At 68.4% G+C, this 57,671-nt stretch carries 50 protein-coding genes and 2 pseudogenes (1 of these 52 running past the window's edge); 23 read left to right on the top strand and 29 right to left on the bottom strand.

Annotated features, from left to right (window positions below; genetic code table 11):
- The 5 genes from RIF23_RS06295 to RIF23_RS06275 form a co-directional block, all read left to right on the top strand.
- Window positions 1–3,811, top strand: partial view of a HAMP domain-containing protein gene (locus tag RIF23_RS06295; RefSeq protein ID WP_310911436.1) — the 3' portion only. The gene continues 488 nt to the left of window position 1, outside the view; only the last 3,811 of its 4,299 coding nucleotides appear in the window; its start codon lies off the left edge, out of view; its stop codon occupies window positions 3,809–3,811.
- Window positions 3,812–3,822: 11 nt separating this feature from the next.
- Window positions 3,823–4,482, top strand: a complete 660-nt coding sequence (locus tag RIF23_RS06290; RefSeq protein WP_310911435.1) for a response regulator — start codon at window positions 3,823–3,825, stop codon at window positions 4,480–4,482.
- Window positions 4,483–4,854: 372 nt separating this feature from the next.
- Window positions 4,855–6,153, top strand: a complete 1,299-nt coding sequence (locus tag RIF23_RS06285; RefSeq protein WP_310911434.1) for a hypothetical protein — start codon at window positions 4,855–4,857, stop codon at window positions 6,151–6,153.
- A 394-nt stretch (window positions 6,154–6,547) separates the two neighbouring features.
- The gene (locus RIF23_RS06280; RefSeq protein ID WP_310911433.1) at window positions 6,548–7,525 is read left to right on the top strand and encodes a hypothetical protein; all 978 of its coding nucleotides are present in this window, start codon (window positions 6,548–6,550) and stop codon (window positions 7,523–7,525) included.
- A 540-nt stretch (window positions 7,526–8,065) separates the two neighbouring features.
- Window positions 8,066–8,827, top strand: coding sequence for a PP2C family protein-serine/threonine phosphatase (locus tag RIF23_RS06275; RefSeq protein ID WP_310911432.1), 762 nt, complete (start codon window positions 8,066–8,068; stop codon window positions 8,825–8,827).
- A gap of 136 nt (window positions 8,828–8,963) precedes the next feature.
- On the opposite strand, the gene RIF23_RS06270 is transcribed toward RIF23_RS06275, so the two are convergent.
- Genes RIF23_RS06270 through RIF23_RS06260 form a run of 3 tightly spaced genes read right to left on the bottom strand, consistent with a single transcriptional unit; the run spans window position 8,964 to window position 10,562 of the window.
- Entirely contained in the window at window positions 8,964–9,602 is a 639-nt protein-coding gene (locus RIF23_RS06270; protein WP_310911431.1) for a copper resistance CopC family protein, read from the bottom strand.
- Window positions 9,491–10,252, bottom strand: a complete 762-nt coding sequence (locus tag RIF23_RS06265) for a copper resistance protein (protein ID WP_310911430.1) — start codon at window positions 10,250–10,252, stop codon at window positions 9,491–9,493. The genes RIF23_RS06270 and RIF23_RS06265 overlap by 112 nt, the downstream gene beginning before the upstream one ends.
- Before the next feature lie 46 nt (window positions 10,253–10,298).
- Window positions 10,299–10,562, bottom strand: coding sequence for a WhiB family transcriptional regulator (locus RIF23_RS06260; protein WP_310911429.1), 264 nt, complete (start codon window positions 10,560–10,562; stop codon window positions 10,299–10,301).
- Window positions 10,563–11,034: 472 nt separating this feature from the next.
- Here RIF23_RS06260 and ectA point away from each other — a divergent pair, with 472 nt between their 5' ends.
- From ectA to RIF23_RS06245, 3 genes are all read left to right on the top strand, one after another.
- Entirely contained in the window at window positions 11,035–11,637 is a 603-nt protein-coding gene (gene ectA / locus RIF23_RS06255; RefSeq protein ID WP_407659407.1) for a diaminobutyrate acetyltransferase, read from the top strand.
- A 47-nt stretch (window positions 11,638–11,684) separates the two neighbouring features.
- Entirely contained in the window at window positions 11,685–12,944 is a 1,260-nt protein-coding gene (gene ectB / locus RIF23_RS06250; RefSeq protein ID WP_310911541.1) for a diaminobutyrate--2-oxoglutarate transaminase, read from the top strand.
- A gap of 216 nt (window positions 12,945–13,160) precedes the next feature.
- Window positions 13,161–13,571 (top strand): ectoine synthase, encoded by a 411-nt coding sequence (locus RIF23_RS06245; protein ID WP_310911428.1) that lies wholly within the window; start codon window positions 13,161–13,163, stop codon window positions 13,569–13,571.
- 223 nt (window positions 13,572–13,794) lie between these two features.
- Here RIF23_RS06245 and RIF23_RS06240 read toward each other — a convergent pair whose 3' ends face one another.
- Window positions 13,795–14,262: a flavodoxin family protein gene (locus RIF23_RS06240; RefSeq protein ID WP_310911427.1), complete on the bottom strand. Its 468-nt coding sequence runs from the start codon at window positions 14,260–14,262 to the stop codon at window positions 13,795–13,797.
- 82 nt (window positions 14,263–14,344) lie between these two features.
- Between RIF23_RS06240 and RIF23_RS06235 the strand changes: the two are divergent.
- A pseudogene (locus RIF23_RS06235) lies at window positions 14,345–14,605 on the top strand (flavodoxin); the annotation flags it as partial.
- Between the two features lie 25 nt (window positions 14,606–14,630).
- Here the strand turns inward: RIF23_RS06235 and RIF23_RS06230 are convergent.
- Window positions 14,631–15,071 (bottom strand): SRPBCC family protein, encoded by a 441-nt coding sequence (locus RIF23_RS06230; RefSeq protein WP_310911426.1) that lies wholly within the window; start codon window positions 15,069–15,071, stop codon window positions 14,631–14,633.
- 279 nt (window positions 15,072–15,350) lie between these two features.
- Here RIF23_RS06230 and RIF23_RS06225 point away from each other — a divergent pair, with 279 nt between their 5' ends.
- Complete coding sequence (locus RIF23_RS06225) at window positions 15,351–16,088, top strand: M50 family metallopeptidase (RefSeq protein WP_407659406.1); 738 nt, start codon at window positions 15,351–15,353, stop codon at window positions 16,086–16,088.
- Between the two features lie 172 nt (window positions 16,089–16,260).
- On the opposite strand, the gene RIF23_RS06220 is transcribed toward RIF23_RS06225, so the two are convergent.
- A complete protein-coding gene (locus RIF23_RS06220; protein WP_456085735.1) occupies window positions 16,261–17,904 on the bottom strand; it encodes a glycine/sarcosine N-methyltransferase in 1,644 nt (547 codons plus the stop codon).
- A gap of 467 nt (window positions 17,905–18,371) precedes the next feature.
- Here RIF23_RS06220 and RIF23_RS06210 point away from each other — a divergent pair, with 467 nt between their 5' ends.
- Window positions 18,372–18,935 (top strand): DUF6069 family protein, encoded by a 564-nt coding sequence (locus RIF23_RS06210; RefSeq protein WP_310911424.1) that lies wholly within the window; start codon window positions 18,372–18,374, stop codon window positions 18,933–18,935.
- A 49-nt stretch (window positions 18,936–18,984) separates the two neighbouring features.
- On the opposite strand, the gene paaN is transcribed toward RIF23_RS06210, so the two are convergent.
- Window positions 18,985–20,670 carry a phenylacetic acid degradation protein PaaN gene (gene paaN, locus RIF23_RS06205; protein ID WP_310911423.1) on the bottom strand — a complete coding sequence of 562 codons (1,686 nt, stop codon included), beginning with the start codon at window positions 20,668–20,670 and terminating at the stop codon, window positions 18,985–18,987.
- Window positions 20,671–20,976: 306 nt separating this feature from the next.
- Here paaN and RIF23_RS06200 point away from each other — a divergent pair, with 306 nt between their 5' ends.
- From RIF23_RS06200 to RIF23_RS06190, 3 genes are all read left to right on the top strand, one after another.
- Window positions 20,977–21,543, top strand: coding sequence for a TetR/AcrR family transcriptional regulator (locus tag RIF23_RS06200; RefSeq protein WP_310911422.1), 567 nt, complete (start codon window positions 20,977–20,979; stop codon window positions 21,541–21,543).
- A gap of 228 nt (window positions 21,544–21,771) precedes the next feature.
- Window positions 21,772–22,122 (top strand): STAS domain-containing protein, encoded by a 351-nt coding sequence (locus tag RIF23_RS06195; protein ID WP_310911421.1) that lies wholly within the window; start codon window positions 21,772–21,774, stop codon window positions 22,120–22,122.
- Window positions 22,123–22,468: 346 nt separating this feature from the next.
- Entirely contained in the window at window positions 22,469–23,242 is a 774-nt protein-coding gene (locus RIF23_RS06190; RefSeq protein WP_310911420.1) for an SDR family oxidoreductase, read from the top strand.
- Window positions 23,243–23,322: 80 nt separating this feature from the next.
- On the opposite strand, the gene RIF23_RS06185 is transcribed toward RIF23_RS06190, so the two are convergent.
- Window positions 23,323–23,958 (bottom strand): Uma2 family endonuclease, encoded by a 636-nt coding sequence (locus RIF23_RS06185; protein WP_407659405.1) that lies wholly within the window; start codon window positions 23,956–23,958, stop codon window positions 23,323–23,325.
- A 79-nt stretch (window positions 23,959–24,037) separates the two neighbouring features.
- A complete protein-coding gene (locus RIF23_RS06180) occupies window positions 24,038–24,595 on the bottom strand; it encodes a GbsR/MarR family transcriptional regulator (RefSeq protein WP_310911419.1) in 558 nt (185 codons plus the stop codon).
- A 95-nt stretch (window positions 24,596–24,690) separates the two neighbouring features.
- Between RIF23_RS06180 and RIF23_RS06175 the strand changes: the two genes are divergently transcribed.
- Together RIF23_RS06175 and RIF23_RS06170 are read left to right on the top strand one after the other, a co-directional pair.
- Window positions 24,691–25,611 carry an ABC transporter ATP-binding protein gene (locus RIF23_RS06175; RefSeq protein WP_310911418.1) on the top strand — a complete coding sequence of 307 codons (921 nt, stop codon included), beginning with the start codon at window positions 24,691–24,693 and terminating at the stop codon, window positions 25,609–25,611.
- Window positions 25,611–27,281: an ABC transporter permease gene (locus tag RIF23_RS06170; RefSeq protein ID WP_310911417.1), complete on the top strand. Its 1,671-nt coding sequence runs from the start codon at window positions 25,611–25,613 to the stop codon at window positions 27,279–27,281. Before RIF23_RS06175 ends, RIF23_RS06170 begins: the two co-directional genes overlap by 1 nt.
- A 50-nt stretch (window positions 27,282–27,331) precedes the next feature.
- On the opposite strand, the gene RIF23_RS06165 is transcribed toward RIF23_RS06170, so the two are convergent.
- From RIF23_RS06165 to RIF23_RS06110, 12 genes and pseudogenes are all read right to left on the bottom strand, one after another.
- Window positions 27,332–28,732: a HAMP domain-containing sensor histidine kinase gene (locus RIF23_RS06165; protein WP_310911416.1), complete on the bottom strand. Its 1,401-nt coding sequence runs from the start codon at window positions 28,730–28,732 to the stop codon at window positions 27,332–27,334.
- Between the two features lie 2 nt (window positions 28,733–28,734).
- Complete coding sequence (locus RIF23_RS06160) at window positions 28,735–29,484, bottom strand: response regulator transcription factor (protein ID WP_310911415.1); 750 nt, start codon at window positions 29,482–29,484, stop codon at window positions 28,735–28,737.
- Between the two features lie 106 nt (window positions 29,485–29,590).
- Window positions 29,591–30,949 carry a S1C family serine protease gene (locus tag RIF23_RS06155; RefSeq protein WP_310911414.1) on the bottom strand — a complete coding sequence of 453 codons (1,359 nt, stop codon included), beginning with the start codon at window positions 30,947–30,949 and terminating at the stop codon, window positions 29,591–29,593.
- A 112-nt stretch (window positions 30,950–31,061) separates the two neighbouring features.
- Complete coding sequence (mnhG, locus tag RIF23_RS06150) at window positions 31,062–31,412, bottom strand: monovalent cation/H(+) antiporter subunit G (RefSeq protein WP_310911413.1); 351 nt, start codon at window positions 31,410–31,412, stop codon at window positions 31,062–31,064.
- Complete coding sequence (locus tag RIF23_RS06145) at window positions 31,405–31,767, bottom strand: monovalent cation/H+ antiporter complex subunit F (RefSeq protein ID WP_407659403.1); 363 nt, start codon at window positions 31,765–31,767, stop codon at window positions 31,405–31,407. The genes mnhG and RIF23_RS06145 overlap by 8 nt, the downstream gene beginning before the upstream one ends.
- On the bottom strand, window positions 31,764–32,324 hold the full coding sequence (locus RIF23_RS06140; protein WP_310911412.1) for a Na+/H+ antiporter subunit E: 561 nt from the start codon (window positions 32,322–32,324) through the stop codon (window positions 31,764–31,766). The genes RIF23_RS06145 and RIF23_RS06140 overlap by 4 nt, the downstream gene beginning before the upstream one ends.
- Window positions 32,321–33,976 carry a Na+/H+ antiporter subunit D gene (locus RIF23_RS06135; protein ID WP_310911411.1) on the bottom strand — a complete coding sequence of 552 codons (1,656 nt, stop codon included), beginning with the start codon at window positions 33,974–33,976 and terminating at the stop codon, window positions 32,321–32,323. Before RIF23_RS06135 ends, RIF23_RS06140 begins: the two co-directional genes overlap by 4 nt.
- Window positions 33,977–34,015: 39 nt before the next feature.
- Window positions 34,016–34,444: pseudogene (locus RIF23_RS06130) on the bottom strand (Na(+)/H(+) antiporter subunit C); the annotation flags it as partial.
- Window positions 34,441–37,386 (bottom strand): Na+/H+ antiporter subunit A, encoded by a 2,946-nt coding sequence (locus RIF23_RS06125; protein ID WP_310911410.1) that lies wholly within the window; start codon window positions 37,384–37,386, stop codon window positions 34,441–34,443. The pseudogene RIF23_RS06130 and the gene RIF23_RS06125, both read right to left, overlap by 4 nt.
- Window positions 37,387–37,722: 336 nt before the next feature.
- On the bottom strand, window positions 37,723–38,583 hold the full coding sequence (locus RIF23_RS06120) for a sulfurtransferase (RefSeq protein ID WP_310911408.1): 861 nt from the start codon (window positions 38,581–38,583) through the stop codon (window positions 37,723–37,725).
- Window positions 38,580–38,996 (bottom strand): hypothetical protein, encoded by a 417-nt coding sequence (locus RIF23_RS06115; RefSeq protein WP_310911407.1) that lies wholly within the window; start codon window positions 38,994–38,996, stop codon window positions 38,580–38,582. The genes RIF23_RS06120 and RIF23_RS06115 overlap by 4 nt, the downstream gene beginning before the upstream one ends.
- Entirely contained in the window at window positions 38,989–39,354 is a 366-nt protein-coding gene (locus RIF23_RS06110; RefSeq protein ID WP_310911406.1) for a hypothetical protein, read from the bottom strand. Before RIF23_RS06110 ends, RIF23_RS06115 begins: the two co-directional genes overlap by 8 nt.
- A gap of 285 nt (window positions 39,355–39,639) precedes the next feature.
- Between RIF23_RS06110 and galE the strand changes: the two genes are divergently transcribed.
- The 3 genes from galE (at window position 39,640) to dacB (ending at window position 44,244) form a co-directional block, all read left to right on the top strand.
- Window positions 39,640–40,677, top strand: a complete 1,038-nt coding sequence (gene galE / locus RIF23_RS06105) for a UDP-glucose 4-epimerase GalE (protein ID WP_310911405.1) — start codon at window positions 39,640–39,642, stop codon at window positions 40,675–40,677.
- Between the two features lie 103 nt (window positions 40,678–40,780).
- The gene (gene guaA, locus RIF23_RS06100) at window positions 40,781–42,367 is read left to right on the top strand and encodes a glutamine-hydrolyzing GMP synthase (protein WP_310911404.1); all 1,587 of its coding nucleotides are present in this window, start codon (window positions 40,781–40,783) and stop codon (window positions 42,365–42,367) included.
- Between the two features lie 239 nt (window positions 42,368–42,606).
- On the top strand, window positions 42,607–44,244 hold the full coding sequence (gene dacB / locus RIF23_RS06095; RefSeq protein WP_310911403.1) for a D-alanyl-D-alanine carboxypeptidase/D-alanyl-D-alanine endopeptidase: 1,638 nt from the start codon (window positions 42,607–42,609) through the stop codon (window positions 44,242–44,244).
- 56 nt (window positions 44,245–44,300) lie between these two features.
- On the opposite strand, the gene RIF23_RS06090 is transcribed toward dacB, so the two are convergent.
- The 5 genes from RIF23_RS06090 to RIF23_RS06070 form a co-directional block, all read right to left on the bottom strand.
- A complete protein-coding gene (locus RIF23_RS06090) occupies window positions 44,301–45,068 on the bottom strand; it encodes a response regulator transcription factor (RefSeq protein WP_310911402.1) in 768 nt (255 codons plus the stop codon).
- 793 nt (window positions 45,069–45,861) lie between these two features.
- On the bottom strand, window positions 45,862–46,620 hold the full coding sequence (locus tag RIF23_RS06085) for an SRPBCC family protein (protein ID WP_310911401.1): 759 nt from the start codon (window positions 46,618–46,620) through the stop codon (window positions 45,862–45,864).
- A 213-nt stretch (window positions 46,621–46,833) separates the two neighbouring features.
- Window positions 46,834–47,709, bottom strand: a complete 876-nt coding sequence (locus RIF23_RS06080; RefSeq protein ID WP_310911400.1) for an FAD binding domain-containing protein — start codon at window positions 47,707–47,709, stop codon at window positions 46,834–46,836.
- Window positions 47,706–50,096: a xanthine dehydrogenase family protein molybdopterin-binding subunit gene (locus RIF23_RS06075; RefSeq protein WP_310911399.1), complete on the bottom strand. Its 2,391-nt coding sequence runs from the start codon at window positions 50,094–50,096 to the stop codon at window positions 47,706–47,708. Before RIF23_RS06075 ends, RIF23_RS06080 begins: the two co-directional genes overlap by 4 nt.
- On the bottom strand, window positions 50,093–50,671 hold the full coding sequence (locus tag RIF23_RS06070; RefSeq protein WP_310911398.1) for a (2Fe-2S)-binding protein: 579 nt from the start codon (window positions 50,669–50,671) through the stop codon (window positions 50,093–50,095). The genes RIF23_RS06075 and RIF23_RS06070 overlap by 4 nt, the downstream gene beginning before the upstream one ends.
- A gap of 379 nt (window positions 50,672–51,050) precedes the next feature.
- Between RIF23_RS06070 and RIF23_RS06065 the strand changes: the two genes are divergently transcribed.
- Window positions 51,051–51,548, top strand: a complete 498-nt coding sequence (locus RIF23_RS06065; RefSeq protein ID WP_310911397.1) for a MarR family winged helix-turn-helix transcriptional regulator — start codon at window positions 51,051–51,053, stop codon at window positions 51,546–51,548.
- Window positions 51,549–51,730: 182 nt separating this feature from the next.
- Window positions 51,731–53,089, top strand: coding sequence for an MFS transporter (locus tag RIF23_RS06060; protein WP_310911396.1), 1,359 nt, complete (start codon window positions 51,731–51,733; stop codon window positions 53,087–53,089).
- A gap of 12 nt (window positions 53,090–53,101) precedes the next feature.
- Here the strand turns inward: RIF23_RS06060 and RIF23_RS06055 are convergent, their stop codons facing one another.
- Both RIF23_RS06055 and RIF23_RS06050 read right to left on the bottom strand, forming a co-directional pair.
- The gene (locus tag RIF23_RS06055; RefSeq protein WP_310911395.1) at window positions 53,102–53,374 is read right to left on the bottom strand and encodes a hypothetical protein; all 273 of its coding nucleotides are present in this window, start codon (window positions 53,372–53,374) and stop codon (window positions 53,102–53,104) included.
- Window positions 53,361–54,659 carry a PspC domain-containing protein gene (locus tag RIF23_RS06050; protein WP_310911394.1) on the bottom strand — a complete coding sequence of 433 codons (1,299 nt, stop codon included), beginning with the start codon at window positions 54,657–54,659 and terminating at the stop codon, window positions 53,361–53,363. The genes RIF23_RS06055 and RIF23_RS06050 overlap by 14 nt, the downstream gene beginning before the upstream one ends.
- A 169-nt stretch (window positions 54,660–54,828) precedes the next feature.
- On the opposite strand from RIF23_RS06050, the gene RIF23_RS06045 reads away from it, so the two are divergent.
- The gene (locus RIF23_RS06045) at window positions 54,829–56,085 is read left to right on the top strand and encodes an ATP-binding protein (RefSeq protein WP_310911393.1); all 1,257 of its coding nucleotides are present in this window, start codon (window positions 54,829–54,831) and stop codon (window positions 56,083–56,085) included.
- A 60-nt stretch (window positions 56,086–56,145) separates the two neighbouring features.
- Window positions 56,146–56,901, top strand: coding sequence for a response regulator transcription factor (locus RIF23_RS06040; RefSeq protein ID WP_310911392.1), 756 nt, complete (start codon window positions 56,146–56,148; stop codon window positions 56,899–56,901).
- Window positions 56,902–57,036: 135 nt separating this feature from the next.
- Here RIF23_RS06040 and RIF23_RS06035 read toward each other — a convergent pair whose 3' ends face one another.
- Window positions 57,037–57,444 (bottom strand): DUF4190 domain-containing protein, encoded by a 408-nt coding sequence (locus tag RIF23_RS06035; RefSeq protein WP_310911391.1) that lies wholly within the window; start codon window positions 57,442–57,444, stop codon window positions 57,037–57,039.
- Window positions 57,445–57,671: the final 227 nt, after the last annotated feature.

Below are 57,671 nucleotides of genomic sequence, written 5' to 3'. Positions count from 1 at the left end.
GGTGGGCACCGAGGGCAAGCTCGGCGGGAGCGCGCGTGTGGAGGGGGTTTCCGGCGCCTGGCTCGATGTGACCGACGCCGTGAACCAGATGGCCAGCCGGCTGACCGCTCAGGTCCGCGATATCTCCGAGGTCACCACCGCTGTGGCCGAGGGTGATCTGACGCGCAAGGTGACGGTGGACGTGCAGGGGGAGATGCTTCAGCTGAAGGACACCGTGAACACGATGGTGGATCAGCTGGATTCCTTTGCCGACGAGGTGACGCGGGTGGCCCGGGAGGTGGGCACCGAGGGCAAGCTCGGTGGTCGCGCCAACGTCCGAGGCGTGTCCGGGATCTGGAAGAGCCTGACCAGCAACGTGAACTCCATGGCGGACAATCTCACCAACCAGGTCCGCGATATCTCCCAGGTGACCACGGCAGTGGCCCGTGGTGATCTGACGCGCAAGGTGACGGTGGACGTGCAGGGGGAGATGCTTCAGCTGAAGGACACCGTGAACACGATGGTGGATCAGCTGGATTCCTTTGCCGACGAGGTGACGCGGGTGGCCCGGGAGGTGGGCACCGAGGGCAAGCTCGGTGGTCGCGCCAACGTCAAGGGCGTCTCGGGGATCTGGAAGGACCTCACCGACAACGTCAACTCGATGGCCAACAGCCTGACACTTCAGGTCCGAAACATCTCGGACGTCACCACGGCGGTCGCCCGGGGCGAGTTGAGTAAGAAGATCACCGTGGATGCCCAGGGTGAGATCCTGGAACTGAAGGACACCGTGAACACGATGGTGGATCAGTTGGAGTCCTTCGCCGACGAGGTCACCCGCATGGCCCGCGAGGTGGGCACCGAAGGAAAACTCGGCGGGCAGGCACACGTGCGCGGGGTCTCCGGGGTCTGGAAGGACCTCACCGACAACGTGAACTCCATGGCGAACAACCTCACGCACCAGGTGCGCCAGATTTCGGTCGTGACCCGCGCGGCCGCCCGGGGCGACCTCACGAAGAAGATCACGGTGAACGCCAAGGGCGAGATCCTGGAGCTCAAGGACACGATCAACACGATGGTCGACCAGCTCTCGGCGTTCGCGGACGAGGTGACGCGGGTGGCCCGGGAAGTGGGGACCGAGGGCAAGCTCGGTGGCCGCGCCGAGGTCAAGGGTGTCTCGGGGATCTGGAAGGACCTCACCGAGAACGTCAACTCGATGGCGCACGATCTCACCACCCAGGTGCGCAATATCTCCGATGTCACGACGGCCGTCGCACGTGGAGACCTGACCAAGAAGATCACGGTGGATGCGCAGGGCGAGATCCTGGAGCTGAAGAACACCATCAACACGATGGTCGACCAGCTCTCGGCCTTTGCCGGCGAGGTGACCCGGGTGGCCCACGATGTCGGCAGTGAGGGCAAACTGGGCGGCCAGGCCCAGGTCGCTGGCGTCTCCGGCACATGGAAACAGCTCACCGACAGTGTGAACGAGCTGGCGGGGAACCTCACCAAGCAGGTCCGGGCTATCGGTGACGTGGCCAGCGCCGTGACCGAGGGCGACCTCACCCAGTCGATCACGGTCGAGGCGCGGGGCGAGGTCAACGAGCTCAAGGACAACATCAACCTGATGGTGGAGAACCTGCGGGCCACCACGAACGCCCAGCGGGACGAGGACTGGCTGAAGGGCAACGTCGCCCGGATCTCCGGAAAGATCCAGGGGCACCGGGACCTCTACGAATTGGCGCGGGTGATCATGAGCGAGGTCACCCCGCTCGTATCCGCGCAGTACGGTGCCTGCTTCCTGCTGGACGACGACAACGCCGAGGTGTACCGACTGTTCGCCGGCTACGGCTATCAGCCCAGTGGGGCACGGCGTCGCATCACCCCGGGCCAGGGGCTGACCGGGCAGGTGATCGCGCAGCGTCAGGAGGAGGTCGTCCACAATGTGCCGGGCGACTTCGTGAAGGTGGAATCCGGGCTCGGTGAGGCCACGCCGCTCAGCCTGGTGGTTTTGCCGGTCATCGCTGAGGACCGGGTGCTGGGCGCCCTGGAGTTCGCCTCGTTCGGGGAGTTCCAGGAGATCCACCTTCGGTTCCTGCGCCAGCTGGTGTCGATCATCGGGGCGACCATCAACACGATCCTCGCCAATGCCCGGACCGAATCGTTGTTGATCCAGTCTCAGCAGCTCACCACCGAACTCCAGGAGCGGTCGAACGAGTTGCAGCGCCAGCAGGAGGAACTGCGGCGTAAGAACAACGAGCTGCACGCCCAGGCAGGGCAGCTGGCCAGCCGGAACCGTGCCATCGAGATGCAGAACCGGCAGATCGAGGGGGCGCGAAAGTCGCTGGAGGAGCGGGCGCGGCAGCTCCAGATCTCCTACAAGTACAAGTCCCAGTTCCTGGCCAACATGTCGCACGAGCTGCGTACGCCGCTGAACAGCCTGTTGATTCTCGCCCGGCTACTGGCGGACAACCCGGAGCAGAACCTGTCGAGTAAGCAGGTGGAGTTCGCGCAGACCATTCACAAGGCGGGTAGCGATCTGCTGCACTTGATCGACGAGATTCTGGACCTGTCCAAGATGGAGGCGGGGCGCGTCGACCTACGGCCGGCAGACGTGTCGATCCAGCATCTCGTTGACTATGTGGAGGCGTCGTTCCGCCCCATGGCGAGTGAGCAGGGTTTGGCGTTCGTCGTGGACGTGTCTCCGGACGTTCCCCAACATCTGTGGACCGACGAGCAGCGGTTGCAGCAGGTCTTGCGTAATCTGCTGTCGAACGCGGTGAAGTTCACCGGATCGGGCGAAGTCCGGCTGACGATCGGCCCCGCCTGGGAACTGGCTGATGTCGATCTCGCGATGTTCGCCGAGCACGACGAGGTGATCGCCTTCTCGGTCTCGGATACCGGGATCGGGATTCCCGACGATAAGCTGCACGTGATTTTCGAGGCCTTCCACCAGGGGGATGGTGGAACGAGTCGGCGTTTCGGGGGGACCGGGCTTGGCCTGTCCATCAGCCGGAACATGGCTCAGCTGCTCGGCGGACAGATTCACGTGTCCAGTACGCCCCAGGAGGGCAGCACGTTCACCCTGCTGTTGCCGGTGCGGCTTCCGGAAGCCGGTGACTCGGAAACCATGGATTCGTTGCCCCCGGTCCCGAAGGCGAGCGAGCTGGCGGCGGTCACCAACAGCGGAGCGATCATGGACCCCGTTCCCTCGGAGCGTGATCCCCAGTCGACGGGAGACAGTGGAGTGACCCAATCGGCCCAGGACGACGGTTCCGAGCCGATGCCCCGACAGGACGGGCGTCAGGCCATGCTGAGCACGAGTGACTCCGGTGCGATGTTGACCGAGAATGCCAGTACCCGCGCGGAGTCCGGGCAGGACGAGGCGCTCCAGGGCAGGCAGGTACTCATCGTCGACGACGATGTCCGCAACGTCTTCGCGTTGACCAGCGCGCTTGAGGCGCACGGGCTGCGGGTGCTGTACGCGGATGACGGTATGAGCGGCATCAGGAAGCTGGAAGCCAACGAGGACGTGGCGTTGGTGTTGATGGACATTATGATGCCGGAGCTGGACGGGAACGAGACGATCCGCAGGATCCGGGAGATGCCGCAGTTCGCGAACCTTCCGATCGTCGCACTGACAGCCAAGGCGATGCAGGGAGACAAGGAACGCAGCCTCGACTCGGGTGCCTCCGACTACGTCACCAAACCGGTGGATCTGGATCACCTGCTGGACGTTCTGCGGTCGTGGTTGGACCGGGACGGTTCCGCCAGCCCCGGTGACGTCACGGGCGACGACGCCGGAACCAGTTCCAGTGAGACAACTGAAGGCTAGGAGCCGCTACGGTGCCCGAGAAGGCGAACATCCTGCTGGTTGACGACCGTGAGGACAACCTGATCTCACTGGAGGCCGCGCTGACCGCGCTGGACCAGAACCTGGTGCGGGCCAGTTCCGGGGAGGCGGCGTTGAAGGCGCTGCTGGAGCGGGAGTTCGCGGTAATCCTGCTCGACGTGATGATGCCGGGAATGGACGGTTTCGAAACAGCTGCACACATCAAGCAGCGGGAGCGGACCAAGGACATCCCGATCATTTTTCTCACCGGGGCCGAGATCGCGCGGCACCAGGTGTTCCGGGGATATTCCACCCGCTCGATCGACTACCTCACCAAGCCTTTCGACCCGTCGGTGCTCCAGGCCAAGGTTGAGGTGTTCATCGAGCTCTACCAGACGCGTCAGCGCCTGCGGGAGCAGTCTCGCCTGTTGCACGATCTGTTGGGCGAGAGTCCCGGTGCGGCGGATTCCCAGGCCCTGCTCGGTGAGTTGGAGGCACGGGTCACCACGATCCGCACCGCGTTGTCGGCCGCGCGGCAGGAGCTGCCCACCGCGGGCCCCGTGGCCAGCACCCTGGTGCACGACCTGGAACAGCCCGTGTCCGATCTGGCGGCACTGGTGCGTACCTTGCGTGGGGACGATGGACCGTCCTCGATGGAGTCCGGAACCAGTTGACCTGCTACCAGAGGTAACATCTCGGCAACGAGGGGCCGAGTATTGGGGTGCAGAAGTGGGGTGCGCCGTGGGACGGAATCCGGGTTCTCCCAGGTAATAACGTGTTCTATCGAATGGTTTGAGCCATGGGGAGTCTGGCTTCTCGTGCGAAAGACGGAAGAGCGCCCCTCTAGTGTGAAACATGTTATGGCGCTACAGTCGCAGACATAACAGCCCCGGGCGGGGCTGACCGCGCTCCGGCCGCTCATCCCTGCCGGGTGTGCCGCGCCAGTAGCCATCCCGTACCAGACCTGCCGGGATGCGCGGGGCGAAGACGCGCCCAGTGGCCGAGAGCAGATCCCAACCCCTCCGCTGAAGGGAAATCCGGTAACTGTGGCTCGAAACATCAGCAAGCGACTGGCCGCTGGAACGAGTGCCGCGGCTTTCGCCAGTGTTGGCTTCATCGCATACGCTCCGGGGGCCTTCGCCGACAATGTGGTCTCCTACGAGTGCACCCCCTCGGCCATCCAGGACGAATTCACCACGGATGTCACCTACTCCATCGACGCGCCGAGCGAGGTCGCGGCCGGGGAGAGCATCGACATCACGGTGAACGGCGATTCCACCGAAGTTCCCACCTCACCCGTGTCGCTCTCCCCCGGAGACGTGAGTCGCACCATTCCGATGGAGGTCTACCGCGACGGCGAACACGTGGACACGGTGGAGACCACCGCGGAGAACAGCGAGGAAATCCCGAGCGGTGGCGAGGTGGAGACCGATCCGACCACGGGGAGCTACACCCCCGAGGAGGAGGGCACCTACACCTTCGAGATCGGCGATTTCGAGACGACGGTGTCGAGCCTCGTGACGGTCAACACTCCCTGTGTCACCGAGGAACCGGCCATCGTGCACGAGGCTGTGGTCGGCGACGGCGATGACAATGGCGACGACGACAACGGCGACGACGACAACGGCGACGACGACAACGGTGATGACAACGGCGATGACGAACCCGGCGTGGTGACCACCCCGGGGCGGGCCGAGTTCACCGGTACCTACGAGTGCGCCTCCAGTGACCCCGAGCTGCTGGCGGACTTCACCAGTGGAGCACAGGTCACGGTGGACACCCCGGACGGGACCGAGTTCCCGGCCGACGAGGACATCCGGGTGACCGCCGAGGGCACGTTGGACAACGGTCCGGAGACCCCGGTGGATCTCGCTGAGGGTGATGTCGTGGGTACCATCCACATCGCTGCCAGTGGCGACGCCGCTCCCGAGGACGGGATCGCCCTGTCCGCGGCGAACGATGAGCCGTTCGGTGCGGGCGACATCATCGCCGGACTCGACACCGAGGGCACCTTCACCCCGGGTGGTGCGGGCGCGGTCGAGTTCGCTGCCGGTGACCTGACGATCTCCGTGTTGGATGGCCTTGTCACCATCGACTGTGCCTGGTCCGGTGACGATCCTGGCAATGGCGGTGACGGTGACCCCGGCGAGAACGGGGACGACGGTGACCCCGGCGATGACCAGCAGCCGCCGAAGGATGAGGCGGACGGGCAGCTGCCGGTGACCGGTGCGCAGCTGGGTGGTCTGGTTGCCGCTGCGGTGGCCGCGCTGGGTGGCGGCGGTGCCGCCGTCTACCTGTCCCGCAAGCGCAAGGCCGCGGCGGAACAGGGTGGCCTGGAGGGCTAAGGCCAGGCCGAGTCGTCACGTAGGTGCGGGGGTGGGCCAGGCGGCCCACCCCCGCACCTCGTGAGTGTGTCCAGGTGCACCTCGGTTGTCCTGGGGCCGAGACCGATACTGGCCTGACTGCCGGACGGGTTTCACATGGCGTTTCTCCGCATTTGACCGCATGCGGTCACCCGGACCCGGCGCTGCACCTTGAATGATCTTGTAAACCAAGTTTACACTTTGTGGGTGTTGGTGCGGTTTAGGCCGATGTGACGCGATATACGCCCTCGGTCCGTACTGGTCCGCACCTCGGGGTTGCGTCGGAGCGACGCGGCCGGGATCCCCGTGTGTCTCCCAGGTCGCGGCTCCCTGGGTCGACTGCCCCGAATAACCCCCCTGTATTGAGGAGTTTCGCGTGTCCACACTCAGCAAGCGTGTCGTTGGTGGATTCGCCGCTACGGCCTTCGCCGGATTCGGTTCTGTTCTTGCGGCTCCTGCGGCGGCGTCCGACGTCGACATCGAACCGCTGGACCAGGACCTTGAGGATGTCATCGAGTTCGACCACGACTATGTCGCCCTAGTCGACTACCACTGCCAGGCCCCGGACTTCCAATTCGAGGAGACGTTGCCCCTGGCCGTGGGGACACATGTCCCAGCGGCAGCGGAAACCGGGGAGTCCATCACGGTGCAGGCGGCGTGGGTTCCCTTCTTCATGTTCCACGGCATTCAAGAGATCCCGGCGGACGAATTCGAATCGGACTTCGACCTGGAGCTGACGGGGTCAGCAGCCCCGAACGACGAGGCGACCTTCGAGATGGGTATCTCGGAGGCGTTCACCCCGGACCCGGTGGAATGGGTCGAGGCACTTCCGGAGTGGACGGTGGAACCGGCCGAGCTTGATCTGGTGAATCCGGGTGAGGTGGCTTTCGTTCCCGGGACGATCACCACCACCGTGACCCAGGACGCGGGTACCACCACGACAGTGTGTGAACCCGAGGGTGACCCCGAACCGGTCACCGTGACCGAGGTGACCGGGGAGCCGGTCGGGGACGGCGGCGAGAACGGCGACGGCGAGAACGGCGACGGCGAGAACGGCGGCGCCGAGGACGGTAACGGCGAGAATGGCGCCGACAACGGCGATGGTGAGGCCGGTAACGGCGACGGCAACGGTGACGCCGAGAACGGCGGCGCCGAGGACGGCGGCGCCGAGGACGGTAACGGCGAGGGCGACGAGCAGCAGGCCCCGAAGGACGAGGCCGATGACCAGCTGCCGGTGACCGGTGCGCAGCTGGGTGGTCTGGTTGCCGCTGCGGTGGCCGCGCTGGGTGGCGGCGGTGCCGCCGTCTACCTGTCCCGCAAGCGCAAGGCCGCGGCCGCGCTGTCCCAGGACTAGTTCCGGTTCACCGGCCCAGACTGGTGGCCGGGCACGGCGAATCCCTGCGACCGGGGGTGGGCAGCACGCCCACCCCCGGTTGTGCGTCCACTCAGTGGACATGTGCCGATATCCTGTGCCGCATGGATCTCGCGATCGTGTGCCCCTCGTGCCAGGGCGCCGGGTATCGCGTCGTCGTCGTCGGATACGCGGGCAGTGACACCGCCGGTGAGATGATGGTTCCCCGGGAGTGCGCGGCGTGTAGCGGTACCGGACGTGTCGTGACCTCCGGCTGGAGTTATGCGTGAGGACATCGGTTCGGTCCCGGGAACCGGCATCTGGCGTGGCTCGAGGCCCGGGTGGTGAGCTGCGGTTTCCGTTGTCCCCCGGGTCCGCGCAGACCGCAGGAAACCGGTCGACTGCCGGCCGAGTCGTCCAGTTGTCCTCGACGACGATCTCTCCCTCGCTATGGTTGCTTGATCACGATCCCCGCTCTGGGTCGCCTGGATGCCAGGCGCCACCGGTTGGCGGTTCTGCCGAGGAGACAGGAGGTTGGGCGCAATGGGTGTCGACAGCGGGACCGTGACGGTCACGGCCCTGACACACCGCGGCGCTGTTCGCCAAGTCAACGAGGACGCCCTGGTCATGGGTGCGTTGACGGTCGCGGGCGGGAGTATGAACGCGCCTGCGCGCTGCCTGCTTCCGGTACAGGAACCGCTGGTGCTGGCCGTTGCGGACGGGTTGGGGGGGCACGCGGCCGGCGAGATCGCATCCGAGCACGCGGTGCACCGGATGGCGGAGAGCGGGCCGCAGCTTATCGGCCCGGACGCCATGACCACACTGCTCACGCACATCGACGACGAGATCCGGGAGCACTCGGTCCAGAACGAGGAATTCTCCGGAATGGGCACCACAGTCGCCGGGCTCCTCCTGACCGAGGAAGGAATCTACTGGTTCAACGTGGGGGACTCACGGACCTACCGGATTCGAGACCTGCGCCTGGAACAGCTCTCCGAGGACGACTCCCCGCCCACGGTTCCAGGGGAAGACGGCCGCCCCACCTCGACGAACTTCATCACCCAGTCCCTTGGGGGCAGTAGTAGCACCCCCATGCAGCCCCATGTCGGCCAGGATCGAGAGGCGACGGCCGAAGGATGGCTGATGTGTAGTGACGGGCTCAGCGACCTGGTCTCCAACGAGGAGATGGAGCAGATTCTCGCCGCTGCCGTCAGTGACGAGGCCGCTGTGCGGGAACTGTGGCAGGCGGCGATGAAGGTTTCCGGGCGGGACAACATCAGCATCCTGCTCGCCCGGCCCTACTGAGCTACCGGGCACCGCGGGCAGGCCAGGCCCGGCCGAAGCGGTGCGGACCTGTGCGGACCCACGCGGATCCGTGACGTCGTGGTGTCGCTGCCGCTCCGGACGGGTCGGGCACCCGCCCGGAGCGGCTGTTCTCGGTTCAGCTGTCCTCGCTGTTGCCCGAGCCCGTGTGCCGTACGGCACGGACAACGAGTATCACGATGACACCGATGGCCAGCAGCGCGGCCGCCGCACCGAGCCACGTGTTTCCGGCCAGGGGGTTGGTGTCCGCGGCAGTCTCCCCGTCGGTGTCCTCGTCCTCCTCGTTCGTGGCCTGCGTCTCCTCGCCGCCGGTGTCGGCCTCCTCCTGGGCCTCCTCAGCGGCGTCGGTGTCGTCCAGCGCCTCCGCGGCGAGGGTGAAGGAGATGCTTTCCTCGATGGGATGTCCGTCCGCCGACACGATGCGATAGTCGACGGTGTACGCACCGGCCTCCTCGAGGGGGGCGATGTCAACGGCCGCGCTCGTGCCGTCCAGGCGGACATTTTCCCCTTCCGCGTAGTCGGTGTTCCCGTCGGGGCCCACCACGGTGATGGCGTTTCCGCCCTCCAGGACCTCTTCGTTGAAGACCAGCTCGACTTCGTCGGGCATCGTGTCCACGGTTGCCCCGTCTTCCGGGGAGGAGTCGATCAGGACGTTGTGGGCACTCGCCCCGGGGGCGGCGATGGTGGCGAGCAGGGCGCTGCCGGCGAGGGTTGCGGCGAGGGTGGTGCCCCGATACGGGAGCGTTGGCATGGACATGTTCCGGACCTTTCGTCGTTGTTGGCGTCGATTGTGCTGCCGTGGCCGGATGGCGACATCCGGTGACGAGGTGCCGGTGGTGGTCCGCGGGGATAGGCGGTGACCCGGCCTGTGCTGCGTGGGGTGGGGACGGACGTGTCCGGCGTCGGCGCCCGGCCGGCTGCGTGATGCAGGGTGGAGGGCTGGAGAATGGTGGGGATGGCCTGGCCGAGCAGGGTGGCCAGGGACCAGATCAGCTCCTCACCGTGGGCGAGGACAGCGGCGGTGACGAGGGCGGCCCAGATGTGGCCGAGAAGCATTCCGGGCGACCAGCTGCCGCCGACACCGACACTGTGATGCAGGAGGTCCGCTGTGCCGGGATTGGCATGGTGGGTGGACTGGGTGGACTGGGCGGACGCGGTGAGCTCGAACCAGAGGTGGAAGACCGCCTGGGCGAGGAGGAGGATCCCCAGGAGTTCGGTGAGGCCGCGCTGGACGCGGGTGAGGTGTCCCAGCACGAGCCCTGTGCCCAGGGTCGCCAGGGCGAATCCCCACAGCGAGGCGGATCCACCGGCATAGACAGCGTGGCCGGACCAGGCCAGGCCTGTGCAGGCGCCGGCCAGTACGGCCGTGCGCCCCAGCCAGAGGGTCCCGGAGGCGGGAGTGTCCACGCAGCTGACCGTAGCGGAGACCGGTGCCCCCTCGCGCTGCCCGGTCCTAGCTTGCCGTCGCCAGTTCGACGCGCAGGTAGCGCCGTTCCTCCGGGGTCGTTCCGCCCCAGATCCCGTGGGCCTCGCCCCGGCTCACGGCCCAGTTCAGGCATTCCCTGCGCACCGGGCACGTGTCACAGATCGCCTTGGCCAGGTGCACCTCGGGTCCATCGGCCCCGGTGATGTTCACCGGGAAGAACAGTTCGGGGTCGTAGGCTCGGCATGTTCCCTGTGCGACCCAGTCCTCGCTCTCGTGGTAGAGGCGGTTCAACGGAGACCTCCAGAGTCCGGCTCGTCACCCGTGGTGCGGGACGATTAGCGACCAGAAGTAGTACTACGGTTAGTCGTACTACAGGGAGTCTGGCAGAGTCCGATCGGATTCTCAAGGCGAATGCGCAGCGCACGCTGCACTGTGATCTCTCTGGCGGAGGCCGAACACAGTGTGATATACCGCATGCTTAAAATCTGCTGCGGATGCCTTAAGTTTGGCCCGGATTGTCCGTGTGCCGCATCGGGATGTCCCGAAGGCGTAGCTGCGGACGCGGCGCGGCCGATGCGGCGAATTCGCTGATGACTCCGGGATCCTCATGACCCGCCGCCCCCGCGGCTGCACCGCGGGTAATCGCAGGATGTAGCCCGGTTGTGCCCGTAAGAAACAGGCATACCCGTCCCACTCCATCCCAAACATTGGCCCCGCGCGGTGTGGAACGCGTTCTCACAAACGTTCGCTATGTTTCGAGAACGTGCCTGATGAACAGCGTTATCCCAGCAACCCCGGCGACCACGACGGCGGGGCGCCCGAGTTCGTTCTGGAGCGGCCCACACTGATGGATGGGCAAGCCATCTATGACCTGGTGTGCAGGGCCGGGCTCGATGTCAACTCACCGTACGCCTACGTCCTGTGGTGCCGAGACTTCGCCGCGACGACGGTGGTCGCCCGGGGCCGCACCGCCAGTGGGGCCGAGACCTCCCCGGAGTTGGGCGGTTTCGTTCTGGGGTACGTCCGGCCAGAGCAGCCAGACACCTACTTCCTGTGGCAGGTAGCCGTGGATCCTGGCTACCAGGGAAGGAAGTTGGCCCGGACGATGTTGCACCACATCGGTGACCGCTGTGTCCGGCAGGGGATCCGTTACCTGGAGGCGACGGTCACCCCGGACAATGCGGCCTCCCGCGCGCTGTTCGAGGCGTTCGCACGTGCGCACGGTGTCGAGGCCCGGTGGAGCCCGCTCTTCGAGCGCGCACACTTTCCGCAGCCGGAGGCAGTCACCGACGTCGATCAGGGGCACGAACGTGAGGAGCTCGTTCGTATCGGGCCTCTGCACACTTCGATCGCAGCGAGCTCGTAACCGCTGACCGGGGCACGTATGCCCTGGGTAAGGATTTGATGACAACAATGGAGATCTTCGAACGGCTCGAGTCCGAGGTTCGCGGCTACTGCCGTGGCTGGCCGGTCGTGTTCGACCAGGCCCGCGGCAGCTACCTGTATTCCGAGTCAGGCGAGGCCTACCTGGACTTCTTCGCCGGTGCGGGATCGCTCAACTATGGGCACAACAACCCGGCGTTGAAACAGAAACTGCTCGACTACATCGCCGGCGACTCGGTGATCCACAGTTTGGACGCCTACAGCGCCAGCAAACGCGAGTTCCTCCGAACCTTCGACGAGGTGGTGCTCTCGCCGCGCGGACTCGACTACAAGGTCCAATTCCCCGGCCCCGCGGGCAACAACGCGGTGGAGGCGGCCCTCAAACTCGCCCGGAAGATCACCGGGCGGGAGACCATCATCAGCTTCACCAACGGCTTCCACGGCATGACGCTGGGCGCGCTCGCCGTGACCGGGAACTCGATGAAGCGCGGCGGTGCCGGAGTTCCGCTGAGTCACTCGGCGACCATGCCGTTCGACAACTACATGGACGGGCAGACACCGGACTTCCTCTGGCTACGTAGTCTGCTGGAGGACAGCGGCAGTGGTTTGGACCGTCCGGCCGCGGTCATCGTGGAGACCGTCCAGGGCGAAGGCGGGATCAACGTAGCCAGCCCGGCGTGGTTGCGGGGACTCGCCGAACTCTGTGCGGAGTACGAGATTCTGCTGATTGTCGACGACATCCAGATGGGGTGTGGTCGTACCGGGCCGTTCTTCAGCTTCGAGGACGCCGGAATCCAGCCGGACATCATCACGCTGTCCAAGTCCATCAGCGGCTACGGTCTTCCCCTTGCCCTCACCTTGATGAAGCGTGAGCTGGACCTCTGGGACCCGGGCGAGCACAACGGCACCTTCCGGGGGCCCAACCCCTCCTTCGTGACCGGGGCTGCGGCCCTCGACGCCTACTGGCGGGACGACCGGCTTCAGCGGGACACCGAACTGAAGGGCAAGATCGTCGAGAAGCATCTCCAGGCCATCGCAGCGGCCCACCCGCAGCTGGGAGCGACCGTCCGTGGACGTGGGTTGGCCTGGGGCCTCGCCCTGGAGTCCCCGGAGGTGGCTGGTGCGGCCTGCGCCGCGGCGTTCGAGCGGGGACTGTTGCTGGAGACGTCCGGACCTCAGGACGAGGTGGTCAAGCTCTTGCCGCCGCTGACGGTGACCGAGGATGAGCTCGACCGCGGACTGACGGTGTTGGCCGAGGCCGTGGCCGCGGCCGCGGTGCAGCAGCCCTGACAGAAGCGGTATTACCCGTCCCGGTGGGAAGCGGGCTGTCGGTCGTCTTGGCCGAGGATGGGGCTTACCCTCTCTTGTGTGTGAGCTGCTACGCATTCGTGACATACGGTAAACGTAGGATGAATTCGGCTGCGGCTCACGCGCCAGAGCACCCAACGTCCCACCGGGCGCCCGCGCGTTGCCACAGGGGACCGAGAGAGCAGGAGACGAAGCCACGTGATCGTTCGCAGCCTGGATGAGATCGACGGTACTGAGCGGGACGTACAGACGGAGAACTGGCGGAGCCGCCGGATCATCCTCGCCAAGGAGAAGGTCGGCTTCTCCTTCCACGAGACGGTTCTGTACGCCGGAACCGAGACGCGCATGTGGTACGCGAACCACATCGAACTCGTGCACTGCATTGAGGGGGAAGCGGAGGTCGTGAACGAGGAGACCGGTGAGACTCATCTGATCACGCCGGGCACCCTGTACCTGTTGGACGGGCACGAGCATCACACCGTACGGGCCAAGACCGACTTTCGGGTGCTGTGTGTCTTCAACCCCCCGGTCACCGGGCGTGAGGTCCACGACGAGAACGGCGTGTACCCCCTGTTGCACGAGGACCAGGAGGACAGCACCGCACGCTGATCCGCCGCCGGGGACGGTGGGATCCCGGGCACCGGGACGCACCGTCCCCGGCGATGCGTCCCGGGGAGCGAGCCCGACGCGATCGAGGTGTTTCTTGGCCTGCGCGGCCCGTAGCGCTGCGGCTGGTGGCGTGGATCGCGTTGGTGACCGGTTCACTGACCACCAGCTGGGCATCAACGCGGGTCTCGCCGTGGGCGCCGGCTGCGGTCCACGCCGGACGTGGTTACGGTGTGACCGAATCGCCCAACGCGGCCAACGCGGTCACCGCGCCGAGCTCCCACAGCGCTTCGCGATCCGCGGCGGTCAGTTCCCCGGTCACCGTGACCGGCGGCCGGTGCTGGGTCCAGGACATCCCCTTGGCGATGGACTCCACGGCACGCACAGCTCCCGTCGTGTCGCTGTTGCCGTGCACGTACAGCGCATAGGGCAGCCCCGCGGTGTCCGCCATGCAGGGATAGTACGTTTCGTCGAAGAACTTCTTCAGGGCGCCCGACATATAGCCGATGTTCGCCGGCGTCCCCAGTACCACCGCGTCAGCGCGGAGTAGGTCCGGGGATGATGCGGTGAGTGCAGCGCGCACGACCACCTCGACGCCCTCGATCTCGTCGTTGTGGGCTCCCTCGAGGACCGACTCGAGCATTGACTGGGTCGTCGGGGACGGGGTGTGGTGAACGACCAGCAAGCGTGCCATGCCACCAGGGTGGCATGGCACCGCCCCCAGGAGGGATATGGGGCCATCATGGCACGTCAGAATTAAGCTCGACCGAGAAACTCTGGAGCATTTCGTCGACACTGTCTACACCCCGGCGGGTGCCGATAGGTCCGACCTTCCCTGCTGCCTGTACGTGCACGGCAACAGCGACACGACGGGAGCTGTGCGTGCCGTGGAGTCCATCGCCAAGGGGATGTCCTGGACCCAGCACCGGCCGCCGGTCACGGTGACCGGGGAACTGACCGCCGCGGATCGCGAAGCGCTGTGGGAGCTCGGCGCGGTGACCGCGCTCGCGGCGGTGGAGGACGGCAGTCCGGACTAGGGACGGTCTCCGTCGGCTCTCCGGTTCAGCCGGCTTCGCTCTCCGCCAGCTCCTTCAGCCGAGGCAGGGTGTCCTCGATGCCCCGGGCATTGCGGGCGGGCCAGCCACTCAGTACGTAGAACCACGCCAGCGCGTTGTCATAGTCGAAGGTCTCGGTGACACGGGTGGTCCCGTCGTCCAGCGGCTCCAGGGTCCAGCGCCACCGGTGCAGCCCGAAGTGGCGCCAGGCGATGCGCCGCCCCTCCTCGAACTCCACCACCCGGTTCGTGATTCGGTAGGGGACGCCCAGGCGCATCCGCATCCCGAACCGGGAGCCTCGCTCCAGCCGCGGTGGCCCGGTCATCAGGCCCTGCACCGATCCGGAGCCGTCCAGCTCCGCATGCCGATCCGGCGTAGCCAGGATGTCGAAGATCCGGTCGGCCGGAGCGGCAATGATCACGCTCCGGGAAACCCTGCGCTGGGCCATGACGATCGCTCCCTGGGTACGGTTCGCAGACCGGGTCCGAGCGGACCCGAACGGTGTTCGGTGTCAGCCTAGTACCCACTCTGGCTCATCCACGGGCCTGGGGTGTCCTGTACAGCCGTGTGGTCCCGTGCGGTCCGTGTCCCGCGGCCGGCGTGGTGAGGAGGTGGTCCACTCCGCGGCCGAGGACACGCAGCGTGCTGCTGTGTGGGGCGGGGCGTTTGGTGGAGCGGCGCCATGCCCTAGGGTTCGGGTGCGGTTGTGCGCAGAGGAGTGTGGGAGATGACTATGGAGCTGGAAGCCACCACGTTCGGTGAGGTCTGGCAGGAGGTGTTCACCACACAACCGGCGCCCCCGGACTGGCTCGTGATCGTCTCCGGCGGTGTGGCGCTGGCGGTGGTACTCACCGGCGCACCCTGGCGGATCGCCCGCAATGTGGTGACCATCGCACACGAGGGAGGACACGCCCTGGTGGCGGTGCTGTGCGGGCGGCAGTTGTCCGGCATCCGGCTGCACTCCGACACCTCCGGCGTCACCGTCTCGCGCGGGCGTCCGGACGGCATCGGGATGATCCTGACGGTGGCCGCCGGCTACATCACCCCGTCCCTGGTCGGCCTGGGCGGCATTCTGTTGCTGCTGGCCAACCGGATCACCGCACTGTTGTGGATCAGTATCCTGCTGCTGCTCACGATGCTGCTGCTGATCCGCAATGTCTACGGCGTGATCTCTGTGGTCGGTACCGGGGCGCTGGTTTTCCTGGTGTCGTGGTTCCTGCCGAGCGAGGTTCAGGCGGCCTTTGCCTACGCGTTCACCTGGTTCCTGCTGTTCGCCGGGGTCCGCCCGGTCTTCGAGCTCCAGTCCCAGCGCCGTCGCCAACCCGCGGGCACGGGGCAGTCCGATGCGGACCAGCTTGCCCGGCTCACCGGGGCACCGGGAACGCTGTGGGTCGGGTTCTTCCTCGTCGTCAACCTGGCGGTGCTGGCGCTGGGCGTCTGGCTGCTGGTGCTCGCGGAGCTGTAGGAAACCGCTGACCCCTGGGCCGGCTGCCCCCTGGACCGGGGGCCGTCCCGAGACGTCCAGGCCGCAGTAAACCCCTGGTCCCGAGATACGCATGCGCGCCGGATGCTCCGCCACACGGCATCCGGCGCGCATATGCGTCAGGACCAGTCCTGTCTAGTCCTGGGCGAGAACCCTAGTCCTGCTTGAAGACGAAGATTCCCCAGGCAAGATTCCCGGTCTTGCCGCCGTTAACCCAGTTGCGCAGGCCGGTCTTCATCCGGTCCTGGTACTCGCGGCTGACCTTGCCCTCGAGCTCGGGACCCCGCTTCTCCAGCTCTTGCAGCACCCGGCCGTAGTGGTTGGTGAGCTGGTGCGAGTGGTCGTCGAACTCGACCCGGTTCAGCCCGTGCTTGGCGAGCTGCTTGGTGTAGAAGGTGGGCGTGCCGAGCGTGTCCAGGTGCAGCCGGTCCAGGATCGGCTGGAGCTGCGACTTGTCGGCATTGTCGCTGGCCATCGGGTCGGTGAAGATGAGGCTGCCCTTGTTCCGCAGCACACGGACACACTCCTCGAGGACCCGCAGGCGATCACCGCTGTGCAGGAAGGCGTCCTGCGACCAGACGATGTCGAAGGCGTTGTCCTGGGAGGGAATGTCCTCGAAAGAACCGTCGACGACGTCGATCAGGTGGGACAGCCCGGCCTGCTCGTTCATCTCGCGGTTGCGGTCGTTCTCGACCTCACTCAGGTTGAGGCAGGTCACGTGGCAACCGAAGGTGCGGGCGAGGTAGCGGGCCGAGCCACCGTAGCCGGCACCCACGTCGATGATCTTGGTGTCGGCGGTGATGTCCAGCTTGGCGGCCATCTCCTCCACGGTCCGACGGCTCGCCTCGGCGATGTCCTCATCGTCGGACTGGTACAGGCCGACGTGGATGTCGGTACCGCCCCAGAGCGTGTAGTAGAAGTTGTCCGCATCGTGGGAGTTGTAGTACTCCCGGGCGGTCTCCACGGCCGTGGAGTAGTTCTTCTTCAGCTCGTCTTCGCGCCGGTAGGACTTCTCGGCGATGTGGATGTAGAAGTCGGGGTGACCACCGTTGGTGGACTCCTGGAAGTCCCCGTAGGTGTCGATGTGCTGGAACCCGACCTCACGCATCAACCGCCGCGTGTAGTCCTTGCGCAGGGGGAACATGTTGAGGTTGTACTCGGCGTTGTCCGGGAACCGGTAGACGAATCGGGCCAGGCCGTCATCGACGTGTTCGGGCTCGGCCGAGACCTCCTTGCCGCAGTAGTAGTAGGTGTGGGCGTTGGAGTAGTCCCCGTCCAGCAGCGCGTCGTAGTTGCGCTGGTCCAGGATGAGTACACCGTCGTGCTTGAGCATCGCGTAGAACTCGGCCAGCGCCTTGCGGCGGTCCCGTTCGGAGAACAGGTGGGTGAAGGAGTTCCCGAGGCAGATGATCGCGTCGTAGGTGCCGTGCACGTCCCGGTTCAGCCAGCGCCAGTCGGCATGCACGACCCGGAGGATGTACCCTCCGTAGTCCAACCCGTTCTGGAACGCCTTCGCGAGCATCTCCGGGCTTCCGTCCGCACTGACGGTCTCGAAGCCCTCCTCAAGCAGGCGTACGGAGTGGAAGCCGGTGCCGGTGGCTACGTCGAGTACCTTCTCGACACCGCGCGCCTTGAGCTGGTCGATGAAGAAGCGGCCCTCACTCTCGGTGCGGCCCTTCCAGTCGATGAGCTCATCCCACTTCTCGACGAACCCGGGGACGTACTCCTCGGTGTAGTGGTCAGTGTCACGAACGGCTAGCGGGTCATTACCAAAGTACTGCTGATCCTGACCTGAAATCGGTCGACTCCTCTACACTCGACAGACTCCCCTGGTGCTTGCGTAGCCGACCAGAGGACGAACCTCGCATCTATCCATTTAACAGCACTAATCGGCAGGAATTGCAAGTCCCTCATCAGGGTAGACCGGCGTTTTCGCAGGTCAGAGCGTGATTATTTACCTAGGGTTCCTAGCTGGACACATCCAAAAAGAAGCAAATGGCGCAACGCGTTGCGTTATTTTGATCGCATGAAGGGCAATTTCTGATTCGGATTACGCAACGCGTTGCGCAATCTGATGAAGCGGGTTGTGGACACGAAAGCGGGCTCTCGTTTCCCATAACACACGCCGATTGCGATGCCTTCCCCGGGGGGTGGCGGTGCGGGGTGGTGCACAGCAGCGAACGTCGATGGTTACCCGCGGTGACCTGAGGGTATGCCGGCAACGACCGTAGGGGCTCGCTGGCAAGGTCACGGGGGGAACGCGCCATGAGTGGGTACGGCTACGACTCGGACACCTCGGGGGTCAACGCCGGACGGCTCTGGGCCGGCGGTCTGGCAACGGCCGCCGTCGCCGGGCTGGTCATCATCGTCGGAGTGCTGATCGCACGGAGTGTCTTCGGAATCGCCATCCTTGCTCCCGAGGAGGATGGTCATCTCGGAAACGCGACCACGGGCTTCTACGCGGCCAGTGCCGCGCTCGCGGCCCTGTTGGCCGCGGGGCTCCTACACCTGCTGTTGACGAGTGCCCCGAGTCCGCTGAGCTTCTTCGGGTGGATTGGTGGTCTGGCCACGGCCGTTGCCGCGGTGAGCCCGTTCACCCAGGAGGCGGCCCTCGAGAGCCAGGTGGCGACCGCCGCAATCAACCTGGTCGCCGGAGTGGCGATTGTCACCCTGTTGAGTGGGGTCGCTGCGTCCGCCCAGCAGTTCCCCCGCAGGCAGAGCGGTGGTGGCGGGTACGGATCCGGCCGGCGGGACGCGTGGGAACGCTCGGGACGGCAACGTCAGGACGGCTACGACCCCAACGCGGAGACCCGGGCCTACGGCGACTAGGTTGGCATGCCTGCGGTGCGGCCCGCGCCCGCGGACCGCACCGGTCCGGTCAGTGCGGTCGCCGCGCCTGGACGAAGGCGAACCGTCCGGCAACGAATCCGGGGTCGGTGAGGGAAGCGGTCGCGGCGGCGTTGGCGCCGGTGCCGTGGTAGTCACTGAACGCGGCCGACTGGTTCACGTACACCTGTCCGGTGAGATTCGCCGAGATGTTCACCCCGACCGTGTGCGCGGTCCGTTCGGCCGATTCCAGCGTGGCGGAGTCGGTCGAGTACACCGCGGCGGTCAGGGCGCCCCGGGCGCGGACGGTCTCCTCCAGGAGCCGCAGGGAGTGTGCCGTGTCCTCGGTTTCGACGACAAAGGAAATCGGCCCGAACTGCTCGGTGCGGAAGGCATCGCTGGACTCGGCACGCAAACCCACCATGACCGGGCTACTGACACGTGCCTCGGGAAACTCCGGATGTGTGATCGCATGCGCGGGACGGATGACCTCCCCGCTCGATGCGGCGGCCTCGATCCGTCGAGCCACCCCGTCGTTGGCGATCGCCCCCAGAACTCCGGTCGCCCGCTTCTCGTCCCCAAGGAGCCGATCCACCGCAGCAGCCAGGTCGGCCTGTACCTGGGCGGCGCTGCGGTGACCCTCCTCGGTCCCGATGCCCCCGCGCGGCAGGAAGATGTTCTGCGGCGTCGTGCACATCTGGCCGCTGTACAGCGACAGGGAGAACGCGAGGTTGTCCAGCATCCCGGCGTAGTTGTCCGTGGAGTCGATGACGACACCGTTCACACCGGCCTTCTCGGTGTTCACGAAGGCCTGGCGGGCATTGGTCTCCAGCCAGTTACCGAATTCGGTGGAGCCGGTGAAGTCCACGATGCGTACCGCCGGATCCAGGGCGAGATCCCGGGCGATCCGTTCGTCGGTCTCCTCCGCAGCCAACAGGACCGTGTTGGGGTCGAGGCCGACCTCGGCCAGCACCTCCCGCGCCACCGCCACGGTGATGGCCAGGGGCAGGACAGCTCCCGGGTGCGGTTTGACCACCACCGGATTGCCCGTGACCAGACTGGCGAACAGGGCCGGATAGGCGTTCCAGGTGGGGAAGGTGTTGCAGGTGATCAGGAGGGCCACGCCTCGGGGGACGGCCGAGAACCGCTTGTCCAGAACCAGTGGATCGCCCTTGCGCTGCGGTTTCTCCCAACGCACCTCGCCGGCGTAGCGCGTGATGAGGTCGTAGCCGTAGGCCAGCGCCTCCAGGCCGCGAGCCTGTGCCTCGGGCCCACCCGCCTGGAAGGCCATGACGAAGGCCTGGCCGCTGGTGTGCTGCACCGCGTGGGCCATTTCGAAGCTGCGGCGGTTGAGTCGGTCCAGGATCTCCAGACACACTCCCGCCCGTGCGTGAATCCCGGCGTCACGCCAGGAGGGCAGCGCCGCCTCGGCGGCCGCGACCACCGCGGTGGCGTCGGCATGTGGGTAGGCGATATCGAGGGGAATGCCGTAGGGGGAGTGTTCGGTGCGGACCTGCCCCCGGGATCCCGGAAGTTCCACCGGGAACGCATTGCCCAGGTAGCCCTCGAAGGCCTCCCTGCCGCGGTCGGCCGCGTCGTCGCCATACACGCGCGGACTGGGCGACTCGGGGTAGGGCGCGTAGAAGTGTCTGCCCTGGATCGCGGCGATAGCGTCATCAAGCGTGCCCCGATGGCGCTCGAACAGGTGTGTCGTATCCGTGGTGGCCACCTTGCCCACTGTTCCGTCCTCTCCGCCGCTGCGGTTCCGATGCCGCTGACGGTCCCCGGCGGCACCGCCCTGGATGGTGACTATGCTGCATTCCTAACCGACCGTTCGTTCAGTATGCAAGGGTCATGGTGGTGCTCGCCCGGCGTTGGACGGCGGCGGGGACGGGGGGTGTCGTCGCGTCCACAGCATTCGGGGAGCTTATTCGCGTCGCCGAGTGGTCGTGGTCTGGAATCATGGGGAATCGTGCCTAGGTCTGTCGGTTCTGCCCCCGTCCCGCGTCGCCGTGCGGGACGCCCCGGTCATGATGCGGAGTCGGTGCTGCGGACCGCGGTGGAGCTGTTCAACGAACAGGGCTACGAGGGAACCAGCATGGAGGATCTCGCCCGTGCCCTCGGGGTCACCAAGTCCGCGATCTACCACCACGTACCGGGCAAGGAGGCCCTCCTGGGGCAGTCCCTCGACCGCGCGCTGGACGCGCTGTTCGCAGTGCTGGAGGACTCGGCGGGGACCACGGGCTCGGCGATGGAGCGGCTGGAGTACGTGTTGCTGCGCAGCGTGCGGGTCCTGGACGCCGAACTGCCCCACGTCACCCTACTGCTGCGGGTGCGCGGTAACACGGAGGTGGAACGGCGAGCATTGCGCCGCCGCCGGGAGTTCGACCATCGGATCACGGAGCTGGTGCGCGCGGGCATGGACAGCGGGGAAGTCCGCTGTGACCTCGATCCCGCGGTGGCCAGTCGACTGCTGTTCGGCATGGTGAACTCCACCGTGGAGTGGTATCGCCCGGGCCAGGGGCTTGGGGCCGAGGATCTGGCGCGCACGATCGCGGCCGTCGCCTTCGACGGGCTGCGGTCCCACGGTGGGGGGCAGCCGGATCGCTAGGTCCGGGGGAGATCAGGTCGAACCGAGGCTGGAATCGACGGTATCGGGATGCGAATGTGCTCGGATCCTGGGGTCATTGTGGTAAAATCTCGTGCTGGTCCGCAGCTCGAGGATAGTCGTGGTGGACTGTGCCACGGTGCCCGTGCAGTTACCGAGCCTGTGGCCGAGCCGGACGTGGGATTCCCCTCCGAGCCGCCCATCCCCACGTCCAGATCCTGGAGTTCGTGCATGTCTGCACTCAAGACCACGCCCACCTCCCACGAGCACGCGGTTGTCGTCGAGTTGGACGGTGAGATCGACATCGCCACCGCCGAGGACTTCCGCGCCGAGATCACGGCACTCGCCGAGACCCCGGGGACACACGCCATCCTGGACTGCGAGCGGTTGAGCTTCATCGATTCCAGCGGACTGCGGGCGTTGATCCAGTGTCACAAGGTCGCTCAGCAGCATTCCAGCCAGATCGCACTCGCGGCGGCCACCCACCGCGTCGCGCAGATCCTGCACGTGACCGCGATCGACCGACGGATCCCGGTACATGCCACGGTCGCGGACGCACTGCGCAGCGGAGGTTCGGCGTGAGGTCCCGGCGGATTGTCTCGCCTCGCGACGGTGCGTCGCACTGAGCAGGAGCAAGCTCCGGTCGTGTCGTGGAGCTGTCTGGTTCACCAGGGCATCCACCAGGAATCCTTCGTGTGCCACGCTCACCCGACCGTGACGTCACGCCCTCCGGCTGGGTTCGGCGCGTCTGGTTGTGAAGTGGGCTGGGGTGACGGGGTGCTTGATGTCCGGGGAACTCCGGGGATGGGGGCGGTCCAGCACCGTACCGTTCGCAGCGTCCCGCTCGGTGGGCAGGCGCATACGTCTCCAGTCCGCCTGGTGGTCCGGCACAATGGGCGGCCGGTCCGTCAATCGAAGGGAGCACGTCATGGATCTGGGGCTTGCCGGGCGTACGGCGGTCGTTCCGGGCGCGAGTAGTGGGCTCGGTCTGGCTGTCGCGCGGGAGCTCGCCGCAGAGGGAGCCAACGTGGTACTGGCGGCACGGCGTGGGGACCTGCTGTGGGAGCACGCGGCGCAGCTACCCGCGGCACTGCCGGTGGAGCTGGACCTCACCGAGCAGGGTGCCCCGCAGCGGCTCGTTGATGCGGCCACGGAGCGCTTCGGCCGGGTGGATGTGTGTGTGCTGAACGGCGGCGGGCCAGCGCCACGCAGTGCCCAGGAGGTCACGACCGAGGAGTTGGCTGAGGCGATGCATACCCAGCTGCTGGTGCATCAGCAGCTGGCCATGGCAGCCCTGCCGGGGATGCGGGAGCGCGGGTGGGGCCGGATTGTGGCGGTGGGCTCCTCGTTCGTGCAGCAGCCCGCCCCGACCATGGTGGGCTCCAACGCGGGTCGTGCGGCCCTGGCCAGCTACCTCAAGACCCTGGCCGCCGAGGTCGCCGCGGACGGGGTAACGGTCAACATGGTGCTTCCGGGCAGGATCGACACCGAGCGGGTTGCCGCTCTGGACCGGGCCACGGCCGAACGCACCGGCGTCACCCCGCAGCAGGCGCGGGACCAGGCGATCGCCGCGATTCCCACCGGGCGACTCGGCACCCCGGAGGAGTTCGCTGCGGTGGTGACCTTCCTCGCCAGCGCGCGGGCCTCGTTCGTCACCGGAAGCCAGGTCCGCTGCGACGGCGGGTTCCTGCGCTCGCTGTAGTCGCACCGCGGTCCGGCCCGATCGTGTCGCTGGCGGCCACCGGAAGCCGCTGTGGCGACCACCTCCCGCCCGGCACACGCTCAACGACCGGGTGTGTCCGCCTCGCCGCCAATGTGCCGGCGCCAGGGTCCGTCAGCGACCAGCCACGTCGGCACGATCCGCACCGGGAAGGGCTGCTTCGTGGCGAATACGTCGTCGCCGAGAACCTGTGTGACCTCGGTGTATTCGCCGTCGCTGAGCCGGAGTTCGATAATGCCGGGCTTCTCCAGCGAGGGGTCAACGATCCAGTAGGACTCCACGCCGAAAGCGGCGTACTCGCGCTTCTTGCGGTGGTGGTCCCGCAGCACGCTCTCCGGCGAGACCACCTCCACCGCCAGCAGCGGGGGCGTGGTGAAGTAGGGGCGCTCCAACGCGCCGGCGCGGAACACGGCCACGTCGGGAATCCGGTGGCTGGTGCGCTGGTCGTTCAGGGTCACCCCGGGGCCGGTCTGGATCTCGACATCCTCGGGGGCGCTGTTGATCAGCTGCCAGGATAGCCGTGTTTCCGCGCGGGTGTGGGGGGAGGCGGGGGCGGGGGTCACGTCCAGCCTCCCGTCCGCCAGCTCGTAGATCTGCCCATCGTCCGGCATCCGGGCCAGGTCTTCCACTGTCAGTGGCTTCTCGGGCGGGGTGCTCCCGGGTGTCTCCGGATCGCTGATCGCCATAGTTACCATCATGCCTCCTTGCATGCATGGTCACCAGTGTGACGCGGGGTGACGACACGCGGTGGCCGAATCGGCGAAGAGACCGGGTGGCTCAGTGGGTCTCGCGATCCTCGGCCTCCGGGGTGGCGGGTGTCGCCTCGGCGCCGGTCTGCGTGGTGTGGAGCTGAGCCCGGTGCTCCTGCCACCGCTTGACCAGGTTCGGCAGCTCCGTGCGCATGTAGGCCATGAACTCCCGGGTTTCGTTCAGCCGGCGCCGGCCCGGGCCCTCGGGGAGCTGGGACATGGCCTCGGCCGTGGCCTGCTCCCAGCGTTCCAGGAGCGGGCCGCGCTGGAGCATGATCGCGCTCCACACGTCCTCGTCGTAGAGGCGGTAGTGGTCGCTGCGTGCGCCCGGTTCGCGGACCCGATCCAGCAGACCCATGTGCACCAGGGGCCGTACCGCCCCCGATATGGCCGCCTGGCTGACCCGAATCCCCTCGGCGAGTTCGCTCGCGGTGTAGCGGTCGGCGTCGTCGACCAGGGCGAAGGCGAAGACGCGGGCCATCATTCGCGGTATGCCCTGCTCCGTGAGCAGCACGGCCATGCGTTCCACCGCCCATGCCTGGGCGTCGTCGCGTTGGTGCTCCGGCTCGTGAGCGTGTTCGGTCACCCGTCACCTCCCCCACCGGCCAGATTACCAAGATCGAATAGATTATAGAGTTATATTGTTTCACAAATTCATGAAAACAGTGTTACTCTGTCGGGATGAACGACGTGATCTCGGCCACCGGCCTGGTGAAGACCTTCGGGCACGTGCGTGCGTTGGACGGGCTGGACCTGTCCGTCGCTCGGGGAGAGGTCCACGGATTCCTGGGGCCGAATGGGGCCGGAAAAACCACTGCCATCCGTATCCTGCTGGGGCTGCTCGGCGCGGACGGGGGTCGGGCGCAGCTGCTCGGCGGCGATCCCTGGGCCGATGCCGTGGCACTCCATCGGCGCCTGGCCTACGTCCCCGGCGACGTGAACCTCTGGCCGAACCTCACCGGCGGCGAGGCCATCGACATCCTCGGCCGCCTCAGCGGCGGCCTGCACGAGCAGCGGCGCCGTGACCTCGTGGAACGATTCAACCTGGATCCCACGAAGAAGGCACGCACCTACTCCAAAGGCAACCGGCAGAAGGTCGCCATCGTGGCCGCGTTGGCCTCCGATGCCGAACTGCTGGTGCTGGACGAGCCCACCTCCGGCCTGGACCCACTGGTAGAGGCGGTATTCCAGGAGTGCATCCGGGAGCAGACCAGGATGGGCCGCACCGTGCTGCTGTCCAGCCACATCCTGGCCCAGGTCGAGGCCCTGTGCGACCGGGTGAGCATTATTCGTGCCGGGCGCACGGTCGAGTCGGGCACCCTGGCCGAGTTGCGGCACCTGACCCGAACCACCATCGAGGCCGAGACCCTCCAGGAGCTGACCGGGCTCGCAGATCTGCCCGGAGTGCACGACATCGAGACCACGGACAGCCGGGTGCGGTTCGACGTCGACACCGAGCACATCGACGGCGTGCTGCGGCACGTGACGAGCTTCGGGGTGCGCAGCCTCGTCAGCCGCCCACCCACCCTGGAACAGCTGTTCCTGCGGCACTACGGAGCCGAGCTGGCCGAACGTAACGGAGTCGGAAACGGAGCAGGGTGATGGGCAGCCGAGCCGACAGCCCCGTGGCCACCCCCGAGCGGGAGACCACCGCCGTGGCGCCGCGTCGTCCGGCGGACGCATTCGCGGGAACGGGCACACTGATCCGCTTCCAGCTGCGCCGCGACCGCCTGCGCATACCCGTGTGGCTGGTCGCGATCACCGCCACGGTGGTGGGATCCGCGGCCAGCTTTACCGACATCTTCCAGGACGACGCCGAGATCGCCGCCCGCATCGCACTGTTGCAGGGCAACCCGGCCGGGATTGCGCTGACCGGGCCGGGGTACGGCCTCGCCGAGGCCAGCACCGACACCATCGGTCCCCTCATCGCCAACGAACTCAGCGCAACCACCATCATCCTGGTCGCGTTGATGGGAATCTTCCTGGCGGTACGGCACACCCGCGGAGAAGAAGAGAGCGGACGGGCGGAGCTGGTGCGCGCCGGCGTGGTGGGGCGGCACGCCGCCATCACCGCGACCCTGGCCGTCGTGGGTGGGAGCATCGTCCTGCTGGGTGCGCTGCTGGGCCTGGGGCTGGCTGCGGTGGGGATGCCCTGGACCGGCTCGATGGCCTTCGGCGTCTCCATGGCGGGTCTCGGCCTGGTGTGCACCGCCCTGGCCCTGGTCTTTGCCCAGATCACCGAGTATGCGCGAGCCGCGGTGGGCCTGTCCTGCGCGCTGTTCGCGGTCGCGTTCGCCGTGCGGGCCGCCGGCGACGTCGCCGACAACGTCCTGGTCTGGTACTCGCCGGTGGGGTGGACCCAGGCGCTACGGCCCTACGCGCAGGAAGAGTGGTGGCCGCTGCTCCCACTCGTGGGCCTCGCCCTGGCACTGGCCGCCTGCGCCTACGCCCTCAACGTCCGCCGCGATTTCGGGAGCGGGCTGCTGCGGCCCCGGCCGGGCCGGGCGCGGGCTCGGGCGTGGCTGGTCAGCCCCCTGGGGCTGGTGTTCCGGCAGCAACGCGCCGGACTGCTCGGTTGGGGGGCAACGATGGTGGCCTTCGGCCTGTTCGGTGGGGTGCTCTCCGGAGAGGCGGAGCAGCTGCGCGAGATCGAGTTCTACGAGAACTTCGTGCAGTTCGACGCGGCCGCGCTCGACCAGGCCATGTTCGGGTTCTACTTCCTGTTCCTGGCGATGGTGGCCGGCGGCTATACCCTTCAGACGCTGCTGCGTGTCCGCGGCGCGGAGCACGCGGGTGGAGCCGAGGCCGTGCTGGCCACCGCGGTGTCCCGCTGGCACTGGCTCGGCGCACACGTCCTCGTTGCACTGCTCGGATCCGCGGCCCTGCTCGCCGTCGCCGGGCTCGCGGCCGGAACCGTCTACGCCATCCAGCAGGCGGACCTGGTCGAGATCCCGCGCCTGGTAGGTGCCCAGATGGTGCATCTGCCGGCACTGGCCGTGTTGGTTGGCCTCGCCACGTTCCTGTACGGCTGGTGGCCCCGCCTGTCCCCCCTGGTGTGGGCGGTGCTGGGTTACTCCTTCCTGGTGTGGATGTTCGGACCACTGCTGGACCTTCCGCAGTGGATGATGGACGCCTCGCCGTTCCTGCACGTCGCGGAGCTGCCCCATCAAGACCTGGAGTGGGCCCCGGTGCTCGCACTGTCCGGGCTGGCCCTCGCCCTGGTCGCGGGCGGGCTGTTCGGCTTCCGCCGGCGTGATATCCAGCCCGACTGAGGGCCGGCCCCGCCGAGTCCCGGGCGGCACCGGGTTCGGTCCGGGCACCGTCAGGACTGCGTGGGCAGGTCGAACCCGATCACGGCCCCGCCACCGGGACGGTGCCGGGCGAACACGGTGCCGCCATGCTGTTCCACAATCTCGCGTACGATCGCCAGGCCCAAGCCGGAGCCGGGAAGGGCGCGCGAGACCTCGGCGCGGTAGAAGCGGTCGAATATCCGGTTTCGGTCCGCGTCGGCGATTCCGGGGCCACGGTCGGCGACGGCGACCCGCGTTCCCTGAACCTCGATCTCGATGGGGCCTGCGGACATGGGAGCGAGTTTCGCGGCGTTCTCCACGATGTTGGTGAGGGCGCGTTCCAGGGCGTGCGGCCGTGCCGTGACCACCGGCCGGGACCCCTCTGGGACGGTGCGCACGCTGATCTCGTGGTCGTAGCGGCGTCGGGTGCGCGCCGCGGCCCGCTCCGCCAAGGCGCCCAGGTCCACGTCCTGGGACTCCTCCGTGGCGTGCTGGTCGGTGGCCAGCCGCACCACCTCGCCCACGAGGTCGGCGAGTTCCCGCGTCTCGCCCTGAAGGTCCGCCAGCAGCTGGTCGCGCTCCGCAGCGGGCATGCGGTCCAGGTGGCGCAGCATGGACACGTTCGTGCGGACGCTGGTGAGGGGGGTGCGGAGTTCGTGCGCAGCATCTTCGACGAGTCGGCGCTGGTCCTGGCGGGCACCGGCCAGCCGGGCCAGCATCGCGGTGAACGCTCCGGCCAGCCGCCCAACTTCGTCGCTGCCCGAACCGATGTCGCCGGGGGCCATCGGTTCCAGTTTTCCGGTGGCACTGATGTGTTCGGCCGCCGCGGTCAGGCGGGCGAGCCGCCGGGTGAGCCGCCAACCTACGAACCAGCCCACGGCCCCGGCCACGAGCGCGATCGCGCCCCCGACCACCAGCATCTGGGTGCGCAGGCTACGCAGAAGCTGCTCGGTGGGGGAGATCGCCTGGGCCAGTTGCAGGGCCCCGTTGCCACCGCCGAGGGCCAGCGTGGCGGTGCGGAACCGCTCTCCGGCGTGGTCGACCTCCCGCAGCTCCACCGCCCCCGCGTCTGCGGAGCGGGCCAGTTCCAGCTCCGCCGCGGTGGGCGGAAGCACCGCGCGCGGGCTGTCCGGGCGGGTGAGGACCCTCCCGTCGGGGTGCAGCACCTGCACACTCAGCTCCTCCTGACTGAGCACGTCGAAGTTCTCGCTGGTGGCCGGTGGCGGGGTGTCCTCGAACCAGAGCGCGATTCCGCGCCCCGCACGCAGGTTGTCAGCGGCCTGGTCGACGACGTCGGCGAAGCGTTGCTCGGCGTCGGCGCGGATCAGCAGGGAGGCCGACTGGTAGGCCAGCGCACCCACCGCGGCGGCGACGAGCGCGGCGATGACAAGGAACGCCATCGCCACCTTGGTGCGTAGGCTCAGCCCGGCCATGGCTACTCCGCGCGAATCGTGTACCCGACACCGCGCACGGTGTGGATGAGCTGTGGTTCCCCGTCACGTTCCAGTTTGCGGCGCAGGTAGCTGATGTAGACGGCGAGGTTCTTCGACTCCGGCCCGAAGTCGTATCCCCAGATGCGGTCGTAGATGGTGCTGCGGTCCAACACGATGCCGGCGTTGCGCAGCAGCAGTTCCAGCAGGTCGAACTCGGTCTTGGACAACTCGAGCTCGCGGTGACCACGCCAAGCCCGCCGGGCGCCGGCGTCGAGCCGCAGGTCAGCCACCTGAAGCTGGCGCTCCGTCCACGATTCGGCGTGCGCGGCCGCCGCGGTGCCGGGGTGCGGCTGCGGGGCTCCGACCGGGCCGGCTCGCCGCAGCAGGGCCCGCACCCGGGCCAGGAACTCGTCCAGCTCGAAGGGTTTGGGTACGTAGTCGTCGGCGCCGGCGTCGAGCCCCGCCACCCGATCCGGTGTGGTGACGCGGGCCGTCAGCATGAGGATGGGGACCTGGTTTCCCTCAGCGCGGAGTACCTCACACACGCCCAGACCGTCCACGCGGGGCATGGCCACGTCCAGCACCAGCAGGTCCACCGGCTCCGCATGCATCCGGGCCAGGGTCTGTACACCGTCTGTGGCGAGCAACACCTCATAGCCGTCCAGGCGCAGTGCACGGTCCAGAGACTCGCGGATCGCCCGGTCGTCGTCGGCGACGAGGATCCGGGAGCGGGGGAGGTGGTCGGCACACATAGCGCCATGGTGGACCATCGCCACGCCCGCAAGCACCAGGCACGCGGTTCGCCCCGGTGGCCAGCACGGTCCGGGCTGGTCCCGCGCTCGCCACCGGACCCGGAGGCTAGGCCTCCACACTGTCGGCGGACTGGGCCGTCAGTTCCACCTCGACCTCGTGGGTGTCGCCGTCGCGGAGCACCGTGACCGTGACTGTGTCTCCCGGACTGTTCGACCGCACGGCGGCGATGAGCGTATCCGCGTTGGGGACGGCGCGGTCGTCGACCTGGGTGATGACGTCACCGGATTCGATGCCTGCCTCATCGGCGGCCCCGTCGGAGGCGACATCCACAACACCGGCACCGTTCTGCGCGTCGGTGACGGTCGCACCCAGGGTGGCGTAGCTGGCTGGCCCGCCTTCGCTGAGCTCCTCGGCAATCGGCGCGGCCTGGTTGATCGGGATGGCAAAGCCCAAGCCGATCGACCCGGCCGTCTCGGTGCCCCCGGCCCCCATACTGGCGATGGCGGTGTTGATCCCGATGACCTCACCCGCGGCGTTCATCAGTGGGCCGCCGGAGTTGCCCGGGTTGATGGGCGCGTCCGTCTGGATCGCGTCGATGACCGTGGTCGTCTGTGCCTGCGGCGTTTCCGTGGGCGGTTCGATACCGAACGGCAGCTCCTCCGGCTCACCCTCGGGGGGCTCGGCGAGGCCCGTGTTGACCGGGCGCTCCACGGCGCTGACCACACCGGAGGTGACCGACCCGGACAGGCCCAGCGGTGAACCGATGGCCACCACATCCGCACCTACCGCCAACTCGTCGGAGTCGCCGAAGGTCGCGGGCGTGAGCCCGTCAACGTTCTCGGCCTGGATCACGGCGAGATCGGAGACCGGGTCGGCGCCCACGATCTGGGCGTCGGCATCGGTGCCGTCGTTGAACCGCACGGTCAGCTCATCCTCGGGGCCCGCCGTGGCCACGTGGTTGTTGGTGAGAATCTGCCCGTCGGAGCTGATCACCACCCCGCTGCCGCCGCCCTGCCCTGCCTCGATCGAGACCACGCTGGGTAGGGCCGTGTTGGCGACTTCGCTGACCTCGCTGCTGGGCAGCGAGCCGGAGGCGTCACCGGCCCCTCCGGTATCCTCCAACGAACTCTCCACCGCACGCTCGCCCAACAGATGGGTGGTGGCCAGGGCCGCGGCGGGCCCCACCACCAGACTCGTGACCAGTGCGGTCCCGGCGGCGATCGCGATCAGCCGGGGGGTGGAGTGCCGCCGCTGCGCTGATGGAACGGCGTCCGAAGCTGCGAACGCGCGGGCCGCGCCAGGCGCTGCCGCTGGTTCCGCACCGGCACCGGATGCACCAGCTGGTGCGCCCGGCGGGGCGGCACCGGTTGCCTCTGCCGGGGCGCTGCCCTCCGGCCCCGCGGAGGTGCCGGACGGCGACTCCTCCCCGTGTGGCCGGAACTCCGGTTCCGAGTTCGGATGCATGCGGATCCCCCTCCTGTGTGCTCCGCACTTCCTCGTTCCACCATTCAGGGTGGGGACCGTAGGTAAGAGGAGGGTGAGACCGCCGCTAGTCAGGGGTTCGAATGTCCGTGTCTCACCCCGACCCACGCTCGCGCTCACCCCAGCCCAGATCGTCGCGCGTGAGGTTGCTCGCCCGACCGCGGCCGGTGCGGTAGGCGGTGCGGGCAACCAGGTGCGCGGCCACGGGCACCGTGAGCACCTGGAAGAAGGCCACCAACAGCAGGATGCCCGCGTTGATCTCGGGGAAGGTACGCAGCTCGATTCCCGCGAGGATGAGCAACACCCCCAGTACCTGCGGTTTCGTGGCGGCGTGCAGGCGGGTGAGTAGGTCGGGGAACCGCAGCAGGCCGACGCCCGCCACCAGACTCAGCGCGGCCCCCGCCAGCAGGCAGCCCAGCGCCACAGCCTCCACAAGCTCAGCCATGCCGGCCCCCGTCCTGATCCCCGGGGCCGCCGGCCCCCGGCGGCGTCCCCGTGGTGGACCCGGGATCGTCCGGATGCCCGGTCCGCGGCGGGACGCGCCGGGCCACGAACCGGGCCACACTCACCGACCCGACGAACCCCACCAGGGAGAGCACCAGCAGGATGGGCAGCGGGCCCGGGTCCCGGTGGAAGGCCGCGAACGTCCCCAGCCCGGCGATCGCGACCGCGACCAGTACGTCCAGCGAGATGGCCCGGTCCAGAATGGAGGGCCCCAGGGCGATCCGTGCCAGGGCCAGCAGGGCGGCCGCGGTCAACAGAACCATAATCGCCGCCCAGACCAGGGTGGTGCCGCTCACTCTTGCTCCTCCTGTAGCCGGGAGAGGTCGGCGCGGGTGCCGAACGCACGGGTGATCCGGGCCTCCAACGCCAGGGTGCTCATGCGGGTGGCCTCCTGCCCCCGAGCGTCGACCGCTCCGAGCGCGTGCACCCACAAGGTCCAACTGGATCGCCCAACCTCCACGACCACCGTTCCGGGAATCGCGGAGACGGTGATGGCCGTGGCCGTCAGCAGTACGTCCGAGCGGGTCCGCAGCGGGATCGCGAGGACCGCACAGCGCGGACGCCGGCTACACACCTGCACCACCATGCGCAAGCTGGCCACCACCAGATCGGCCAGGAACCGCAGCACGAACCAGGCCGCGGCCCCGGGACGTAGCCGTACCCCGTAGTCAACTGCGGGCATCCGGAAAACCACCAGGAGTAGCAGCGAGATCCCCACGCCGCCCGCAAGAACCTGTACAGAGATTCTGCCGTGCAGCAGGATCCACACGGCGAGCAGCCACAGCAGCAGCGGAAACTGGAGCCAGTACCGTTCCATCCGGTCCTGCCAGGACCCCGCGGATCTGACGTTCACCCATCACCTCCCGGGGCGAGGGTCGGGTGTTCGTCCCCCGACTCGAGTAGTTCGCTGGCCGTGCGTTCGCAGTAGGCGGTCAGTGGGCCGGCGAGCACGGTCAACGCGAGGCCGAACGCAACGAGCGCGATGGTGGCGCCGGTCATGGTGCGTGGTAGTCGCGCCGTGGTGACGATGGCCTGGCCGCCCAGGGTCGTGGCGCCACCGGTGACCGTGCGGCGGGAGGCCGGACCAACCGTCTCCTCCGGCCCATAGGCCGAGGTCAGGGCGGGTTCCCCCGGCGACTCCAGTACGGTTCCCGGAGTCGCGGCCACGGCCAGGGACGGAGAACGCCAGAAGGCGTATCCCCACAGGCGCGCCATCGCGTACAACGTGAGGAGGCTGGTCACGACCGAGCCCGCGACCAGGGTGTAGGCCAGCGGTCCGCCCGCGGCCACGCCCGCCTGGACCAGACCCAGCTTGCCCAGGAACCCGGACAGTGGCGGAATTCCGGCCAGGTTCATGGCGGGCACGAAAAACAGGATGCCCAGGACGGGCGAGAGCGTGGCCAGGCCCCCCAGGGAACGCATCGATGTTGTTCCGCCACGGCGTTCGATCAACCCCGCCACGAGGAACAGGGAGGTCTGCACCGTGATGTGGTGCACCGCGTAGAAGATCGCGGCCGACAGTCCGTGGACGCTGCCCACCGCCAGGCCGAACACCAGATATCCGATGTGGCTGACCAGCGTGAATGACAGCAGCCGCTTGATGTCGGTCTGTGCGACCGCACCCAGGATCCCCACAAGCATGGTGGCCAGCGCCACCACCAGCAGCAGGGTGTCCAGGCTGCCGCCCGGAAACAGCAGGGTCTGCGTGCGGATCATGGTGTACACCCCGACTTTGGTCAGCAGTCCGGCGAAAACCGCGGTGACCGGGGCGGGCGCGGTGGGGTAGGAGTCGGGAAGCCAGGCCGAGAGGGGGAACACTGCGGCCTTGATCGCGAATCCGGTGAGCAGCAGGGTGTGCAGCACCAGCTGGAGTTGCGGGGGAAGCTCGGCCAGCCGCTCGGCGAGCTGGGCCAGGTTCACCGTGCCTGTGGCGGCGTAGATCGTGGCAACCGCAACCAGGAACACCATGGAGCTCACCAGGGACACCACCACGTAGGTGGCCCCCGCCCGCAGCCGGGATCCGGTCCCGCCCAGGGTGAGCAGGACATAGCTGGCGGTGAGCAACACTTCGAAGCCCACATACACGTTGAACAGGTCGCCCGCCAGGAACGCGGTGGCGACGCCGGCGACCAGGATGAGGTAGGTGGGATGGTAGATCGCCAGCGGCGCCACTTCCTCGCCGTCGACCATGCCCTGCCCGATGGAGTACACGAGTACTGCCAGGGTGATCGCCACGGACACCACCAGCAGCAGCGCCGACAGCCGGTCGGCAACCAGCGAGATTCCCACCGGAGCGGCCCAGCCCCCGACCTGCACCACCAGGGGGCCGTGCGTGTCCGCGGCGACCAGCAGGAGCACCGACACCAGCAGCACCACACTCAGGGTGGTGACACTGAGAACCCGCTGGAGCCGGGGCCACCGTCGGCCCAGAGCCAGCCGCAGTCCGGCGGCCAGCAGCGGCAACACCACCGGCAGCGGTACGAGATGCCCGGTCAGTTCCACCATCTAGGAGGTCCCCCGCAGGTCGTCGTCCTCGGCGCGGGCCAGCCGTTCGCGTTCGGCGCGGATCTGGGCGCGGAGGTCCCCGTGTTCCGCGGCCCGCAGGATGCGCCGGTCCTCGGCGTCGTCCCGCACTTCGTCGTTGCCCTCCAGCTGCCAGCTGCGGTAGGCCATCGCGAGGAGGAACGCGGTCACCCCGAGCGTGATCACGATCGCGGTGAGCACCATGGCCTGCGGAAGTGGATCGTTCATCGGCGCCGTGGTCTGCGTTTCCAGCATTGGTGGCCGTCCGGCCGGTCCACCCGCGGCCAGGATCAGCAGATTGATGGCGTTGCTGAGTACCACCACGCCGAGCAGGATCCGGGTGAGGCTGCGCTCCAGCAGCAAGGTCGTCCCCACCGCCCCCAACACCCCGATCACGCCCACCAGCGCGAGCGTGGGGGTGGTCGCGGCCCCGGTCGCGAGCACAGTCATGGGCGCACCTCCTGGGGGCGGCCGGCGTGTTCGGACTGCTCGTCGATTCGCGCGCCGAGACTGCGCAGAATGTCCAGGAGGAGTCCGAGTACCAGCAGGTAGACCCCGAGATCGAACACCAGCGAGGTACTGCCGTGCACGTGCCCCAGCACGGGCAGGGTCAGATCCACAACCGTGCTGGTGAGGACCTCGTGGCCCGTCAGGATCGCGGCGAGTGCCGATCCGGTGGCGATGGTCAATCCCCAGCCGATCAGTGAGCCCGGCTGGAGCCGGGAGGCGGCGTAGAGTTCGAAGCGTCCCCCGGCGAGGTAGCGGACGGTCAGTGCGAGTCCGGCCACGATTCCACCGGCGAATCCGCCCCCGACCGAGGTGTGCCCGGTCAGTAGGAGATACACCGACAGCAGCAGGATGGTGTGGAACAGCATGCGTGCCAACACCTCCAGGACCACCGAACGACGCTCCTCGGGGATGGCCAGTGCTCCCGGGAGCCAGGCCTGCTCTGTGGCCCGCGCACGGACCCCTGCGGTCGCGCGGGCCCACGCCAGGGGTGGGGAGCGCCACCGCTGCTGGTGTTGCTGCGGATCGCCGGCGGGGTCCGGGATCGGCACGCTGGGGCCGGGGGCGTGCCGTGCCGCGTTGGGGACCCGCCGCAGCAGGAACAGCAGACTCGCGACTCCCGTGGCCGCCACCGCGAGCACCGAGATCTCACCCATCGTGTCCCAGGCCCGCAGGTCCACCAGCACAATCGAGACGATGTTGCTGCCTCCGGCCTGCTGTGCCGCGGCGCCGAACGCGTCGGAGACCGGCGGATGCTGCCGCCCGGCCAGCGCCACGATGGACAGGGTGGCCAGCAGCGCGCCCATCGCCACCCCGAGCAGCAGGTTCCACCGCCGGCGGCTGCGCAGCACCGGGGTGGAGAACCGGCCGGGCAGGCAGCGCAGCACCAGAACGAACACCACGAGGCTGACGGTCTCCACCAGGAACTGGGTCAGTCCCAGGTCGGGCGCACCCTGGAACACGAACAGCACAGCGGTTCCGTACCCGGTCACCCCGGCCAGGACCACCGCGAACAGGCGCTGCCGTACGATCAAGGTCCCCAGCGCGGCCAGCGCCACGATCAGGGCCGGGGCCACCTGGATGGGGGAGTCCCACCAGCGTGGCTCCACGGCAGGAACGTCGCTCAGGACCCGGGCGAGGGGAATCCCGGTCACGGCGAGCAGGGTGAGCAGGACAACCCCCAGGTACAGGGGCAGGGACCCGCGTTGGGTGGCCCCGGTGACCTGGAGGGCGAGGGTGTCCACCGTCCTCAGTACCCGGCGGTAGACCGCGTCCGCGTCCAGAAGGGCGCACTGCGCACCCAGCCGGGCGACCCGGGCGCGGAAGCGGAACAGCAGTAGCCCTCCCGCCAGGGCCACCGCCGAGGCCACCATGGCCACCCCCACACCGTTAACCAGGTCCAGGTGCAGTTCGGACTGGGCGGCGGTGAGGCCGGGAGTGGTTGCATATCCGGCCAGTGCCGGCGACAGCCATTCGGCGAACGGGCCACCGAACAGGCACAGCACGGCCAGCAGCAGCGCCGGGGCGAGGAACAGCGGACCGGGGCCGTGTGTCGTGGCGGGGGCGAGCCCGGGCAGATCACGTTTGTCGGCGAAGGCCCCCCACAGGAAGCGGGCACTGTAGCCGACGGTGAAGGCGCTGCCCAGGACCATCGCGGCCAGCACGAGCGTGTCGGGCCAGCTCCCCGCACGGGCGGGGTGGAGGAACGCCTCGAACACGGCCTCCTTGGCGACGAAGCCCGCGAGGGGCGGGAGGCCGGCCATGGAGGCGGTCGCGACGAGGGCAACCCCGAAGGTGGCTGGCATCGCTCGCCACAGCCCGGACAGGTGGCGCAGGTCCCGGGTTCCGGTTCCGTGGTCGACGATGCCGGTGACAAGGAACAGCGGGGCCTTGAACAGGGCGTGTGCGAGCAGCAGCGCCAGCCCGGCGAAGGCGGCCGCGTCGGTGCCGCGGCCCAGGGTGGCGATCAGGAATCCCAGCTGGCTCACGGTTCCGTAGGCCAGCAGCAGCTTCAGATCGTTCTGGCGCAGAGCCTTCCACCCGGCCAGGACCATCGTGGCGGTGCCCACTCCCACGGTGAGCAGCTGCCACAGCAGCAGGTCACTGAAGGCCGGAGCCAGCCGGGCCACCAGGTACACCCCCGCCTGCACCATCGCGGCGGCATGCAGATAGGCACTGACGGGGGTGGGGGCGGCCATCGCCGCCGGCAACCACAGGCTGAACGGCAGCAGGGCCGACTTGGACAGGGCTCCGACCAACAGCAGCGCCACGGCGACCGTGACCGCGGCCCCGGCTGGGGGATCACTCACCAGGTGGCTGATCCGGTAGTCGCCCGCGGTTTCGCCGATGATCACCACCCCGACCAGCATCGTCAGGCCGCCGAGGGTGGTGACGGTGAATGCGGTGGTCGCTGCCCGTCGGCTGGTGCGTCGTTCGGCGTCGTGGCCGATCAGGAGATAGGAGAAGACGGAAGTGAGTTCCCAGAACACGAACAGGATCACCAGGTCGTCGGCCAGGACCAGTCCGAGCATGCTGCCCGCGAAGGCCACCATCACTCCGGCGAAGCGGACGAGCCCGGGTTCGGCGGAGGTGAAGTAGCGGGCGCAGTAGACGAGGACGAGTGCACCGAACCCGGTCACCACCACCGTCATGACCAGGCTCAGCACGTCCATGCGCAGGGCGAGGACGAGGTGGTAGGCCGGGGCCCACTCCACAGTCCAGGTGGGGGATGGTCCGGCGACCACCTGGGGTGCCTGCCACAGCGCCCACAGGGCAGTACCCGCCGGGAGTGCCGCCAGTACCAGGAACGCGTTGCGGCCCCACCAGAACACCAGCAGCGGTGCGACTGCCGCCAGGACGAAGTGCGCGACCAGCAGTGGTCCCACGGCCCTCCCCTCCCGCGGTTACCGGAGAAACCGTAGTTGAGTAGACACGCAGTGTCACTGTTTTGATGTGGGTGTCGGGCACCGCCTCGCACAGTCGGATACGGGGGTGGGGACACTCTTCCCCCGCGGTTGCCGGACGCCCCGGGGGGAGAGTGTCCCCGCCTCGGCGCGGCGGCTCGGTCTGTGCCGGCCAGTGCCGCAGGATGGTCCGTGAGTGTCCCAATCCACCGTGTGGCCACCCACTAACCCGGATGTCCACGGCCACGCGGTGCCAGGGTCCCCCTCACCCCCCGTGGGCCACCGGCCGCGGCGCGGATGCCCCGACGGTGGTGCAGGTCAGGGGTCGCCGGTCTCGGCGGGCAGCTGGGGGTCGGCGCCCCACACGGACCAGGAGCCGGGGTAGAGCCGGCCGGGCCCCAGCCCGGCGTGTTCCACGGCGAGCAGGGTGTGACAGGCCGTCACCCCGGAGCCGCAGTAGCCGATCACCGGGTCTCCCTCGCTCAGCCCCATCCGGACGAACCGGTCACGCAGCTGCTCTGGCGACGCGAGGTGGCCCTGCGCGGTGAGATTGTCCTGCCAGGGGGCGTTGCGCGCTCCGGGAATATGCCCGGGACGGGCGTCGACGGGGGCGGGGGATTCGCCGGTGAACCGTTCCCGGGCGCGGGCGTCGACGAGGGTGACGCTGCGGCCGTACCCCGGGCTTCCGGAGCTCGCCAGCGCCGTGACCTCCTCCTGGGTGGCGATCCGTTCCGCCGGCCACGGGCGGGGAGTGCGCCGAGCTGGCTGGGGCTGCACCGTGCCCTGCTCCAGCTCGCCCGGCCACGCCTGGATGCCACCGTCGAGCAGGGCCGCCCGGCTGCCCAGGGCGCGCAGCAGCCACACCAGCCGGGCTGCCGTTGCCCCGCCCGAGTCGTCGTAGGCCACGACGGTGCTGTCATCACCGATTCCCAGTTCTCCCAGGTCACGTGCGAAGTTGTCGGGAGTGGGCAGCGGGTGACGACCACCGTCGGGACTGGCGGGGGCGGCCAGATGCCGGTCCACGTCCACGAACACGGCCCCAGGGATGTGACCCTCCCGGTAGGCGTCCTGGCCCGAGCGCCCGTCCAGGTACCAGCGCACGTCGGCGAGAACGATCTGATCGCGGTTCTGGTTCAGCCAGTCGACGGATACGGCCACCGGAAGCTGGGACGTCGTCATGCCCGGGATGGTACCCGTCCGGACCGGCGCAGCCACAGAAGCCCGAGGATCGGGAGCACGAGAGGCAGGAATGCGTATCCGCTGCCGAAGCGGGACCAGACCGTATCGTCGGGGAAGGCTCCCGGCGCCAGCAGGCTCGCCGCACCGACCAGCAGCACGCCCACGAGTTCCACGGTGCAGCTGACCACGGCCACCCGTTGTGCGGCCCGCCCCGGCCGGGCCATGGCGACCGTGGCGATGATGTACACGACACCGGCGAAGGCGGACAGGAGATAGGCCAGTGGTGCCTCGTCGAAGCGGGTGAGGATCTGGTAGCTGGCCCGGGCCGTGGCCGCGAGTGCGAACACCGCGTACACGGCCACCAGCAGGCGTGCCGGACCACCCTGGCTTGGTGCGCGGCGGGTGTCAGCCAATGCCGGCCGTCCAGATCTGGTCCAGCCGCAGGACCAGGGCGATCAACACCACACCGGAGAAGGCGATCACCGCCGGGCCCCAGCGGCTGCGTTCGGTGAGCCCCCACACCGCGGCGGCGGGCGGGATCAGCACCACAGAGGCGAGATATCCGATGAACACGGCATTCTGCTCCGGTGTCTGTCCGCCGAGCATCAGGGTGATTGAGACCCCCAGCTGGACCAGCAGCAGCAGCTCCAGCAGGGCCAGACCGGCCAGGTGCGGTACGAGCATCGGCTGATCCCGCACGGTGGCTATCAGGGTCCAGACCGCAACCGCGACAGAGACCACCACGATGGTGATGCTGAGCCAGTCGACCACGCGGCCCTCCCCACGAGTCTGGCCATTCCGGGATACACGTTGCCCCACATCCTACTACAAGACGTAGTACATCCTGGAGTGGGGGCGATTAAGGTGGCTATCACGCCTCGGGGAGGCCCCCAGACGATGGGGGTTGGAAAAGGCCGATGGGGGACAGGGGCATCCGGGGCTCTGGTGGTCCTACGGCCGGTGGGGGGCGCACCGAAGTCCGCGCGTCGGCGTCCGGGGCGGGACACCGAGCGCCTATGCTGGGCCGCACAGCCGGCCCAATCGGACGGGGGAAGCATGAACGTACTGCTCACCGGGGGTGCCGGTTTCGTCGGCACCCACGTTGCCGTGGCGCTCGTGGAAGCGGGACACGACGTCGTTCTCGTGGACAATTTCAGCAACAGCCACCCCGAGGCAGTCCGGCGGCTGGGAGAGATCACGGGGCGGGAACTGGCCTGCTACGCCGCCGACTGCACGGACGCGACCGCGCTGAGCAGTGTGTTCGAGGAACACCGGATCGATGCGGTCGTGCACTGTGCCGGCCTCAAGGCGGTCGGGGAGTCGACCGAGCGGCCAACGCTGTACTACCGCACCAACCTGGACGCCGTACTCACCCTGGTGGAGACCATGGCCGAACACGAGGTGTACCGGCTCGTGTTCAGCTCCTCGGCCACCATCTACGGCGATCCGCAGACGGTCCCCATCCCCGAGGACGCGCCCCTGACCGCCACCAACCCCTACGGGGCCACCAAACTCTTCGCCGAACGCATCCTGACCGATCTGGCCGCCGCCGACCCACGCTGGCGCGTGACCAACCTGCGCTACTTCAACCCGATCGGTGCCCACCCCAGCGGGCTCATCGGGGAGGATCCCGACGGTGTCCCCAACAACCTGTTCCCCTACATCGCCCAGGTCGCCGCCGGGCGACGGGAACGCCTCCAGGTGTTCGGCGCCGACTACGCCACCCCCGACGGCACCGGGGTGCGGGACTACCTGCACGTCCTGGACCTGGCCGAGGGGCATGTCGCCGCCTTGGAGCACCTCGACGAGGTGGCGCCCGACCCCGACACCGGCACCGGGCGCTGCCGTGCCTACAACCTCGGCACCGGACGCGGGCTGAGCGTGCTGGAGGCGATCAAGGCCTTCGAGGAAGCCTCCTCCCGCCCCGTTCCCCACGAGATCACGCAGCGCAGGCCCGGAGACATCGCCGTGTGCTACGCCGACCCCAGCCGGGCCCAGCGGGAGCTGGGGTGGCAGGCCCGGCGGGATGTCGCCACCGCCTGCGCCGACGCCTGGCGCTGGCAGTCCCGCAATCCGGGGGGGTTCACCGGCTGAGCCGCCCACAGGTCGAGCCGCGCCACCGCCGAAGCCGCACCGGTGGCCACCGCACAGGCCCTAGACTGGTGGAGCCGAGTTTCACCTGCGGGAAGGCCCTGACGTGACTGCTGCCGCTTCGGCTGATGCCACTTTCGACACCGTCCTCGTCGTCGACTTCGGTGCGCAGTACGCGCAGCTGATCGCACGCCGGGTGCGGGAGTGTCACGTCCATTCCGAGATCGTGCCCGCGACGATGCCGGTCGCGGACATGATGGCGCGCAATCCCCGCGCGATCATCCTCTCCGGTGGTCCGGCGTCGGTGTATGCCGAGGATGCGCCGCAGGTTCCCGCGGGCCTGTTCGATACCGGGGTGGCGACCCTGGGCATCTGCTACGGCTTCCAGACCATGGTGCAGGAACTCGGCGGCACCGTGGAGCGCACCGGTAGGAGCGAGTTCGGCCGTACCCAGCTCGACGTGTCCGCGGAGGGGGTACTGTTCGCGCGCACCCCCACCAGCCAGACCGTGTGGATGTCGCACGGCGACTCCGTCACCCGCGCTCCGGACGGTTTCCGCACCGTCGCCGCCACGGACAGCACACCGGTGGCTGCGATCGAAAATCCCGCGCGTGGCCTCTACGGGGTGCAGTTCCACCCAGAGGTGCTGCACACCGAACACGGCCAGGAGCTGCTGCGGCACTTCCTGTACGAGGCCGCGGGCTGCCGGCCCACCTGGACCATGGTCAACATTGTGGAGGAGCAGACCGAGCGGGTCCGTACGCAGATCGGCGGGAAACGCGCGATCTGTGCACTCAGCGGGGGTGTGGACTCAGCGGTGGCGGCGGCGGTCGTGCAGCGGGCCATCGGTGAACGGCTCACCTGCGTCTTCGTGGATCACGGACTGTTGCGGGCCGGCGAGGTCGAGCAGGTGGAGAAGGACTTCGTCTCCGTGACGGGGGCACGGCTGAAGGTCGTAGACGCCCAGGAGCAGTTCCTGCACGCCCTGTCCGGCGTGTCTGACCCCGAGGAGAAGCGGCGGATCGTGGGGCGCGAGTTCATTCGCGTCTTCGAGCAGGCCGCCCGTGAAGTCGTCGCCGAGGATGGGGCCGAGGGGGAGGAGGTCGAGTTCCTCGTCCAGGGCACCCTCTACCCGGACGTCGTTGAGTCCGGCGGTGGATCCGGCGCCGCCAACATCAAGTCGCACCACAACGTGGGCGGACTACCCGAGGACCTCCAGTTCGGCCTGGTCGAGCCGCTCCGGGAACTGTTCAAGGACGAGGTGCGCCAGCTCGGTGCGGAATTGGGGCTGCCCCCGGAAATGGTGTGGCGCCAACCGTTCCCCGGCCCCGGCCTGGCGATCCGCATCGTGGGTGAGGTGACCCGCGATCGGCTGGAAACACTGCGTGCCGCCGACGCCATCGCCCGCGAGGAGCTTACTCGCGCTGGGCTGGACCGTGACATCTGGCAGTGCCCGGTGGTGCTGCTCGCCGACGTCCGCTCCGTTGGGGTCCAGGGGGACGGCCGCACCTACGGCCATCCGGTGGTCCTGCGCCCGGTCAGCAGTGAGGACGCGATGACCGCGGACTGGTCCCGGATCCCCTACGAGACCCTGGCCACGATCTCCAACCGGATCACCAACGAGGTGCGGGAGATCAACCGGGTGACCCTGGACGTGACCAGCAAGCCGCCCGGCACCATCGAATGGGAGTAACCTCCCCCCGTCCCGCCGGCGCCCGTCGCCCCGGAGTCGCCACGGGACGGTGACGTCCACAGCCATCCGGGCCGCACGCGGGAAACGAACACGGCTCCGGGATGGAAATCCCCGCACGTGGTGACATGTCCATCCGCGGGGTGACGGTTGTGTCGCCGCCGCGGTACGGACGCCGCGTGTCACCATAGCCAGTGGCTGTCGCCGTAGACCGGGTGCTGACACGGACGGGGAACGGGCGTATGACACCACCGGGCAGGACCACGACACTGTCGCGACTGTCGCGCACGCTACGGCGGGGCGCCGTCATCCTCGGTTGCGCCGCCGGACTGGTCTCCCTCACGGCTCCGGTCTCCCTCGCCGACACAGCGGGCCCCGACCCACCCGGTGTCGCCGAGTTGCGATCGGATCTCGAGGACATCCTGGACGATCCGGCCCTGACCGGCGCCACCTCCGGCCTGATGGTGCACAGCCGGACCGAAGGTGACACGCTGTACGCACAGGACGCAGACACGGCACTCGTGCCGGCCTCCAACGCGAAACTGTTCACGGGGGCGGCGGCCCTGGATGTGCTCGGGCCGGAGTACCGGTTCCGCACCTCCGTGGTCGCCGAGCGGGAACCGGACGACGACGGGGTGCTGGATACGGACCTGCACCTGGTGGGCACGGGGGACCCGACGGTGACGCCCGCCGCCTACGCCGACCTCGCCGAGGACGTCGCAGACGCGGGGGTCCACACGGTGACCGGTGACCTGGTCGCCGACGACACCTGGTTCGACGACGAGCGGCTGGCCCCCGACTGGGAGGCGGGAGACGAGCCCTTCGCCTACGCCGCGCAGATCTCCGCGTTGACGGTCGCCACCGACGACGACCGCAACGACACGGGGGTCACCGAGGTGCGAGTCACGCCCGGCGCCAGCCCCGGCGCACCGGTGGAGGTGGATGTGGGGGTGGCCTCCGGGTATGTCGAGGTGGAGAACATCGCCCGCACCGGGGCGCCGGGTCGGGAATCCAGTCTGGAGGTGACCCGTGCGCACGGCACCAATACGATCGAGGTGCGGGGCATGCTCCCGGTGGATGCGGGCCCCGTGACCCGGCTGCGGACGGTCGACGAACCGACGGACCTCGCAGCACACGTCCTGGCCGAGGCCCTCGACGATGCGGGCGTGCAGATCGAAGGGGAGACGGGGCGCGCCAGTGCCCCGCCGGCCGCGGTGGAGCTGGCACAGCGGGATTCGGCTCCGCTGGGTGAACTGATGATTCCGTTGATGAAGTTCAGTAACAACGCGCACGCCGAAATTCTGGTGAAAACCCTCGGCCGGATCGGGACCGGCGTCGGCAGCTGGGAGGCGGGTCTGGACCAGCTGCACGCCTCGATCCGGAGTCTGGACGTGGACACGCAGGCCCTCGACCTCACCGACGGGTCCGGTCTATCCCGCAGCAACGAGCTGACGGCCGAAGTGCTGATCGATCTGTTCGCGGGCGTTCCCCACCAGGAGTGGTACGAGATCTGGTTCGAGTCCCTGCCCGTGGCCGGGGAGGAGGATCCGCTCGTCGGAGGTACGCTCCGCAATCGGATGGTGGACACGGTGGCGGCAGGCACGGTACATGCCAAGACCGGAACCCTGACCGGGGTCAGTGCCCTGTCCGGCTACGTGACCGGCGCCGAAGGTGAGGAGCTGGTGTTCTCGGTGCTCAACAACGGACATGCGGGGCCAGCCCCCACCCATGTGCAGGACGCCATCGCCGTTCGACTCGCCGAGTTCGACCGGGAGGCCACGGCCGCCGCGCCCGCACGGGCCCCCGGAACCCGATCGCAGCAGCATCCCGTGGCTCCCGGCTCCGGCATGGTCGAGTGTTCCTGGGATCGAAGCTGTTAGGCCGTCCCAGCCCCGGGCGGATGCGGGAGCCGACCGGGGCATAGGTGTTTGCGGTGTCACCGCAGGGAGACGGCGGTGCCGTCCGGGGGATCCTCCTCGCCGGCGTCGTCGAATACGCGTGCGGCATAGGCCGCGGCCTCCACCCGGGAGTGCAGGCCGAGCTTGTCCAGGATATGGCGGACGTGGTTCTTGACCGTGTTTTCCGAGATGAACAGCCGGTTCCCGATTTCGCGGTTGCTGAGCCCCCGGGCGATCTGCCGGAGTACCTCGTTTTCCCGCTGGGACAGCTCCGGGGCCGGCGACTGTGCGGGCTGGGACCGCTCGCGCTTGGCAATGGCACTGACCTCACCGATCAGCCGTAGTGCCATAAACGGGTTGATGAAGGACTGGCCGTCGATCACGGCACGGATCGCGTCGGCAAGCTCCTCCACCGCGATCTCCTTGAGGAGATAGCCCGTGGCTCCACCCTTGATGGCCTCGAAGAGGTCCGCCTCCTCGTCGCTGATCGTCAGCATGACGATCTTGCAGTGGGGCACGGCTCGTTTGATCTCCGCGCAGGCGTCGATGCCGCTGGCCCGGGGCATTCGAACGTCCATGAGTACGACGTCGGGCCGGAGTGCGCTGGCGCGCCGCACGGCGTCTTCGCCGTCGCCCGCCTCCCCGACGATCTCGATATCGTCCTCCACGTCCAGGACGGATACCAGGCCGCGTCTGAAGAAGGCATGGTCGTCCACGACAAGGACCCGTACCGGATTGTTGGGATCCGGTGGTGGAGTGGTCTGCACCGGGGCGGGAATTGGGGGTGGCCCGCTCACGAAACTCATTCCTTTCCTCCCGCAGTGCGAGGGGGCACGCAGGGCGCCGTTGACAAAGCGGATGGTCCTGGGCAGTGACCCCAGGGAGGGGGAGTGGAGCGCGAACCGGTGCATGGTCGTGCTCGGCGCACCAGATTCCGGTCACTGCGTGGTGCGCACTTCGCATGGCGACTACTGCCACTCTATTCCATCAAGCGTGCGATTCCATAGCTGAATGCGGTAGACGCCTAAACCCGTGCGACGATTACTCTCCCGAGTTCGAAGGGAACAGAATGTGTTGTTATTGTTACAGAATTCGGCTCGGGGGTGACTCGGGTGGGCGTCTCCACCTATCCCGGGTTTCCACGCGGCCGGGAACACATGCGACATCTGGTGACCGAAATTGGGGTGATCGCGCCACATTCGGTACAGATCCAGGTATTTCTCCGCGGCGCGGGGGTCGGATGCTCGATGTTCTCGCCGTCCTCTGCCGTCCACGCCAAGGTGTGCTGGTCCAGCTCCTCCTCGGTTACCCACTGTACGGGCCGCTCCACATGCGCCTGGCGGCGACGGGGGAACCGGAGCCCGCATTCGCGGCACTGTGCGCTGAATCCGGGGTCGCAGTTCGTCATCGCCGTGCACTGCGGACAGGGAGCAAAACCGAGGACGGCATGTGGCTCTTCGGGATCGGTGACCCGCAGTGCAACACGGACCCCGTGTCGCTTCCGTCCCCGCTCCACCGATCCGAAATCCATGCGCACCCCCCGTGGCTGGCCTCCGATCGCCGATGTTACCCGGCGTCGGGGGGCGGTCTCGGTCCCGGTCAACGCCGAGATTCCCGGCGTCGGCACCGTAGCCACCACACGACCGCGGCCACGACCATCAGGCCACCGGCCAGCGGCAGGAGGCGTCGGAGCACGGGCCCCGCAGCAAGGTCGAGGGCGTCCAGAGCATCCGTGTCTCCCCCGGCTGCTGTGGTTTCTTCCGAGCTGTCCGTGCGGTTCGCGGCGGCCGGGTCCACCGAATAGGGGCGACTCGCCCGAAGGCGCCCCGTGCGTGTCGGGCCCGATTGTGGCTCGCCGGTCGGCGCGGCTGCGCCGGATGCCGTTTCGGACTCCGTGTCGGGGTCCGTGAGTTGGGCGGCCAGGTTCTGGGCGAATCGGTCCACGAGTTTGGCGCTGACGTCCGCGATCACGCCCCGTCCGAATTGGGCGGCTTTGCCGGTAACACTGAGATTGGTTTCCACCCGGACCCGGGTGGTTCGGTCGCCCTGGTCGTGGAGTGTGGCCCGGACTGTGGCTTCGGCGGTCCCACTGCCCCGGGCTTCCTTGCCGCGTGCGTCGACGAGCACCGATCGGGCCGCGGAGTCCGTCTCCACGAAGGTGGCCGTGCCGCGATAGGTCACCGTTACGGGGCCGACCTTGACCCGAACCCGGCCGGTGACGCTGCTTCCGTCATCGTCCACGGACTCCAGGCTGGCACCCGGCATGCAGGGGGCGACCCGTTGGACGTCCAGCAGAGTTCGCCAGGCATCGTCCACCGGAACGGGGACCGTGAACTCGTTGTCCAGTCGCGTACTCATGACCCTCCTTCGCGGTTGTGGTCCGGACTCCGCGGCCGAGGCCCGAGTGGCGCCCGACGGCAGGACCGCGTCGCACGGGCACCGGAGCGAGACCGACCCCGGGGATGGTTCTTCCCCCACACGCGGAAACCATCCCCGGATCTGCCCCCTGGTTCGTGGCCCCTAACGGAGTGCGTCAACGAACCGGCAGGGTGCGGGAGTCGGCTGTGGTGGCTACAGGCCGGCGGCCCGACTGATGGCGCGACCGGTGAGCACTTGGGCCAGGTGTCGCCGATAGTCGGACTGGGCGTGCGTGTCGCTGGGTGGTTCCGTGCCGGAGCTGGCCTGGCGGCTGGCTTCGGTCACGGCCCGGCGCTGGGCTGGGATTCCTCGGGCGGCCTGCTCGACGCCGCGGGCGCGCACCGGCGTGGCCCCCATGTTCGTGAGTCCCACTCGGACCTCGGCGAGATCACCGTGCACGCGTTGGACCGCGGCGGCCACCCCAACGAGCGCCCAGGCCTGTGCCGTACGGTTGAACTTCTCGTAGTGGAAGGTCCACCCCGGCCACTTGGGGATGCGGATTCCGGTGAGGAGCTCGTCCGGCTCCAGCGCCGAGGTGAGATAGTCGAGAAAGAATTCGCCCGCCGGGACCTCCCGCTGTCCGTCGGGGCCGTCAATGATCATCTCGGCGTTCAGGGTGAGGGCGACCGCTGGCAGGTCCCCCGCCGGGTCGGCATGGGCCAGGGAACCGCCGATGGTTCCGCGGTGGCGCACCGCCGGGTCCGCCACGGTGCGGGTCGCCTGGGCGAGAAGCCCGCAGTGCTCGGCGACGAGTGGATCCCGGATCACGTCGTGGTGCGTGGTCATGGCGCCGATCCACAGGTGGTCCCCCATGTCCCGGATTCCCTGGAGCTCCGCGCATCCGCCCAGGTCGACCACGACGTCCGGAGCGGCGAGCCGGAACCGCAGCAGCGGCACCAGGCTCTGCCCGCCGGCCAGCACCGTGACGGCGCCATCCGCTTCCTGTGGATCCGGTGCCGCCCGGCTCATGATCTCCAGGGCCGTGGATACGTCCGCTGGCTGCTCATACGTGAAGGTGGACGGAATCACTGGTCTTCTCCGTTCTGTTCCCGCGCCGCCTGAATGGCACGCCAGACCCGTTCGGGCGTGCAGGGCATCGGAACGTCGCGGACCCCATACGGTGCGAGTGCGTCCGCGATCGCGTTGACCACCGCGGGGGTCGATGCGATCGTCCCGGCCTCGCCCACGCCCTTGACTCCGAGCGGGTGGGTGGTGGCCGGGGACTCGGTGCGGTCCGTGACGAAGTCGGGAAGGTCCGCGGCCGAGGGCAGCAGGTAGTCCGCCATGGTGGAGGTCACCAGGTTGCCGTCGGCGTCGTGAACCGCTTCCTCGTACAGTGCCTGCCCGATTCCCTGTGCGATTCCCCCGTGGACCTGGCCGTCCACAATCTGGGGATTGACGACCACGCCGACGTCGTCGACAGCCACGTAGGACCGGATGTCCACCCGGCCGGTCTCGGTGTCGACCTCCACCGCGCACAGGTGGGTTCCGTGCGGGTAGGAGAAGTTCTCCGGGTCGACGGTGGCCTCCGCGTCCAGGGACGGTTCCGTGCCTTCCGGCAGGTCGTGTGCGGTAAATGCGGCCAGGGCAACCTCCGCCATGGTGGTGGCGGGCTCGGGCGTGCCGCGAACCCGGAACGCGCCACCGGTGAACTCGACGTCCTCCACCGCGGCCTCCAGCAGGTGGGCGGCCACGGGGCGGGCCTTCTCGACCACGCGGGTGCAGGCCTGGACCAGTGCGGCACCCCCCACGACCAGGGACCGCGAGCCGTAGGTGTCCATTCCCTTCGGGGCGACCTGTGTGTCCCCGTGCAGAACACGCACGTCGGCGTAGTCCACGCCTAGCTGGTCGGCCGCGATCTGGCTCCAGCAGGTGTCGTGGCCCTGACCATGTGGGGTGGTCCCGGTGACGACCTCGACCTTTCCGGTCGGCAGCATCCGCACGGCGGCATGTTCCCAGCCGCCGGCCCCGTAGGACAGGGACCCCAGTACGCGTGACGGAGCGAGCCCGCACATCTCGGTGTAGGTGGACACGCCGATACCCAGCTGCGTGGGGGCGTCATCCGCCGAGCCGTCCTGGGAGCGGCGGGCGCTCTGCTCCTGGCGCAGGCTGTCGTATCCGAACAGCTCCAACGCACGATCCGTGGCGGCCTCGTAGTTCCCCGAGTCGTAGGTCAGGCCGGCGACGGTCTCGTAGGGGAACTCCGTATTCTCGATCCAGTTGCGTCGACGTAGTTCCACCGGGTCCAGGCCGAGTTCACTCGCCAGTTCGTCCATGATCCGTTCGATGGCGAAGGTGGCCTCTGGCCGTCCCGCGCCGCGGTAGGCGTCGGTGGGTGTCTTGGTGGTGAACACCCCGGTGCAGCTGAACGAGTAGGCGTCCATCTTGTAGATGCCCGGGTACATGAGTGCGCCCAGCAGCGGCGTTCCCGGGGTGATCAACATGAGGTAGGCGCCCATGTCCGCGAGTAGGTCCACCTTCAGCCCGCGGATCCGACCGTCGGTGTCGGCGGCGATGGCGACGTCCTGGATCTGGCCGCGGCCGTGGTGCGTGGTCTGGAATCCCTCGGAGCGGGTCTCGGTCCACTTGACCGGTTGCCCCAGCCTGCGGGCCAGTAGGAGAGCGAGAGCCTCCTCGGCGGTCACCTGGAGTTTGGAGCCGAATCCCCCGCCGACGTCCGGCGCGATCACCCGGATGTTCTGTTCGGGGATTCCGGTGGTCATGGCCAACATGACCCGGACGATGTGCGGGACCTGGGTGGAGGAGTACAGGGTGAAACTGTCCCCGTCCGGCTCACACACCACCGAGCGGGGCTCCATCGCCGCCGGGATGAGCCGCTGCTGGGTGTAGCGGCGCTGGAGAACCACCGGGGCGGAGTCGAAGGCTCCGGAGACGTCCCCCGAGCTCAGCGGCCACACGTAGCAGCGGTTGGTTCCGGCGTCCTCGTGTACCAGGGCGGCGTCCTCGGCGAGGGCCTCCTCCAGGTCGACGACGGGCGGCTTGGCCTCGTAGTCGACGTCGATCAGCTCCAGGGCGTCCAGGGCCGCGCCTGCGTCGCGGGCCACCACGCAGGCCACCGCCTCACCGACGTAACGGACCTCGTCGACCGCCATCGGCGGATGGTCGGGATGCACGATGTCGCTGGTGACGGGCCAGGCGCACGGCAGGCTTCCCTGCTCGGCGGCGAGGTCGGCCCCCGTCAGCACGGTCACCACACCAGGCTGGCTGCGGGCGGTGGTGGTGTCGATGCCGGTGATGCGCGCGTGCGCGTGCGGGCTACGCAGGAAGCTCACGTGCAGAGTTCCGGCCGGGCGTAGGTTGTCGGTCCATCGCGTGCGCCCGGTGATCAGGCGTGCGTCCTCCTTGCGGGGCGCGGGGTGACCGATCTGGGATGGGGCCTGTGGCGTGGTGGTCATGCCGCACCTCCCGCTGCGGGTGCCTGTGCCGGATCCGTGGAGCGGGCATCGGCCTGCTGGGGAACAGTGGCCGTCGCCTCGCCCGGTCCGGTCGGCTCAGCGGCGGCGGCACGGAGTTCGGCAGCCGCGGACTGTACGGCGCGAACAATGTTGGCGTATCCGGTGCAGCGGCACAGGTTTCCCTCCAGGCCCTCCCGGATTTCCTGGTCCGTGGGGCTGGGATTCTCCCGGAGGAGGTCGACGGTCGCCAGGATCATTCCTGGGGTGCAGTACCCGCACTGGAGTGCGTGGGACTCGTGGAAGGCGCGTTGAACGGGATGCCACGTTCCGTCCTGGCCTTCGATTCCGGCGATCGTGGTGATTTCGTGTCCGCTGGTCTGGGCCGCCAGGATGGAACAGCTCTTGGCGGACATACCGTCCATCAGGACGGTACAGGCTCCGCAGTTGGTGGTGTCGCAGCCGACCGGGGTTCCGACTTTCCCCAGCCGTTGTCGAAGGTAGTGAACCAGGAGCTGACGGGCCTCGACATGGTCGTCGTGTCGAACGCCGTCAACAGTGACGCTGATATCTGGCATTGGAACCATTCCTCCCGATCCCGCAGTCGGGGTGGGCGCTGTGCAGGCGTACCGCCAACGTAACTCGCCAGACACATTGTCCACCAGGGTCCACAGGGGCAATTCCCATTTCAGCAGGGGGAGCGATTTCGCTCCGGTTTGCGAGTTTTGTTCCCTTGTTGAATTCTGGGTCCTGTGGGAAGAATGTGACGGGTGGGTGCTGTGCTCCCGGGTGCTGTACTGCCGTGTCGGGATGGGGTTTCCCCAACCGGGTAGTGTTTCCGTCCCCCGTCTTCCGAGCCCGGGGGGAGAACGCGAGCGTGGGCCGGGTGACCAGAGGCCGTACCTGTGGCGGGTAAGCTGTCGGGCACTCGAGAATCCCAGACCGGGTGAGGTGCATGTGTCCAGCGTCCAGCCCCAGCCGGGGACCGGGGATCCGACCCGAGCTGCGCTTGGTCGGTTCGTCATGCGGGTCGGCCCGTGGGTGGCGCAGCTGCAACGTCAGGTGTTGAGCCGGCTGGACCCCCCGCTCGGTTTCTCCCAGTACAGTGTGCTCGCCCGGCTCGGACGTGGAACCATTCCGATGTCGCAGCTGCGTTCCCGGTCGATCGTCAGTTTCTCCACCCTCTCCGAGACCACGACCGGGTTGGTGCGGCTCGGGCTGGTGGATCGGGTTCCCAGCGAGTACGACCGGCGCAGCGTCGATCTGTCGCTGACCGCGCAGGGGCGCGAGGTGCTGGAGCACGCCGAGGCGGCGATGCGCGAGCTGGAGGAGGCGCTCCTCGAAGGGGTGCGCACTCCCACCCAGGACGAGGTGGACGAGCTCCTGGTGCCGCTGACGGAGCGTGCCCGTGCGGTCCTGACCGAGCGGGAAGAGCTCAGCGGTCGGCCCGACTGAGTCACATCCACGTGCATCCGGGGTTGCCCGGGTCTCTCCTTCGTTGCCCAGGTCCGATCGGACCGTTGACACGGCTACGCGCTCCGTGAAAGATTCGGCACCCGAATAGATCGGGTACCGAAGTATTTTCGGGGTTCGGCTGGGGGACGACCGCGCCGAGCAGGGACGACGGAGGTGCAGCCATGCCACGGATGGGACGGCCTCCGGCCGCCGGAATCACGGGACGGGAGTCGGCGCCGTACGGCTGGACACCCCTGGTGGTGCTCTTCTTCGTCGGTCTCGTCGACCGGATCGAGACCTACATCGCCTCCGGGGCGCTGCCCTTTCTGCAAGAGGAATGGGGCTTCAGCGACACCATGGGCGGAATGATCATGACCGCTCCGCTCATCGTCGGAGCGATCATGCTCGTCCCGGCCGGCTACCTCAGCGACCGGGCCAACCGGACCGGGCTGATCGCCGCGGTTGTGGCCGTCTGGTCCCTACTCATGCTCGGCTCGGCCCTGGCCCCGGTGTTCCTCTTCTTCTTCATCACCCGGGTTCTGCTGGGGGCCGCCGACACGATCGACAATCCGGCCTCGGGCAGTCTGCTCGCCGACTACTATCCGCCCCGAACTCGCGCCAAGGCCTTCGGCTGGGTCCGACTCACCAACTTCGCGGGCGTCGCCCTCGGCTCCCTCCTCGGCGCGGTCGTCGCCGAACTGTTCGGGTGGCGGTGGGCCTTCGCCTGCATGGTCATCCCGGGACTGATCGTAGCCGTCCTGTGCTGGCGCCTGCGCGAACCGCTGCGCGGGTTCCTGGACCAGGTGATCGCCCGAAATCCGTCCCAGCCCGTCACGGAGGAGGAACTGGGCCAGGATCGCAGCATGTCCGCCCGTCCCGGAATGACGTTTCCCCAGCAGTTCGGGCACATCTGGCGCATTCCCACCCTGCGGTTGGTCAGTGTGGGGCTGGCTCTGCTCACGCTCGGACTGACCGGAATCTTCTGGTGGATTCCCAGCCTGGCGGTGCGCACCTTCGGTATCACCGAGAGCCAGGGTGGGCTGATCAACGCCTTCGTCATCCTCGTCGGCGTGGTCAGTGGCGCGATCTTCGGTAGCTACCTGGGAACCCGCTGGCATTGGACCCGCGTGGCCGGGCGGCTGCTGGCGGGAGGACTCGCCATCCTCCTCGGGTCGGTGCTCCTGATCCCCACGCTGGCCATGACCACGGTGCCCACCTTCGTGGCCCTGCTCACCGCGTCCTGTTTTGTCATGGCAATCGCGATCCCCAACCTCTACGCCAGCATCGCCGACGTGGTCAGCGCCACGTCCCGTGGCGTGGGCTTCGCCGTCCTCAACTTCTTCATCATCGGCGGAAGCGCCGCGGGGCCGCTGGTCATCGGGGCGATCTCCGACATGACCGGTGGCTCCCTCGTCGCCGGAATGTACAGCCTGGTTCCGCTGATGGCCCTGGGCGGTGGACTTGTGCTCGGTGCCCGTCGCCACTTCGGCGACGACGCCGAACGGGTACTCGCCCAGGCCGGGCAGCCCGCCACCCGGTAGCCCCCGGCCGGCTCAGCTCGATCCGGAACCGGAGTCGGTGTCCGCGGAGGCGCCATCGTGGCTGCTGTCCCACTGCCGCCGCGCCCGCCGCCGCTGCGCCCACCGCACGGTGACAACCAGGACCAGCCCCACGCTGAGTGCCGACAACACCCACGACATCTCCAACTCCCAGGTCCCCAGGCCCTGGAGTACGAAGGCGACCCCGAGACCCACGAAAACCAGGCCGGCCACCAGGCTCGCCCAGGAGACCCGGCGGCGCTCGGCCACCTCCTCAGGACGCGACACGACGTACCTCCATGTCTGTTCCGACGGACATCAGGCGGACCACCAACCGGGGAGGGTCGTCGGTATCCGTGGCGGGCTCCAGGGTTTCCCGCACATCGAGCCCGGGCCCGGAACGCACCAGCCGGTCCTCAACGTTGACCTCCCCGATCAGCCGGGCCCGGGCATGAACATCCACCCGAGCCTCCTCGGGCACGATCAGGTCGATCCCTCCGAAAGCGACCCGAGCAACAACGGTGACCTCCGTGCCCTGCTCCAGCGCCAGTTCACTGAGGTCGAGCGTGGCGGTGCCCGCAGTCAGCTCGTATGGATGCTCGATCTCGGCCACCGAGTCGGGACGCCAGGTCGCCTGCCCGAAACGCAGTTGTGTCATGTCCACCGTCTCCGTCACCACACAGAACAGCACCAGCAGCGTCCCCAGCGAGACGAGCCCCCGATCCCCGCCCACCCACGTGCCCAGGAACAGCGCCACACCCACCAGTGCGGTGAGGGCGCCACCCACAACCAGGCCGGTACCGGGCTCGGCCAGAGCACGTAGGGCGTCCGTTCCCCAGAAGAAAACGGCGTTCGCCCCCACCACCAGCATCGCGGCCAGGACGAACACCGTCAGCCCGGCCCCGCGTCGTGCGGAACGCCCGTGGTCGGCATCCCGTCGCGCCTCGCGGTTCGCAGCCCGCGGAGGTGGAGGCTCCTGCTCCCGGGGGCCGTGTTCCGCAGATCCACGGGACAGCACCGCGAGATCCACAGGAGCACCCCGCTCAGCGGGATCCGCGGGACGATCCTGAGCCGCGGAGTCGCCGCGGGCCGTATCCGCCGTATCCGCCGTATCCGCCGTATCCGCCGTGCCCGGAGCTGGCGGCGGCGCCGCGTCCCCGTGCAGGGCACCCAACAGCGACCGCAGCTCCACAACCACATCCACCCCACGGGTGTGTGCCACCAGAAGCCCCAGCACCAGGGGAGTGGCCAGCACGATCGTTCCCCAGCCGAATCCCCCCACCAGGCTGAGCGCCGTCGTGACCGCGAGCCCGCCCCCCACGGCCACCGGCACTGCGGTGTCGGGCAGGCGCCGGTTCAGGATCTGCTCAGCGACCGACGCCCCACCGGCGGGCCCGGGCATCAACAGCCACGCCATCCCGTACAGCAGCACCCCAACCCCACCGGCCAGGGCCGTCATCGCGAAGCCGACGCGCCAAACCAACGGGTCCACCCGGGTGTAGGCACCCAGGCCGACACAGACCCCGGTCAGCGAACCCGGTCCAACTCCACGGTGCGGTCGTTGCTCCGACATGGTTCCCATCGTCGCCCCTGCCGAGGGGCGCGGCCATCAGGGACATCCCTGAGTCCGCCCCGGAACGTGCGCCCCACACAGTGCGGGTGCGTCCCCGATGCGCCCCGGGCGGCACCCGGGCATGCTGGGAGGTGAACTCGACGACGGCAGGCCACGGGAGTGGGCACAGGTGACCGCCACAGCAGAGGAGACCACACAGCACAGGCTGTACCGCAGCAGCGAGGACCGGTTGCTGGCTGGGGTCGCATCCGGGCTGGCGCACCACCTGGAGATCGACACGGTGGTGGTCCGGCTGGCCCTGGTGGCTCTCGGTGTCGCCGGGATCGGTATCGCCGGCTACATCGCCCTGATGCTCCTCGTTCCCACGAGCGACCAGACGGACCCGGCCCCCGACCCGGGCAGCCGGAGCGGTCCCGACCGCCCGGGCACGCCCGACGCCACCACCGATGCTCAACGGCCCCCGGTCCGGAACGTGGGTCAGCTGCTCGCCTACGGTGGGCTCGCCGCGATCCTGGTCATCCTCCTCGCGGTGTTCGGCGGTGCCTTCGACCCGCTGCTGTGGCTTCTGGTGTTCGCGACCGTCGGCGCTGCCGTGCTCTGGCGCTACGCCGATCCGGCAGAGCGGGACCGCTGGGTCTCCTCGGGACGGCTCCACGGCCGCCGCGAACTCATCCGCGCCGGAGCGGGCGTGGTACTGATCGTGGTGGGCGTGGTGGGGTTCCTCGCATTCCGGGAAGAACTCACCGAGGCCCGCCAGGGCCTCTCAGCGACCCTGGCGGCACTACTCGGGATCGCCCTCGTGACGCTGCCCTGGATCGTGGGGCTGATCCGGGAGCGGGACCGCGAACGACAGGAACGGATCCGCAACCAGGAACGGGCGGAACTCGCCGCCCACATCCACGACTCCGTGCTGCACACACTCACCCTGATCCAGCGACGTGCCGACGACCCCAGGGAGGTGCAGCGCCTCGCCCGCGTCCAGGAACGCTCCCTGCGCAACTGGCTGTACCAACGACCCTCCGACGACGACAGCACACTGCGCCCCAGCCTGGAGGGCCTCGCCGCCGAGGTGGAAGAGGAGCACGGGGTCGCCTTCGAGGTGGTGTGCGTGGGGGACTGCCCGCTGGACAACGCGGTCGCGGCGACCCTGCGGGCGGCGCGGGAGGCCATGGTCAACGCCGCGAAGTACGCGGATGTCGACACCGTGTCCGTGTTCGCCGAAGCCGAGGAGGACGAGCTACTCGTGTTCGTCCGCGACCGTGGTGTGGGGTTCGACCCCGACACCATCCCCGCCGACCGGATGGGACTGCGGGGCTCCATCCTGGACCGCATGGAGCGCCACGGTGGATCGGCGCGGATCCGCAGCGCCCCCGGCCAGGGAACGGAAATCCAACTACGGATGCCGCGCGGCACCCCGGAGGAGTGATCCACGCGCGCCCGAACAGAGCCAGCTGGAACGGGGCACGGCACGGTAGGGTCCACAAGTGTGACAGCGAACCCAATGTCCGATGGCCCCGAGGAGGGCGAGACAGCCCCGGCGCCCTCGGCCATCCCCGCAGCAGCGTCCCCGGAAGCGGACCCGACCACCCCCTCCGAGCAGGCCACGGAGGTGCCCAGAGTGGTACTCGTGGACGACCACCGACTGTTCCGCAGCGGGGTGCGGGGCGAGCTCGGCGCGGCGGTGGAGGTCGTGGGCGAGGCCGACGATGTGGACAGTGCGGTCCGGGTGATCCTCCAGCAGCGTCCCGACCTGGTTCTGTTGGACGTCCACCTGCCCGGAGGTGGGGGGATCGAGGTCCTCCGTCAGGTGCTCCGGCACCGCCCGGAGATCCGGTTCCTGGCACTGTCGGTTTCCGACGCCGCCGAGGACGTGATTGGAGTGGTGCGCGGCGGCGCCCGCGGCTACGTCACCAAGGCCATTTCCGGCGCTGACCTCGCGGACGCCATCGTGCGGGTCGCCGACGGCGACGCCGTGTTCTCCCCGAGGCTTGCGGGTTTCGTGCTGGACGCCTTCGCCGCGACCGACGCTCCCCCCGTCGACCCCGAGCTGGACCGGCTCACCCAGCGGGAACGCGAAGTCATGCGCATGATCGCGCGTGGCTACGCCTACAAGGAGGCCGCGCGGGAGCTGTACATCTCGGTCAAGACGGTGGAGACTCACGTGTCCTCGGTGCTGCGCAAACTCCAGTTGTCCAACCGCAACGAACTCAGCCGTTGGGCTACCGCCCGCCGTCTGGTCTAGCCAGGCGGGTGGGCCGGCCCCGATTGCCCAGCGGCCGTGCCCGACTCCCATGCACCGGTGCCACCCCGAAACGTCCGAACCGTCGCAATCCCGCCCCACCCCGGGGCTCGGCCGGGCCGCCCAGCGCCGCCACGGTCAGTCTCCGAGCACCCCCGTGATCACGATCTCGGGAACGTCTCGCTGTTCGAGGTCGGCACGCAGCTGGGCGTCACACTCCTGTTCCACGGTGACCGTGTTCGCCTGCCCCAGGCAGTCCATCCAGCTGGTCAGTTCGCCGCGCAGCATCACACCACCGACGATTACCGCACTCCAGACGACAATGCCCACCACCCCGAGTGCCACGCTGGTTGCGGCCCCCGGCGCCGTGGTGCCGTTGCTCCGGGCGTCCCGGTGGGCGCGACGCGCCAGCACGATCCCGAGGATGGACATGGGGATGCCCAGGGGAATGATCAGCCCCAGTCCGGACAGCAACAGCCCCCAGAGCCCCCCACGTTCCGCGGTGGGACTCTGTCCCTCGGTCCGGTTCGGGGACGGTTGGCTCATGGGGCTCCTCGGTCTCGACGGTGGGCCTCGTGCGTTCGACGTTACCCGCCAAGATAGTGTGGCTGCGCGGCGAGTCAGGGGAGTGAGGCTCGGGACACGTGCCGCTCGTGGCCGACCGGCCGGATCCCCGGACGCGGACGGCGCGCGGCTGCTCGCTGGCATTCGTTACGGTCCGACCAACGTCGGTGTCGCCCCGCAGGGGTGGACACGTCGGCGCGGACCCGGTC

Origin of the sequence: Lipingzhangella rawalii, from assembly GCF_031628175.1 — a bacterium.
Classification (GTDB): domain Bacteria; phylum Actinomycetota; class Actinomycetes; order Streptosporangiales; family Streptosporangiaceae; genus Lipingzhangella_A; species Lipingzhangella_A rawalii.
This window is presented reverse-complemented; position numbering and strand designations above follow the sequence as displayed.

What these genes read in the sequence shown, in the direction of transcription:
- RIF23_RS06275 (WP_310911432.1), top strand. Translation starts at nt 8,066, where the DNA reads ATGGGTGTCGACAGCGGGACCGTGACGGTCACGGCCCTGACACACCGC.
- RIF23_RS06270 (WP_310911431.1), bottom strand. Translation starts at nt 9,602, where the DNA reads ATGTCCATGCCAACGCTCCCGTATCGGGGCACCACCCTCGCCGCAACC.
- ectB (WP_310911541.1), top strand. Translation starts at nt 11,685, where the DNA reads ATGGAGATCTTCGAACGGCTCGAGTCCGAGGTTCGCGGCTACTGCCGT.
- RIF23_RS06240 (WP_310911427.1), bottom strand. Translation starts at nt 14,262, where the DNA reads ATGGCACGCTTGCTGGTCGTTCACCACACCCCGTCCCCGACGACCCAG.
- RIF23_RS06230 (WP_310911426.1), bottom strand. Translation starts at nt 15,071, where the DNA reads ATGGCCCAGCGCAGGGTTTCCCGGAGCGTGATCATTGCCGCTCCGGCC.
- RIF23_RS06225 (WP_407659406.1), top strand. Translation starts at nt 15,351, where the DNA reads ATGACTATGGAGCTGGAAGCCACCACGTTCGGTGAGGTCTGGCAGGAG.
- RIF23_RS06210 (WP_310911424.1), top strand. Translation starts at nt 18,372, where the DNA reads ATGAGTGGGTACGGCTACGACTCGGACACCTCGGGGGTCAACGCCGGA.
- RIF23_RS06195 (WP_310911421.1), top strand. Translation starts at nt 21,772, where the DNA reads ATGTCTGCACTCAAGACCACGCCCACCTCCCACGAGCACGCGGTTGTC.
- RIF23_RS06190 (WP_310911420.1), top strand. Translation starts at nt 22,469, where the DNA reads ATGGATCTGGGGCTTGCCGGGCGTACGGCGGTCGTTCCGGGCGCGAGT.
- RIF23_RS06185 (WP_407659405.1), bottom strand. Translation starts at nt 23,958, where the DNA reads ATGATGGTAACTATGGCGATCAGCGATCCGGAGACACCCGGGAGCACC.
- RIF23_RS06175 (WP_310911418.1), top strand. Translation starts at nt 24,691, where the DNA reads ATGAACGACGTGATCTCGGCCACCGGCCTGGTGAAGACCTTCGGGCAC.
- RIF23_RS06170 (WP_310911417.1), top strand. Translation starts at nt 25,611, where the DNA reads ATGGGCAGCCGAGCCGACAGCCCCGTGGCCACCCCCGAGCGGGAGACC.
- RIF23_RS06165 (WP_310911416.1), bottom strand. Translation starts at nt 28,732, where the DNA reads ATGGCCGGGCTGAGCCTACGCACCAAGGTGGCGATGGCGTTCCTTGTC.
- RIF23_RS06160 (WP_310911415.1), bottom strand. Translation starts at nt 29,484, where the DNA reads ATGTGTGCCGACCACCTCCCCCGCTCCCGGATCCTCGTCGCCGACGAC.
- RIF23_RS06155 (WP_310911414.1), bottom strand. Translation starts at nt 30,949, where the DNA reads ATGCATCCGAACTCGGAACCGGAGTTCCGGCCACACGGGGAGGAGTCG.
- mnhG (WP_310911413.1), bottom strand. Translation starts at nt 31,412, where the DNA reads ATGGCTGAGCTTGTGGAGGCTGTGGCGCTGGGCTGCCTGCTGGCGGGG.
- RIF23_RS06135 (WP_310911411.1), bottom strand. Translation starts at nt 33,976, where the DNA reads ATGGTGGAACTGACCGGGCATCTCGTACCGCTGCCGGTGGTGTTGCCG.
- RIF23_RS06120 (WP_310911408.1), bottom strand. Translation starts at nt 38,583, where the DNA reads ATGACGACGTCCCAGCTTCCGGTGGCCGTATCCGTCGACTGGCTGAAC.
- galE (WP_310911405.1), top strand. Translation starts at nt 39,640, where the DNA reads ATGAACGTACTGCTCACCGGGGGTGCCGGTTTCGTCGGCACCCACGTT.
- dacB (WP_310911403.1), top strand. Translation starts at nt 42,607, where the DNA reads ATGACACCACCGGGCAGGACCACGACACTGTCGCGACTGTCGCGCACG.
- RIF23_RS06090 (WP_310911402.1), bottom strand. Translation starts at nt 45,068, where the DNA reads ATGAGTTTCGTGAGCGGGCCACCCCCAATTCCCGCCCCGGTGCAGACC.
- RIF23_RS06085 (WP_310911401.1), bottom strand. Translation starts at nt 46,620, where the DNA reads ATGAGTACGCGACTGGACAACGAGTTCACGGTCCCCGTTCCGGTGGAC.
- RIF23_RS06075 (WP_310911399.1), bottom strand. Translation starts at nt 50,096, where the DNA reads ATGACCACCACGCCACAGGCCCCATCCCAGATCGGTCACCCCGCGCCC.
- RIF23_RS06070 (WP_310911398.1), bottom strand. Translation starts at nt 50,671, where the DNA reads ATGCCAGATATCAGCGTCACTGTTGACGGCGTTCGACACGACGACCAT.
- RIF23_RS06060 (WP_310911396.1), top strand. Translation starts at nt 51,731, where the DNA reads ATGCCACGGATGGGACGGCCTCCGGCCGCCGGAATCACGGGACGGGAG.
- RIF23_RS06050 (WP_310911394.1), bottom strand. Translation starts at nt 54,659, where the DNA reads ATGTCGGAGCAACGACCGCACCGTGGAGTTGGACCGGGTTCGCTGACC.
- RIF23_RS06035 (WP_310911391.1), bottom strand. Translation starts at nt 57,444, where the DNA reads ATGAGCCAACCGTCCCCGAACCGGACCGAGGGACAGAGTCCCACCGCG.